Source organism: Candidatus Poriferisodalis sp., assembly GCF_965219595.1.
Lineage (GTDB): Bacteria > Actinomycetota > Acidimicrobiia > Acidimicrobiales > Poriferisodalaceae > Poriferisodalis.
Window position 1 is genome coordinate 692,058 of record NZ_OZ244781.1, and the last position, 57,671, is coordinate 749,728.

The 57,671-nt window shown below is 68.0% G+C and carries 48 protein-coding genes (2 of these 48 cut by a window edge); 26 read left to right on the forward strand and 22 right to left on the reverse strand.

What is annotated here, in order from left to right; genetic code table 11:
- Positions 1-885 carry the 5' portion of an FAD-dependent monooxygenase gene (locus tag ACOQPE_RS02810; protein WP_420610407.1) on the reverse strand. The gene continues 696 nt to the left of window position 1, outside the view, so only the first 885 of its 1,581 coding nucleotides appear in the window; it begins with the start codon at positions 883-885; its stop codon lies beyond the left edge, outside the window.
- Positions 886-1,135: 250 nt separating this feature from the next.
- Here ACOQPE_RS02810 and ACOQPE_RS02815 point away from each other — a divergent pair, with 250 nt between their 5' ends.
- The gene (locus ACOQPE_RS02815) at positions 1,136-2,482 is read left to right on the forward strand and encodes an ATP-binding protein (RefSeq protein ID WP_420610408.1); all 1,347 of its coding nucleotides are present in this window, start codon (positions 1,136-1,138) and stop codon (positions 2,480-2,482) included.
- A 56-nt stretch (positions 2,483-2,538) separates the two neighbouring features.
- Here the strand turns inward: ACOQPE_RS02815 and ACOQPE_RS02820 are convergent, their stop codons facing one another.
- Positions 2,539-3,567, reverse strand: a complete 1,029-nt coding sequence (locus ACOQPE_RS02820) for a L,D-transpeptidase family protein (protein ID WP_420610409.1) — start codon at positions 3,565-3,567, stop codon at positions 2,539-2,541.
- A gap of 253 nt (positions 3,568-3,820) precedes the next feature.
- Here ACOQPE_RS02820 and ACOQPE_RS02825 point away from each other — a divergent pair, with 253 nt between their 5' ends.
- Complete coding sequence (locus tag ACOQPE_RS02825) at positions 3,821-4,432, forward strand: hypothetical protein (protein WP_420610410.1); 612 nt, start codon at positions 3,821-3,823, stop codon at positions 4,430-4,432.
- A gap of 136 nt (positions 4,433-4,568) precedes the next feature.
- On the opposite strand, the gene ACOQPE_RS02830 is transcribed toward ACOQPE_RS02825, so the two are convergent.
- Complete coding sequence (locus ACOQPE_RS02830; protein ID WP_420610411.1) at positions 4,569-5,531, reverse strand: nucleotidyltransferase domain-containing protein; 963 nt, start codon at positions 5,529-5,531, stop codon at positions 4,569-4,571.
- A 165-nt stretch (positions 5,532-5,696) separates the two neighbouring features.
- On the opposite strand from ACOQPE_RS02830, the gene ACOQPE_RS02835 reads away from it, so the two are divergent.
- Positions 5,697-5,987, forward strand: coding sequence for a DUF1971 domain-containing protein (locus ACOQPE_RS02835; RefSeq protein ID WP_420610412.1), 291 nt, complete (start codon positions 5,697-5,699; stop codon positions 5,985-5,987).
- 367 nt (positions 5,988-6,354) lie between these two features.
- On the opposite strand, the gene ACOQPE_RS02840 is transcribed toward ACOQPE_RS02835, so the two are convergent.
- The 3 genes from ACOQPE_RS02840 to ACOQPE_RS02850 form a co-directional block, all read right to left on the reverse strand.
- Entirely contained in the window at positions 6,355-10,623 is a 4,269-nt protein-coding gene (locus tag ACOQPE_RS02840) for a Calx-beta domain-containing protein (protein WP_420610413.1), read from the reverse strand.
- Positions 10,624-10,937: 314 nt separating this feature from the next.
- The gene (locus ACOQPE_RS02845) at positions 10,938-11,375 is read right to left on the reverse strand and encodes a nitroreductase family deazaflavin-dependent oxidoreductase (protein WP_420610414.1); all 438 of its coding nucleotides are present in this window, start codon (positions 11,373-11,375) and stop codon (positions 10,938-10,940) included.
- Between the two features lie 142 nt (positions 11,376-11,517).
- The gene (locus ACOQPE_RS02850; protein ID WP_420610415.1) at positions 11,518-12,807 is read right to left on the reverse strand and encodes an ATP-binding protein; all 1,290 of its coding nucleotides are present in this window, start codon (positions 12,805-12,807) and stop codon (positions 11,518-11,520) included.
- A 656-nt stretch (positions 12,808-13,463) separates the two neighbouring features.
- Here ACOQPE_RS02850 and ACOQPE_RS02855 point away from each other — a divergent pair.
- Positions 13,464-14,579: a transporter substrate-binding domain-containing protein gene (locus tag ACOQPE_RS02855; protein WP_420610416.1), complete on the forward strand. Its 1,116-nt coding sequence runs from the start codon at positions 13,464-13,466 to the stop codon at positions 14,577-14,579.
- 53 nt (positions 14,580-14,632) lie between these two features.
- Here ACOQPE_RS02855 and ACOQPE_RS02860 read toward each other — a convergent pair whose 3' ends face one another.
- The 5 genes from ACOQPE_RS02860 to ACOQPE_RS02880 all read right to left on the reverse strand — a co-directional run bounded on the left by ACOQPE_RS02860 (position 14,633) and on the right by ACOQPE_RS02880 (position 20,290).
- Complete coding sequence (locus ACOQPE_RS02860; RefSeq protein WP_420610417.1) at positions 14,633-15,007, reverse strand: hypothetical protein; 375 nt, start codon at positions 15,005-15,007, stop codon at positions 14,633-14,635.
- 94 nt (positions 15,008-15,101) lie between these two features.
- Positions 15,102-15,716, reverse strand: coding sequence for a hypothetical protein (locus tag ACOQPE_RS02865; protein WP_420610418.1), 615 nt, complete (start codon positions 15,714-15,716; stop codon positions 15,102-15,104).
- On the reverse strand, positions 15,709-18,558 hold the full coding sequence (locus tag ACOQPE_RS02870; protein ID WP_420610419.1) for a 2Fe-2S iron-sulfur cluster-binding protein: 2,850 nt from the start codon (positions 18,556-18,558) through the stop codon (positions 15,709-15,711). Before ACOQPE_RS02870 ends, ACOQPE_RS02865 begins: the two co-directional genes overlap by 8 nt.
- 78 nt (positions 18,559-18,636) lie before the next feature.
- Positions 18,637-18,909, reverse strand: a complete 273-nt coding sequence (locus ACOQPE_RS02875; protein ID WP_419840441.1) for a sarcosine oxidase subunit delta — start codon at positions 18,907-18,909, stop codon at positions 18,637-18,639.
- 70 nt (positions 18,910-18,979) lie between these two features.
- The gene (locus ACOQPE_RS02880; protein ID WP_419916593.1) at positions 18,980-20,290 is read right to left on the reverse strand and encodes an FAD-dependent oxidoreductase; all 1,311 of its coding nucleotides are present in this window, start codon (positions 20,288-20,290) and stop codon (positions 18,980-18,982) included.
- Positions 20,291-20,386: 96 nt separating this feature from the next.
- On the opposite strand from ACOQPE_RS02880, the gene ACOQPE_RS02885 reads away from it, so the two are divergent.
- Together ACOQPE_RS02885 and ACOQPE_RS02890 are read left to right on the forward strand one after the other, a co-directional pair.
- Positions 20,387-21,283, forward strand: coding sequence for a LysR family transcriptional regulator (locus ACOQPE_RS02885; RefSeq protein ID WP_420610420.1), 897 nt, complete (start codon positions 20,387-20,389; stop codon positions 21,281-21,283).
- Between the two features lie 62 nt (positions 21,284-21,345).
- Positions 21,346-22,686, forward strand: coding sequence for a branched-chain amino acid ABC transporter substrate-binding protein (locus tag ACOQPE_RS02890; RefSeq protein WP_420610421.1), 1,341 nt, complete (start codon positions 21,346-21,348; stop codon positions 22,684-22,686).
- Positions 22,687-22,689: 3 nt separating this feature from the next.
- On the opposite strand, the gene ACOQPE_RS02895 is transcribed toward ACOQPE_RS02890, so the two are convergent.
- Positions 22,690-23,877, reverse strand: coding sequence for a phytanoyl-CoA dioxygenase family protein (locus ACOQPE_RS02895; RefSeq protein ID WP_420610422.1), 1,188 nt, complete (start codon positions 23,875-23,877; stop codon positions 22,690-22,692).
- Positions 23,878-23,969: 92 nt separating this feature from the next.
- On the opposite strand from ACOQPE_RS02895, the gene ACOQPE_RS02900 reads away from it, so the two are divergent.
- Positions 23,970-24,758 carry an enoyl-CoA hydratase/isomerase family protein gene (locus tag ACOQPE_RS02900; protein ID WP_420610423.1) on the forward strand — a complete coding sequence of 263 codons (789 nt, stop codon included), beginning with the start codon at positions 23,970-23,972 and terminating at the stop codon, positions 24,756-24,758.
- 12 nt (positions 24,759-24,770) lie between these two features.
- Here the strand turns inward: ACOQPE_RS02900 and ACOQPE_RS02905 are convergent, their stop codons facing one another.
- Positions 24,771-25,700 (reverse strand): Dyp-type peroxidase, encoded by a 930-nt coding sequence (locus ACOQPE_RS02905; RefSeq protein WP_420610424.1) that lies wholly within the window; start codon positions 25,698-25,700, stop codon positions 24,771-24,773.
- A gap of 213 nt (positions 25,701-25,913) precedes the next feature.
- Between ACOQPE_RS02905 and ACOQPE_RS02910 the strand changes: the two genes are divergently transcribed.
- Positions 25,914-26,627, forward strand: a complete 714-nt coding sequence (locus ACOQPE_RS02910) for an alkylhydroperoxidase-related (seleno)protein (RefSeq protein WP_419916598.1) — start codon at positions 25,914-25,916, stop codon at positions 26,625-26,627.
- A gap of 15 nt (positions 26,628-26,642) precedes the next feature.
- Complete coding sequence (locus ACOQPE_RS02915; protein ID WP_420610425.1) at positions 26,643-27,029, forward strand: hypothetical protein; 387 nt, start codon at positions 26,643-26,645, stop codon at positions 27,027-27,029.
- Positions 27,030-27,050: 21 nt separating this feature from the next.
- Here the strand turns inward: ACOQPE_RS02915 and ACOQPE_RS02920 are convergent, their stop codons facing one another.
- Entirely contained in the window at positions 27,051-28,850 is a 1,800-nt protein-coding gene (locus ACOQPE_RS02920) for a hypothetical protein (protein ID WP_420610426.1), read from the reverse strand.
- 94 nt (positions 28,851-28,944) lie between these two features.
- The gene (locus ACOQPE_RS02925; protein ID WP_420610427.1) at positions 28,945-29,481 is read right to left on the reverse strand and encodes a YbhB/YbcL family Raf kinase inhibitor-like protein; all 537 of its coding nucleotides are present in this window, start codon (positions 29,479-29,481) and stop codon (positions 28,945-28,947) included.
- A 309-nt stretch (positions 29,482-29,790) separates the two neighbouring features.
- Here ACOQPE_RS02925 and ACOQPE_RS02930 point away from each other — a divergent pair, with 309 nt between their 5' ends.
- The 8 genes from ACOQPE_RS02930 (at position 29,791) to ACOQPE_RS02965 (ending at position 40,105) form a co-directional block, all read left to right on the forward strand.
- Positions 29,791-31,491, forward strand: a complete 1,701-nt coding sequence (locus ACOQPE_RS02930) for an alpha-amylase family glycosyl hydrolase (protein WP_420610428.1) — start codon at positions 29,791-29,793, stop codon at positions 31,489-31,491.
- Positions 31,479-32,555, forward strand: a complete 1,077-nt coding sequence (locus tag ACOQPE_RS02935; protein WP_420610429.1) for a LacI family DNA-binding transcriptional regulator — start codon at positions 31,479-31,481, stop codon at positions 32,553-32,555. The genes ACOQPE_RS02930 and ACOQPE_RS02935 overlap by 13 nt, the downstream gene beginning before the upstream one ends.
- Before the next feature lie 161 nt (positions 32,556-32,716).
- Entirely contained in the window at positions 32,717-34,198 is a 1,482-nt protein-coding gene (locus ACOQPE_RS02940) for an ABC transporter substrate-binding protein (RefSeq protein ID WP_420610430.1), read from the forward strand.
- A 149-nt stretch (positions 34,199-34,347) separates the two neighbouring features.
- Positions 34,348-35,907 (forward strand): carbohydrate ABC transporter permease, encoded by a 1,560-nt coding sequence (locus ACOQPE_RS02945; protein ID WP_420610431.1) that lies wholly within the window; start codon positions 34,348-34,350, stop codon positions 35,905-35,907.
- Complete coding sequence (locus ACOQPE_RS02950; protein WP_420610432.1) at positions 35,904-36,896, forward strand: carbohydrate ABC transporter permease; 993 nt, start codon at positions 35,904-35,906, stop codon at positions 36,894-36,896. Before ACOQPE_RS02945 ends, ACOQPE_RS02950 begins: the two co-directional genes overlap by 4 nt.
- Positions 36,893-37,834: an aldo/keto reductase gene (locus ACOQPE_RS02955; RefSeq protein ID WP_420610433.1), complete on the forward strand. Its 942-nt coding sequence runs from the start codon at positions 36,893-36,895 to the stop codon at positions 37,832-37,834. The genes ACOQPE_RS02950 and ACOQPE_RS02955 overlap by 4 nt, the downstream gene beginning before the upstream one ends.
- On the forward strand, positions 37,831-39,003 hold the full coding sequence (locus ACOQPE_RS02960) for a Gfo/Idh/MocA family protein (protein WP_420610434.1): 1,173 nt from the start codon (positions 37,831-37,833) through the stop codon (positions 39,001-39,003). The genes ACOQPE_RS02955 and ACOQPE_RS02960 overlap by 4 nt, the downstream gene beginning before the upstream one ends.
- Before the next feature lie 31 nt (positions 39,004-39,034).
- Positions 39,035-40,105, forward strand: coding sequence for an LLM class flavin-dependent oxidoreductase (locus ACOQPE_RS02965; RefSeq protein WP_420610435.1), 1,071 nt, complete (start codon positions 39,035-39,037; stop codon positions 40,103-40,105).
- Between the two features lie 121 nt (positions 40,106-40,226).
- Here the strand turns inward: ACOQPE_RS02965 and ACOQPE_RS02970 are convergent, their stop codons facing one another.
- Positions 40,227-41,387, reverse strand: coding sequence for an ABC transporter ATP-binding protein (locus tag ACOQPE_RS02970; RefSeq protein WP_420610436.1), 1,161 nt, complete (start codon positions 41,385-41,387; stop codon positions 40,227-40,229).
- A 101-nt stretch (positions 41,388-41,488) separates the two neighbouring features.
- Between ACOQPE_RS02970 and ACOQPE_RS02975 the strand changes: the two genes are divergently transcribed.
- The 6 genes from ACOQPE_RS02975 (at position 41,489) to ACOQPE_RS03000 (ending at position 49,064) form a co-directional block, all read left to right on the forward strand.
- Positions 41,489-42,250, forward strand: coding sequence for a class II aldolase/adducin family protein (locus tag ACOQPE_RS02975; RefSeq protein WP_420610437.1), 762 nt, complete (start codon positions 41,489-41,491; stop codon positions 42,248-42,250).
- A 95-nt stretch (positions 42,251-42,345) separates the two neighbouring features.
- Positions 42,346-44,118, forward strand: a complete 1,773-nt coding sequence (locus ACOQPE_RS02980; protein ID WP_420611343.1) for a glycerol-3-phosphate dehydrogenase/oxidase — start codon at positions 42,346-42,348, stop codon at positions 44,116-44,118.
- A 60-nt stretch (positions 44,119-44,178) separates the two neighbouring features.
- The gene (locus ACOQPE_RS02985) at positions 44,179-44,937 is read left to right on the forward strand and encodes a crotonase/enoyl-CoA hydratase family protein (RefSeq protein ID WP_420610438.1); all 759 of its coding nucleotides are present in this window, start codon (positions 44,179-44,181) and stop codon (positions 44,935-44,937) included.
- A gap of 128 nt (positions 44,938-45,065) precedes the next feature.
- Positions 45,066-46,052, forward strand: coding sequence for an SDR family NAD(P)-dependent oxidoreductase (locus tag ACOQPE_RS02990; RefSeq protein WP_420610439.1), 987 nt, complete (start codon positions 45,066-45,068; stop codon positions 46,050-46,052).
- Positions 46,053-46,189: 137 nt separating this feature from the next.
- Positions 46,190-47,305 carry an extracellular solute-binding protein gene (locus ACOQPE_RS02995; protein ID WP_420610440.1) on the forward strand — a complete coding sequence of 372 codons (1,116 nt, stop codon included), beginning with the start codon at positions 46,190-46,192 and terminating at the stop codon, positions 47,303-47,305.
- A 148-nt stretch (positions 47,306-47,453) separates the two neighbouring features.
- On the forward strand, positions 47,454-49,064 hold the full coding sequence (locus ACOQPE_RS03000; protein ID WP_420610441.1) for an ABC transporter permease: 1,611 nt from the start codon (positions 47,454-47,456) through the stop codon (positions 49,062-49,064).
- Between the two features lie 14 nt (positions 49,065-49,078).
- Here the strand turns inward: ACOQPE_RS03000 and ACOQPE_RS03005 are convergent, their stop codons facing one another.
- The 5 genes from ACOQPE_RS03005 to ACOQPE_RS03025 all read right to left on the reverse strand — a co-directional run bounded on the left by ACOQPE_RS03005 (position 49,079) and on the right by ACOQPE_RS03025 (position 53,810).
- Positions 49,079-50,611, reverse strand: coding sequence for a class I adenylate-forming enzyme family protein (locus tag ACOQPE_RS03005; RefSeq protein ID WP_420610442.1), 1,533 nt, complete (start codon positions 50,609-50,611; stop codon positions 49,079-49,081).
- Entirely contained in the window at positions 50,608-51,411 is an 804-nt protein-coding gene (locus ACOQPE_RS03010) for an enoyl-CoA hydratase/isomerase family protein (protein ID WP_420610443.1), read from the reverse strand. The genes ACOQPE_RS03005 and ACOQPE_RS03010 overlap by 4 nt, the downstream gene beginning before the upstream one ends.
- A complete protein-coding gene (locus ACOQPE_RS03015) occupies positions 51,408-51,872 on the reverse strand; it encodes a MaoC/PaaZ C-terminal domain-containing protein (protein WP_420610444.1) in 465 nt (154 codons plus the stop codon). Before ACOQPE_RS03015 ends, ACOQPE_RS03010 begins: the two co-directional genes overlap by 4 nt.
- Before the next feature lie 88 nt (positions 51,873-51,960).
- Complete coding sequence (locus ACOQPE_RS03020) at positions 51,961-53,040, reverse strand: diiron oxygenase (RefSeq protein WP_420610445.1); 1,080 nt, start codon at positions 53,038-53,040, stop codon at positions 51,961-51,963.
- Positions 53,037-53,810 (reverse strand): EthD domain-containing protein, encoded by a 774-nt coding sequence (locus tag ACOQPE_RS03025; protein WP_420610446.1) that lies wholly within the window; start codon positions 53,808-53,810, stop codon positions 53,037-53,039. The genes ACOQPE_RS03020 and ACOQPE_RS03025 overlap by 4 nt, the downstream gene beginning before the upstream one ends.
- 136 nt (positions 53,811-53,946) lie before the next feature.
- Here ACOQPE_RS03025 and ACOQPE_RS03030 point away from each other — a divergent pair, with 136 nt between their 5' ends.
- Positions 53,947-55,122 carry an amidohydrolase family protein gene (locus ACOQPE_RS03030; protein WP_420610447.1) on the forward strand — a complete coding sequence of 392 codons (1,176 nt, stop codon included), beginning with the start codon at positions 53,947-53,949 and terminating at the stop codon, positions 55,120-55,122.
- A 49-nt stretch (positions 55,123-55,171) separates the two neighbouring features.
- On the opposite strand, the gene ACOQPE_RS03035 is transcribed toward ACOQPE_RS03030, so the two are convergent.
- Positions 55,172-56,407: an acyl-CoA dehydrogenase family protein gene (locus ACOQPE_RS03035; RefSeq protein ID WP_420610448.1), complete on the reverse strand. Its 1,236-nt coding sequence runs from the start codon at positions 56,405-56,407 to the stop codon at positions 55,172-55,174.
- Positions 56,408-56,521: 114 nt separating this feature from the next.
- On the opposite strand from ACOQPE_RS03035, the gene ACOQPE_RS03040 reads away from it, so the two are divergent.
- Together ACOQPE_RS03040 and ACOQPE_RS03045 are read left to right on the forward strand one after the other, a co-directional pair.
- Entirely contained in the window at positions 56,522-57,310 is a 789-nt protein-coding gene (locus ACOQPE_RS03040; protein ID WP_420610449.1) for a short-chain dehydrogenase/reductase, read from the forward strand.
- Positions 57,311-57,388: 78 nt separating this feature from the next.
- Positions 57,389-57,671, forward strand: partial view of an amidase gene (locus tag ACOQPE_RS03045; protein ID WP_420610450.1) — the beginning only. 1,136 nt of this gene lie beyond the right edge of the window; 283 of the gene's 1,419 nt are visible here — the first part of the coding sequence; the start codon lies at positions 57,389-57,391; the stop codon falls past the right edge of the window.

Consider the following 57,671-nt stretch of genomic DNA (forward strand, 5'->3'; position numbering starts at 1 on the left):
GCCGGCGAGGAAGATGCGCCCCGCCGAGAACCGGGTGACGCATCCGGGGGTCGGCTGCCACATGCGCATGCTGAGGATCGACAGCTCGACGTCGTCATCGGTGCCGAGAGCCACGCGGATGCGCCGGCTGACGGCGTCCTCGGAGATCAGGTTCTCGTCGCCGACGATGACTTGGCAACGCCACCGCCGACGCCCGTCGAGCGGCTGGAAGATGACCACGCCCTCGGGTGTGGTGTTGTACAGCAGCGATCCCTTGCGGTCGCCGACGTAGGCGTCGAGGTCGGCGTGGAAGATCACGTCTTGGGAGAACACCGGCCGCGGCTCGGCTTCGAGACGGGTTCCGATCACCTCGCGCGTGCCGCTGCCCGGCCCGTCGGCACCGATGGTGTACTGCGCCGTCACCGGCTCGCGCTCATCGGTGTTGGTATTGCGCAGGGTCAGATGGGTGGCGTCGTCGGATTGGGAGACGTCGATGGCCTCGGTGTCGAAGCGGACCTCGATCATGGGGTCCGCGGCGACTCGAGACATCAGCGCCATCTCCACCTCGTCTTGTGCGGTCATCACGGGAACGCATGGGCTGTTCGGCCCCGGAACGCTGAGGAAGGTGGGGCTCGCGATGTTGGCGTACGGCTCGGTGGCCAGGCTGTCCGACCACCGGTTGCAGGCGGTCCAGTCGGGTCCGAGCCCCGTGGCCTCCACCGCCTTGTCGATTCCGAACTCGCGGAACAGCTCCATGGTGTTGGTGTCGACGAAACGCGACCGGGGGTGAGTGTTGAGCTCGCTACGCCGCTCGACCAGCAGCGACGGCACGCCGTGGCGCGACAGCAGCAGCGCCCCGGTGAGCCCGATCGGCCCGCAGCCGATGATGCAGACAGGAACCTCCATCAACGCCCTCCCTCACCCCGAAGTCGCATTGCACTGCCGAACCTACCGACACAACCGCCCGACTCGCAGCAAGCGACAGGGTCGCGGCCGTCGCGTGCACGAAATCGCGTACAGAACAGCGCAGTGCTGTCCTGACGTTCGCAGCTAGTGCTGTCGCAAGACTACATTTAGTGTCAAATATCTATTTGTAGTGTGTCAGACACGGATTTAGTGGCTACGTTCGAGGCCATATGCGTACTAGAGTGTCGTTGTGCCGAACCTGCTCAGCGACGCCTACGATGACGACCTGGCAGCTCCCAGCCCGTTCACACCGTCCTTCGGAGTCCCGCCGAACCTGCTCGTCGGACGCGACGCCTCCAAGCGCGAGATGCTCAGCGGTCTGCACAACGGGCCGATGGACAAGCGATTCGTGAGCGTGCTGCTCGGAGCGCGCGGCTCGGGCAAGACAGTCATGCTCGACGAATGCGAAGACGCAGCCGCAGCATCCGGATGGCTCGTGATCTCAGTGAACGCGACCACCGAGGGCCTCTTGGATCGCATCAAGAGCGAAGCGTCCCTCGCCCACAACGCGCACCCCATACTGCCCGACGCGCCGACGAGACAGACACGCAGCAACCGGCGAGGCCTCCGCCTCGGGCCGGCATGGTTCGAGAACGAAACCCAGCACATCCTGAGCGCTGACTGGTCATTGCGGCGCTGGCTCACAACTCTCGGGCAGCACGCCTTGGCGAACCGGACAGCCGTCTTGGTGACGGTGGACGAACTGCACGCCGCGGACCGCGAGGAAATGCGCAGCCTCTGCGCCGACATCCAGCACATCACACAACGCAAGCAGCTGCCGGTCGCAGTCCTGGCTGCCGGCCTGGGTGAGCTGCAAGAGATCCTCGCACGCGACAAGAAGCTCAGCTTCTTTCTGCGCTCCCACCAGGTGCATTTGCCGCCTATCTCAGCAGCCCAGGCACGCGGCTTCTACCAGACGATGTATGCCGATGCAGACGCCGGCATCGACACAGAAGCGCTCGACTACATGGCAGTGAACACCGGGCCGCTGCCGATCCGCATGCAGAGCATCGGCGACGCTGCATGGGAAAGCGCCAGCAGCGGAAGACGCCCGGTCACGCTGGACATAGCCAGGTTTGCCGTCGCCCAGACCGACACGTTCATGGACTCCCACGTCTTCACACAGGTCTGGCACGACCACAGCCGCGAAGAACACCTCTGCCTCGCCGTGCTCGCCGACCGCAACGGGACAGCAACCTTCGACGAGATCGCGGCCGGCAGCGGCCTGCCAAAGCACCGAGCACGCATCGCCACCGACCTGCTCGCCATGAACGAATGCATCACACAGGACCCACGCGGCGTCATCACCTTCGGGCCGGCCATGAGCATCCGCGTCGCCCAATGGGGCCGTCAGCGAATCCCGACTGCCGAACAGATCACCGGAGCGGCTCTGGCCAGCGAGGCCCCGGTGTCTTCGGGAACATCGCGAAGCGCCGGCGGGGACAAGCCGCGCTGCGGACACATGATGGTCCGCGCCGGGGTGCGCTGCGTGCTCGCCGCCGGGCACAACGGACCGCATCGCTCACGGCTGCGCTGACGACTAGGCCAACCGAGAGCGCCTGTACTGAACGCTGCCGCGGTTCGGCGCTGCGGTCAGGCGAGCACGACCACTGGGGTGCCGATCGAGGCCCATTCGTACAGGCGCTCTGCTTTGTCGTCTCGCTGGCGCACGCATCCGAGCGAGCCGAACTCGCCGAGGTCGGCCTCGGACTGCACCGGTCTGTCCTTCCAGCCGCGTGGTATGGAGTGGAAGCCGATCCAGTCGCCGTCTTCGTCGGTTGTGAACCGCACCATGTGCTCCATGGTGACCAGCCAGTTGTAGGAGATCGCATCTTCCGACTTGGACGTGACTGTGTAGCGGCCGGGCGCCGGCGATTCGGAGTGCCCGCTGACCGGGTAGCTGTCGATCACGCTGCCGTCGGCGCCGACCAGCCACACCCACTGGCCGCCCCGGTCGTAGATGACATGACGCGACCGCGTGATGCCCACATCGGGAGCCGCGTTTCCGCTGCGCCACAGTGCTTGACCCTGCGGCGTGACCACCGACATGACGCCGTCGTCGCCCAGCAGCAGCGATGCACCCGACTCGCTGCGGGTGTCGGTGGTCCACAGCTGTGCCGCCTCGCCGCTTGATCCTGCTTCACCGAATCCGAGGTGTGCGGTGTCGTACAGCGCGAGCTCGCCGTCGGCGCGCATCACCAGCAGCGGCATCGCCGGATGGTCGGGATCGCGAGGCTCGTAGGGCCCGGTCGACCACAGCGCGCCGTACAGACCCAGACCGTCGTCCGTGGCACGCAGCACCAGCCGGCCGTCGGGTTCGAGCGCCAGCCGGTACCAACCGTTCGGCGACGTGGCCGATTGGCCGACCGAGAAGTACTCGCCGGGTCCGAGCACCACCGTCGTCGGCACCTGTGGCGGAGGCTGATTGGTCGGACCAGCGATGCCGATGTCGTCGCTGAGCGGCCAAGACAGATCGAAGTCATGGTGCCACTGCTGAGAGGGCTCGGCACCCAGCGCCGTGATCCGGCCCGCGGCCCCCGCCGAGCTGGTGCCAAGCAACGCCAGCACCGCAACCAAGCCCAGTGCAAGAGCAATACGCGAACGCCCTGTCGAAACGAGCACGTACGGCGAGAGTACGGCAGCAACCGCAACACAACAAGACGGCATCAGCGACCGCTCCGGCGGAGCCGCATTGCGTGCCACACTTGGCGCATGCCGCCGCGCAGGCCTCGGCTTCTTCCACCCAGGGAATATCCGCCTCGCGAAATGACCGACGAGGAGCGAGGTGCCGAATTGGCCAGCCTGCTTGTGCTGGCGATGCATCTTCCGCGAAATCAGCCTCCCGAGCTGACCTATCCGCCGTTCAGGAGCCTCCGTGAGCGACCAGTCGGATCGCCTCCTCGCGCCTGACATTCTGGGGCTGATCTCCAGCCTGCACCGATCGCTTGAAGCGTCTGGGTTGCCTTACGCCTTCGGCGGCGCGCTCGCGTTGGCTTGGTGCATCCCCGAGCCGCGCTCGACCCGAGACATCGATCTCAATATCTTCGTCGAGGCGGAGTCGGCCCAGGTCGCACTGGCGGCGCTGCCTGAAGAAGTCATCGCATCCGATAAGGACGAGGCCGAACTGCGAGTTCGTGGTCAAGCGCGGCTGACGTGCAACAGCATCGCTGTCGACGTGTTCTTGACCAACGACCCGTTCCACGGCGATGTGGCAGCACGCGTTGTCAGACGACCGTTCTTGGGTGAGAGCATGCCGTTTCTGTGCTGCAAAGACTTGGCGCTGTTCAAGGCGTTCTTTGATCGACGCAAGGACTGGTTTGACCTCGGCGAGATGTTCGAGGCACGCTCGATTGAGTTCGAGGAGATGGCGAACCTGATTGCCGAATTGCTCGGATCAGATGATGCCCGCATAGCGAGGCTGCGGATCGCGCACGACGATGGCGAGCGAACACGCCGCCGCTCCGCCAGCGAAGAGACAGCCTCCTGACGTACCGACGGCTTTGCCGTTGTGATCGACTTCGCGATCAGGCTTGAGAATCCCCGTTGCTTGAGCAATGCTCGATGTCAGGTCACCACAGTTCGCTCAGCGGCGGCGATTGCATCGCGTCGGTCGTCTCGCTGGCCTACGAGTCCTGCCTGCCGATGCTGCGGTCGGTGCTGCCGAAGTGGCGGATCTGCCCGTTGAGGGCAGCGTTGCAGCGCCGGACCCGTTGGGCCCAGCGGCTCAGCTCCGACTCGGAGATGCCGTGGAGACGGCACAGGTCCGCAGTAATGGCGGCGATGCCGAGAGCAGCGGCGCAGTGCGCTCGCAGGCCGTCCTCGGAGGGCAAGTCGGGACGGTCCTCGACGTAGGTGAAGCCTTGCCGCCAGAGATGCAGGTTCTCAAGATCGACTTCGCTGCTGGCGAGCGCCCAGAAAGTGTCGGCGACCGATGCAGGCTGTGGCTCAAGCAGGCTGCGAATGTTGCGAGACCGCATCGGAGCGGTACCGCGTGACGCTACGTGGGTTACCTTGGCCGCTGACTCGATGATCGCCAGTACATCGGCCATCGCTGTTGCGAATCGGACGTCTTCGCGGTGACGGTGCTCGTCGGAGTCGTCTTCGTCGGCCGATGCGATCTCCGCGATGGTCGGCCGCAGGCTGGTTTCAAGGCGGACGACGGCATTGGACATGTCCATAAAGCGGCTCTGCAGCTCGGCGGTGGGGTCTGCTGGCGATCCGATCTCCTTGTCCCAATCGATGTCTGCATATGCGCCGACATTCGCCAGCTCGACTGCGTGGCTGACGACACGCGCTTCGAGCGAGCACGGCACCCGAGTGGTGCGAACTGCCCATTCGGGAGCATCGGTAACCACAATGTCCACGACGCAGCCGGCTGCCGCCGCGGCCGTAGCCTCAAGCACACAGCGGCGCTGTCCACGGTCGCTGTAGTCGCCTAGGTCGTCATAGATCGCCACGAGATCGATATCGCTTCGCTCGGTGGCCTTGCCGCGCGCCACAGACCCGAACAGCAGCACTCGCCCGGCGCCGGCACTGACGAGTGCATCTGCGGCCCGCCGGGCCGCATCCATGTCGGGAGCGGCCATAGGTGCAGATTACCGGCGCGTTGCCGCGGTGTTCGAGCGGTTGCGCTCGCAGGCAGCTTCGACGACTGAGGCGCCGACGACCACCGGGAGCCGCCCGTGCCGCGAACGTTCGCGGGTGAGGCGGCAACCTGTCGACATGTCCGTGCACCTGCCCCGAAACTCGACATGACCCGCTCAGACATCGACTTGCCTCGTGACGCAGCGCCGGTACGACGTACTCCGAGCTTCACCGCCGCTTCGATGCCGCCTGCGCTGGGGCGCGCCCACCTCACTTCGGTATGGGCTGAGCTGGTGGTGGAAAAGGGCTCCGTGCTGTTCGCGGACGAGAACTCGCGCCGCGTCACGGTTTCGGCCGGCAGCCGTCTCGTGATCGTGCCCCGGGTCTCCCATCACATCGAGCCCGCAGACGACGCCGTGTTCCACGTCCAGTTCTACAAAAGCGAGACCGGCTCATAGACCTGAACCGACCCGAGATCGAGATTTTGGCAAGCCTCACCGAGCCATGGATCTCGACGCGGCGGCGACAGCCGGTGCGGAGCGGGCTTGGTGTTGGCGATGGTTGGCGTAGGGTCGCGGCTGCGGACTATGCAACAAGCGAGAACACAGCAGACGGGGGTGTCATGGGGTTGCGTCCTGGGGATGTGAACTTGGGCGAGCCAGGCTGATATGGCTCGCATCGGCGGTGCGCCGTATGAGTATCTGGAGGTGCTTCGGCGCTGCGAATACTGAGCGCCGCAGCGCGGCCGAGGTCGAGTCCTGCGATCCTCGGCCGCGCTGCGGCGCTGTGAGAACTGGACCGGCGAGCGAGCCGGCAGCAGTCGTGTCAGTCGTTGTCGGTGATGGTGCCGATGCCTTCGCCGTCGGCGATTGCTGCTTGGACTGCGGAGTACAGCACGACGGTGAATGTCTCGTCGTCTTCGGGGCTGTTGTCGTCGACTGCTGCCACGGTGATGGTCTTGGAGGTCTCGCCGGGCTTGAAGGTGAGCATCCCGTAGGCCTGGGCGAAGTCCGCGTAGGTCGCGGACAACCCAGCCCCGTACGCAGGCCGCGCGTAGTAGTTCACCCACACATAACGGTCGCTGGCCGGGCTGAGCGTCACAGTGAACGTCAGGGTCCCGCCCTCGCCCGCCGACGCATCGCTGATCGACAACGACGGCGTCGCGTTCACCACCGGAGGCGGCGGCGGGTCGTCGTCATCGGACACCGCCACCGTCGCTGACCCAGCGGACTGCGACACGGTGTAGCCGCTGCCGACGGCGACAGCGACAGTGACCTGCCCGTCGGCCTCGTCGGCGCTGTCGTTTGTCGTCGCCACCGTGAGCGTCGCGGTGCCCGACGTGCCCACGGTCACCGTGCGCGATCCCGTCGCGACACCGAAATCGCCGGACTGCGAAACCGACACGTCCACCGACAGCGCAGCCGACGGCGCCGGAACAGCAGACACAGTGAAGGTCGCGTCGCCGCCCTCAGTCACACCGCCGCCCCCAGCAACGCTGATCTGCGGAATCACAGGCGGCGGGTCGTCGTCGTCTGCCACCGCCACCGTCGCTGTGCCCGCAGTCGGCGACACGGTGTAGCCGCTGCCGACGGCGACAGCGACAGTGACCTGCCCGTCGGCCTCGTCTGTGCTGTCGTCCGTGGTGTCGACCGTGAGCGTGGCGCTGCCAGAGGCCGGGATCGTGACAGTCCGGGTCCCCGGCGACACACCGAAGTCGCCGGACTGCGAAACCGACACGTTCACCGCCAGCGGCGCCGACGGCGCAGGAACAGCAGTCACAGCGAAAATCGCGTCACCGCCCTCAGTCACCCCGCCGCCCCCGGCGACGCTGATTTCCGGGTCGGGGTCGGGCGTCACCGGTTCAGGGTCGGGCGTGACCGGGTCGGGCGGCGCAGGATCCGAAGTTGTGCCGGCTTCGATCTCTGCGAGCGCGGTGACCACGCTGTCCCAACGAGTCCAGCCGCGGTCGGCGTAAGTCTGCGCTTCGGCCGCTGTCATCTTCGTGAGCGACGTGTCGGCCACGGTCTCACCCAGAGTGAGCAGCACGCGATCCCAGCGGTCGGTGTGATCCTGGTTCGAGACATAACGCGTGTCGTTGCGCCACTCGGTCACGTCGGCGATGAGGCCGGCGTAGGGACTCTCTGTTGCGGTGGGCTGGTAGCCGGTGGTGGTCACCTCGTTGAGGTCATGCGAGTACACGATTACCGCGTACACGGTGCCGGGCTTCAAACCGCTGATCGTGTAGCTGTGGGTGTCGGCGTCCACCTCGACCTCTTGCACGTTGGCGCCGTCGCCTGACTCTCCCCAGTAGACCAGATAGTGGTCGACATCTCGCTCGGGCCACGACAGCGTCATGGCCGTAGCTGTCACCTCTGAGAACGTCAGCACCCCGGGATCGGGGAACCCGGCATCGGTCTGGGAGTCGCTCTGGGAGTCGCTCCGGAAGCCGGCGAAGGCGCAGTTGCCGTCGCCGAACTTGTCAGCAGGGAAATAGTTGTGGTGGTGGCTGTGGCTGCCGCCCCTGCCGTCGGTGTAGCTGCCGTGCGTGTGGTCTGTGTGCCCGTAGTCCACCTTGCATGTGGTCCAAACCGTGCGGTAGGTGCGTTGGCCGAGGTCGTCGATCTCGTCGGCCGTGAGACAGTCGGTGATGCCCATGGCCGCATGCCGGGTGACATCCAGATAGTGGTGATAGTGCCTCGGCAGGACGCTGCGATCTAAGTCGAGCGCGTCGACTGTGCCGTCGCTGTTGAAGTCGGCCTCGTTCTCGTTCCTGGCGCCGAATACGCCGTGTCGGGCGAGCTGCTTGAGTGTCTCCACGTCGATTGGGCCGATCCTCACCGCATAGGGCGACGAAGCCGGGTAGTGGGTGTGGCCGTACCAGCACGGCTGCGAAGACGGATTGAACCTGGTGGTGTCAACCCAGGCGTGAGTGGTGCCTCCGCGGTTGTATGCGATGTCTTCTTGGACTTGCACGTTGACGGTGCGGCCGGGGCCCGTGCGGCTAATCCGTGTGGGCATCGCGAAAGTCGCGGTCCCGCTTGAACCCACATCAACGTGACGAAACGCCTCGTTCTGATCCTGCCCGCCACCGCGAAGGTACCGGTACCAGGTGCGGAGGTACACACGCTTAGTCTCACCGGTGCCGGGTGCCGGGTTGACCGATACCCGGAAGCGGGCGTCCTCCCCCGAAATGACTCTGCCGTTGTCCAAGGCGACGACGGTGGCGGCAGGTACACCCGGCCATGCCGACGGGCACGTGCCGCTGCCGACCGCCATGCAGGCCCACTCCGCATCCGGATGCGGCGCGGTCTTGCCGCTGGCAATCGACCGCATGGCGATCCAGCCGTTGTCGACGTCGCCGCCGGCTTCCTGACGGTTCTTGACGTAGATGTCGGTGTCGAAACCGGTGTTGTTTCGGTAGATGGTGCGCTCAAGCCCTGTCCGGACGTAGCCGCCTGGCCTGCCCGTGTCAGGGTGATACCAGAACTGATCCCATTTCGTCGGGCGGTGATCGGAGCGCGGGCTGATGACGTCGCCCGACCACGCCAGCTGTGTGCGGATTCCGGAGAGTTCGCGCGCCTGCGCCTCGCCGGTATCGAACTTGAACACCACTCTGGCGCCCGTGTGGGCAGGCCCGGTGCTGCCGTTGCCCAGGGCCACGCCGGCCGACAACTCGTTGAACTCCTCATCGCTCTCGATCACCGTCGAGGCCGTATTGAGGGTGTCGTGGGGGTCGTAGCTGGTGCCGTCGTTCACGGTGACCGTCACCCCGCCGTCGCGCTCGGAGCGATCGTTGTCCGTGGTGCGGACCGTGAAGGTGACAGTGCCGGTGTTGACCGGGACTGTCACGGTGCGGTCACCGCGTTGGGAGGCGGGGACGAAGTTGCGGCCGCCGTCGGTGGTCTCGTCCACCGTGACGCTGACCGACTTCTGCGTCGTCGGAGGCGGCATAGACCTTATGGTGAACCGGATCGTGTCGCCCTCGGTGACCTTCTCCTGGGTGGCCGCGATGCTGATGGTGGGATTGGCCGCGTCGCCGCTGTCCACCTCGAAGATGCCCGACAGGCCGGCATAGACGTTGTTGTTGCCCTTGGGGATGTTGCCCTGGCTGATCGGGTTCTGGCCCGGGTCGCCGCCGCCCCACCGAGCATGGGTGCCGCTGGTTCCCAGCGCGTTGTTGCCCCGCTTGGTGCCCGCGGTGGCATGGGTGGTGCCGGTCTGGGTGCCGGTGTTGGGGCCCCGGTTGTTGGTGGAGGCGTTGCCGTTGGCCCGCCGCTGGGCGCCGTGGCTGTTGTCGTCCCAGGTGCCGTCCCAGAAATCGTTGTAGTCATCGGCGATCTTGGGGCCGTTCAGCCAGTAGATAGGCGTCGAGAACGGCGTGTGGCTCGGCTCGCCGCTCACCATGATGCCCGTGGCGGTATGCCACGCCGCGCCGACCGTCGGCGTGGAGCCCACCACCCGGAACGTCGACGAGTACTGGCGGATGTCCGCGTGGCCGGTGCTCGCGCCGCTGACCCGGTTGCGCACGAACGTGTCGTAGGTGGCGATTGCGCTGGCGGTGCCGTCGCGTTCGTTGTGGGTCTTGAACAGCAGCCGGAACTGCTCGCCGGGGCCGACGCCGCTGGGCTTCAGCGCCCAGTTGTCAGGCACCACGCTGACGTTCACGATCTGCACAGTGGCTGTGCTGTTGGCGCCCAGCGTGAAACCCGACGGCGGCGGTGCCAGTGCGATAGTGAACTGCTCGTAGTCCTCGATCTGACTGTCGGCGAGGACGGGGATATTGCAGACATGGGAAGTCCGCCCCGAGGGCACGGTGCAGGAATGAGGGCCGACGGTGAAATCGTCCCCGGCGGTGGCCGTGCCCGCAGTGGTGTTGATAGTGAACGTCGCCTGCGACGTGGTCGCTGGGCTGAAGGTCAGCTTGGCGTGTGCCGAATCGCCCTCGGCGGCGTTGTAGCCGTCTCGGTCAAACTGGACGGTGGTAGTGGACTGGGCGCCTGCCTCCGGCGTCGGCGGGCCGACGAGCACCAACACCGAGGCCGCCACCGCCATCGCCGTCGAACAGAGCAGTGCGCGCCACCATGGGCTGCTCACCCCCCCCCGGTACGACCGCCGTTCAGTGATCGAGGAGGAATGATTTCTTCCGAGCCGCTTCATGTTCATGTCCATCACGAGAGCCTTTGCACATCGGGCCGACACGCGGGTGAAACCTCAGATGGGTCACGCGCATCATTAGCGGGATTTCGCCTTCACATCGGCTCATGATTGTTACATGGTCAGACAGCGCGCGACAAGACAAACAGCAGGACAGTCGTGTCGACGCCTCGGACGCGCGGTTTCGATGAGGTGCGAACCTGCGACAGTGACGCTGCAACTGCGCTGCGGGCCGAGCGGGGCCGCGGCGACGCTCAGATGCTGCGGCGCAGGCGGATGACTGGAATCTCCCGATCGACCGATGCTTGGTACTCGCCGAATCGGGGCATGGCCTCGCACATCGCGTCGAACGCCTTGGTGCGCTCGCTGCCCGACAGTTCAGCCGCAGTTGCCGCGAACGACTCGGTGCCGACCTCGACAGTGACCGCCGGGTTGGCGGTGACGTTGTGGTACCACGCCGGATGGCTGGGGTGGCCGCCGGCCGACGCGAACACGATCCAGTCGCCGTCGAGCTCGTGATAGGTGAGCGGGCTGGTGAGCTGACGCCCGCTGCGAGCGCCGGTCATGGTCAGCAGCAGCATCGGGTTGCCCTCGAACATGCCGCCGCAGCGCCCCTCGTTCTCACGGAACTCGGCGATGATCCGCTCATTGAACGACAGCACCTGGCCGTCCTCCATCCCCTTCATCGACATGACACACGCCTCCGCTCGATTCGACCGACAGCCGAACCCTATGGCATCGCAACGACTCGTCCATGGCGGCAGCCGGGCCCAGCGCGACCTCATGACCAGCACGCTCCTTGCCGCATCCTGACGTGCTGGCTGCGGTCGTCGCTCAGGCGGTCAGCAGAGCGGCGGGGATCACGCCGATGCCGTCTCGGCGGCGGTAGGCCTCCCTTCCGGTGGTGATGACGGCAGCGTCCAGCAGATCGCTGCCGAGGCGATCGCCCAGCCATCTCAAGTGCTGAACGTCCCTGTCACGGACAGTGGCGGACAGCTTCACTTCAAGGGCTACGACCCGTCCGTCGCGGCGCTCGACGATGAGGTCGACCTCGTGCTCGCCGCTGTGAGTGCGCAGATGGGCGACGCGAGCTCTGTTGGCTTGCGCGTACACCCGAACCGACAAGGCAACCAAGGATTCGAACATCGCGCCGAGCAAGGTCCCGTCGCGGGGAATCGCATGATCGGTTGTGCGACCTTCGAGCAGGCCCGTCTCGTCAAGGCCGAGACATCGCAGCGCCAGGGCAGGATCGGCCAGATGGTGCTTCGGCGCTGACGCTAGGCGGCGAAGCCGATTGCGGGTCGGCAACCACGCTGGCAGCTCTTCGATCAACCACAGCTGCTCGATCGCCCGCTGGTAGGCCGTTGCAGTGGGGGGTGACGGCAGTTCGCCCGAACCAGGCGCGGCGGCCCTCCGTACGGCGGCGAACGATGTCGAAGTGGCGGTGGCTGCGGCGTAGGCGGCAAGCCACCGTCGCAGCGTGGCGCGATCGCGAATGCCAAACCCAGTCTCGCCGAGGTCGTAGTCGACTACCCGGTCGAGATAGCCGTCGAGCAGATCGGTGCGCAGCGTCCGGCCGAAGGGCCGAATCGCGGGGAAGCCCGAACGTGCGATCTCTGCCGCATAGTCGGTCAGCGTTACCCCTGATGCGCCCGCCAACGGCCGCCGCTTGCCCGACAGCAGTTCGGCGAGGTTGACAGTGGGCGCTGTGAGCGCACGCTCGGCGAGTGACAGCGGGTGCATCCTCAGTGTCACGATGCGACCAGCACCAGAGTGCGTCGGCCGCTCGCTCGGCGCCGCCGAGCCGGTCAGCAGAAAGCTCGATCTTCTGGTCCTGTCGTCGACATGGCGTCGAACAAGGTCCCACGACGCCGGGTACCGCTGCCACTCGTCGATGAGCACGGGCGGTTCGCCTTCCACCAGTCGCGACGGGTTGCCGAACGTGATCTCCAGCTGCTGCTCGTCATCGAGTCGATGCACTGTGCGTGCTCGACGGAGCGCTGTTTCGGTCTTGCCGACCGCGCGTGGTCCCTCGAGTGAGATGGCAGGCAGGCCCGACAGCAGTTCATCGAGTTCCAAGTCGACGATTCGCGGGATGTATGGCTGTTCGCCGACATCGTTCATGGTCCGCAAGTTTATGATCTCGACGGCGAGTATTTGTCAATTTCGACGCTCTGAAGTTTCTTTTTTCGACAGCTTGAACTTGTATGAATCGACGGACACAATGAGACGGGCGCAGAAGTGCCGTCGAGCTGTCGTTCTCACGAGATCCACCGACTTCCTTACCGAGGCCGACGGCGAGGGCGGGGATCGGCCGTCATGTGCGATTGGGGCAGCCTCAGTTGTGCAGTGTTGCGGCTGTCTGCGAAAGTGGCCGTGACCGTCCTGCGGGTTTGCTCATGAGATAGCTGCGAGTTTGCACAGTAGCGAACTGCGGAAATGATCAGTAGCGCTAGCCGGGCATGGAACTCTCCGAACCGTGTTCTTGTTGCACGAACTGCCGGCCTGGTCACGAAACCTCTCGTCCCGCACGACCTCGCGCCCCATCGGCTGCCTGTGGTCAGACTGACCCCCTCCCTGCCAGCCCTTGCCCTCAATTTACGTCGCATCGCTATCCGCGCTTTTGTCGGTGCCCTACCGGTGAAATTGTCCTCCTAACGTGCCGCCGCGCGGACACCCCGCTGGCTGGCAGGCTGTCTGGTGTGAGTGTGCGGACGGCTTCCGCTGGGCGCGGCCAGCGGCTCGCAAGGAGCAACCGAGGTCTGGCCGGTGGGGCCGGGGTGACGGCGCGGCGACTGCTGCTGCGGGCTGCGGCTGTGCTGATGGGTGTTGCGGTGGCGGCTGTCGGCTGCGCTGGTACTGAGAGCGATGAGGATTCGGGTTCGGCTGCGGCGGCATCGAATGCGCGCACGGTCAGCTTGGCGTTCTATGCGCATTACGCGCCTGTCAGCAGCTCGCTGGACCCACGACCCGGCACTGCGGGCTTCGACCTGCATGCGGGGTACGAAGCCGATCTGCTCGACGCCGTCGAAGCGATGTCGGGCATCGGGGTGACGTTCCTGCGTCACGGCGTCGACGATTGGGGCGGGATCTGGCTGCTGCCCGCAGCCGAGGGCATCGACATGGCGTGCGGCGGCATCACCATCGACGACGGGCGCACCCGCGGCCCCGACGGGGAGGTCGCCGTGCGGTTCACCGACGGCCACATCGAGTTCCGCCAGTCGCTGCTGGTGCGTGCCGCCGACTCGGCTCGGCTGGACGCCTACGACGCGCTCGACAGCGACGACAGCGTGGGTGTGCAGACCGCCACAACCGGCGAGTCGCGGCTGCTGCAGCTCATCGGGGTTGCCGACGATGATGGGCGGCTCACCGAGGGAACGGTGATCGTCATCGAAGCTGAAGGCGGCGGTGCTGACTCGTCGGTCGTAGAGGCAACTGCCGGCAGCGACCTGCGGATCAGCCCCGGCGGCGCGTCGGCTGAACTTGTCGGCAGAACTCGGCTGATCCCCGCCGATCCTTCCAAGCCCGAGGTGGTGTACCTCGACCGGCTGCAATCAACCGGCCTCGACACCGCAGACACCTCCGAGTCTCAGCTCGATGCTCTGCGCAACGGCACCGTCGATGCGATCGCGCAGGGCATCGTGGAGACCACGGCCGCCGCCGCTGCCTACGGCGACGAATTCGCCGTCAGCGTGATCGACGAGCAAGTCGAGACCGGCGGCTGCACCGTCGACGCCGACGACGCCGACCTCGCAGACCGGATGAACACAGCATTGGAGTGGCTCACCGACCACGGCGAGATCGGCTTCGAAGAATGGGCCGACAACGCCGACGTGTTCATCGAACGCGCCGCCGCATGGGCCGAATCTGCCCCAGCATCCCCAACCGACGAGTGATCGGCAGCGTTCATGCGTCCGAGCCGGTCAGCAAATTGCGAAACCGGTCGGGTTCAAGCGGTGAGCTGGTCCAGCTTGCTGGCGATTCCCTCCAAGAGTTCGCGATGGCCGCTCAGCGCTTCGCTCGTGCCACGCTGCGACTCTTCCAGCCGAAGCTGCGATTCCTCCAGCCGACCGAGCCGCTCATTCGTCTCGACCTGCGACTCTTCCAGCCGACCGAGCCGCTCATTCGTCTCGACCTGCGATTCCTCCAGCCGACCGAGCCGCTCATTCGTCTCGACCTGCGACTCTTCCAGCCGACCGAGCCGCTCATTCGTCTCGGTCTGCGATTCCTCGATCCGCTGCAGCGACTTTCGATGCACCGCAAATGTCTCGTCGAGCATCTCGCCGACGGATGGCATTCCCTCCGGCAACGACTCTTCATCCATGAGCCGAGCGTAGCTGCGACCTACGCAACCGATGCAACGGATTAACGGCACGCCAAGTTCGGCTCTTCGCGACAGGGGCGAATCAGTCCACGGCCTAGCTGGCTGATGCAGCGGCGACCGATAGGCCGAATTCGTTGCCTGCGTCGATCAGCGCGGCGAAGAGGTACTGGCCGAAAGATCGGTCGCAGAAGATCAGGTAGGAGCGGACCCCGTCACGGTCATGGCGTGCGATGTCGCACGTGACCAGGGCCGCTGAGGCCGAGACCACGGCACCGTCGGGCGTCATATGGTCGCTCCAGTCGAGGCCGCACACCTTCTCGAGCATGCGCGCAGCGCTGCTGCCGGTCACCCGGAACATCGCGCGACCATGGGTCCAGTCCAGCGCGGAGCAGAACTCCTGCTCATCGAGCCCGTCGAGGCCGGCGACTGCCGCGGCCACTTCAGAAGCAGTGCCCAAGACGATCCACTCACCAGGACGGGAACCCAGCACGAGTGCCCCGTCGGGTGCTACCCGCGAGGCTCCGAACGGCGCGCCGAGCAGATCGGCCGTGGGCCCGTCGGTGCCGGCGCGTACGAGCCACTTGGTGACGGCGCTCTCATCGGACAGCGTCAGATCACCGGCTCGCGAAGCCGGATAGCTCTGTACGACCGGACTCTCGAACGCCGGGCTCTGGGGCGCCGAATCTTGGGGCAATGCCGTCTCAGCCACGGAGACGCTCCCCCGCCGGGTCGAAGTGGGCGTGGTGGTCGATCACCGTCGCGCCGATGCGCTCCCCCGATTCCAGCAGCACCGTCAGCTTCGTGCCGCCGGCGGCCAGGTCGGGCTCGACCTGGCCGAGGCAGATCGACCGGTTCAGCGTCGGCGAGAAGCGCGCCGAGGTGATGCGGCCCAGGATCTCGTTGGAGTCGCTCCGCACAATCTGGGCGGCCTCTTCGGGCACCACGTCGGGATCGTCGGGCTGGATGGCCACGACCATCGGGAGCGACCGGTCGGCCGCCCAGGCCAACTCTGGCTTGCCGGCGAAATCGTCCTTGTCGAGCTTGATCAGCGACCCCAAGCCGGTGCTGGGTCCCAGCGTCAGCCCGTCGGTGTCCTGACCCACGATGAAGTGCCCCTTCTCGAGGCGCATGATGCGCTGGCCTTCCAGGCCGAACGGTCCCACGCCGAGATCGCTGCCGGAATCCATGAGGGCTTCCCAGACATGCAGGCCGTGACCTGCAGGCACGTGCAGCTCGAACGACAGCTCGCCGGTGAAGCCGATCCGCCACATGAAGCAGCCCGCCACGCCCGCCACCGTGGCTTCTCGGACGGTCATGTACGGGAATGCCTCAGCGTCGAGGTCGACGCCCTCGCAGACCCTGCTCATGAGCTCGCGAGACTTGGGCCCCGCCACGTTGATGCTGGCGTACGCCGTGGTGACCGGGGTGACGTGCACCTGCCAGTCCGGGCGCTCGGTCTGGAGCCAGTTCTCCACCCATTCCCAGACGCCGCCGGCACCCGAGCTGGTGGTGGACATCATGTAGTGGTCCTCGCCGAGGCGACCGGTGACGCCGTCGTCGAGCACCACGCCGTCCTCGGCGCACATCATCCCGTAGCGCACCCGGCCCACGCCCAGCTTCATCCACTTGTTGACATAGAGCAGGCTCAGGAGCTTGGGCACGTCGGGGCCGCGCAGGTCGAGCTTGCCCAGCGGGGTGACGTCGATGAGCCCGACGTTCTCGCGGACATTGCGCACCTCGGCTGCAGGGTCGCCGTAGTGATCGGGGCGCAGCCACTGGCCGGCCTGGATGATGGAGACGTTGTTGGCCTCGTGCCAGGGGTGGATAGACGACACCCGCACCGGCTCGAACATCCGCCCGGCGAGCGCACCGAGCGTGAGCGGTGCGTAGGGGGGCCGCCACACGGTGGTGCCGACCTGGCTGATCGTCTCGCCGCGCGCCTCGGCAATGGCTGCGACGGTGTTGACCGTTTCCAGCTTGCCCTGCGAGGGTCCCATCGTGGCCGTGGTGTAGCGCTTGGCCAGCTCCACCGAGTCGTAGCCCTCGTGCGCCGCGGCCACCAAGTCCTTGGAGCTGATGTCCTCGGACATGTCCACCATGCCGTGGGTGTCGGCGCGGTAGAGCTCGGGATGGGGGTCGCGGCCGAGCGGTGCCCGCTCGTCGGGTGCCCAGGCGGGCTCGTCGCCGTCGACCGGCAGTGCCCGAGCGGTGCGCGACTGCAGGCGATGGCGGACCGCCGCGGCACGGGCTGCGGCGAGGCGTCCTGTGGCGGCGCCATGCTGACGCAGCCCGTCAAGATCGGCGTCGCCGGCCAGCCCGCCCGTCGCCAGCACATTGCTGGGGGGGTCGGACGGGAAGAACCTGGCTGCGGCGGGGTCATAGACGGGACGGTCGCCTGCCATGTTGAGCAGCGATGTCGGCGCCGTCCAGCCGGCTGCTACCACGAGCAGATCGGCGCCGATGGAGGCTCCGTCGGCTACGACTGCGTCGACCGCCCGCGACGAGCCGCGGGTCGAGCTGATGCTGCCCCCGGTGCGACCGTCGATGACGGCAGCGATCTCGGTGCCCACCCGTTCCAAGTCGGCGACCGCGGCATCTCCCTCGGCATTCGCACTGAACACCACCGCCCGCTCGCCCGGCTTGACGCCCCAGAGGTTCACCAGGCGACGTGCTGCGCCCGAGGTGATGACGCCGGGCCGGTCGTTGCCCTCGAACACGTAGGGACGCTCGATCAGGCCGGGCGCTGCCACCAGCGTCTTGGCGCGGGCCTTGATGAGACGCTCCACCGCGATCGGGTGGTTGCGCTGGACGATGCCGATCCAGTTGTCCTCATACCGACCGGTCACGGTCGAGTCAGTCAGCACCTCGACATCGGAAGCGTCCAGCGCAGTGCGCAGCTCGGCGAGCGCGGCTTGATCGGCGGCATCGCTCGAGTAGCGCAGATGGCCGCCCACGCTGTGCTCATGGGAGACCAGCAGCACGCTGGCGCCCGCGCTGCTGGCGGCCAGCGCCGCCTCGATGCCGGCCGGGCCTGCTCCGGCCACCACCACGTCGGGGTGGGTGTAGCGCTTGTCGTGGTAGGCGTGCGGGGTGTCGAGGTCGATCTTGCCGCCCGGGGCGAACGTGGCCAGCACCCGCTCGTAGGTGGGCCACAGCCATTGCGGCTTCATGAAGGTCTTGTAGTAGAAGCCGGCCGTCAGGAAGCGCCCGAGCAGACCGTTCACCGCCTTGATGTCGCGGTTCAACGACGGCCACGCGTTCTGCGAGCGGACGTCCATGCCGCTCTCCAGCAAGCGGTGGCCGGCCCGCACATTGGGGTCGTCGCCCACCTGGACCATCAGGTTGGGATCCCAGTAGTCGGCGGTGAGGATCCCCCGCGGCCGGTGGTACTTCATGGAGCGGGAGAAGATCTGCTCTCCTGCAGCGGCCAGGGCAGAAGCGATCGTGTCGCCCTCGAACCCGCTGAACCGCTTGCCGTTCCAGCGGAAGCGAAGCTTGGCGGCCCGGTCGATCACCTCGGTGGGCTGGACGCCCTGCCGGCTCATCGTCATGCCGCGCTGCCTCTCATGCTGCACCGCCTGGCTCGCCGTCGGGCTGGGTGCCCCAGAGAGCACCGGGCACACACGCACTCATGCCGCACCGCCTCGCTTGTCGCCGGGCAGGGGCGGATCGCGGAATTCGTTGGTGGCGGTGTTGCGCTCGATCGAGAACCAGCGGCGGCAGCCCGACGCGCAGTACCAGTTCTCGCGCAGCCAGCCGGCGGGGTTGTCGCGCAGGTACAGGTAGGCCCGCCATTCGGCCGGCGAGGCTGTGTTGGGATCGGGACGGGCGTGCGACTCGCCGCCGTACCGGAGGTCGGTCGAGTTGCGTGGACCGCAATTGGGGCACGGGACAAGCAGCATCAGTGGCCCACCACTGTCGTATCGGCGCCGGTGGGCCTCATGGCACTCGGGGGAAGCACGAAGCGAGACATCAGTGGCCCACCGACGCTGCACCCTTTTCGCCCACGAGTTCGCCGTTGTCGAAACGGCTGAGGGCGAAGGCCTCGATCAGCTTGGGCGTGCGGCCTGTAGCGGCGGCCTCGGCCATCTGCTCGCCGGAAACCGGTGCAGCCTTGAATCCGTAGGTGCCCCAGCCCACATCCACCAGGAAGCCGTCGACGGGTGTGAAGCCCATTACCGGCGAGTAGTCGGGGGTCATGTCGCACAGGCCTGACCACTGGCGCAGAATCCGCATGCGCGAAACGCCGGGCATCAGCTCGAGCACGTGCCCAGCCAGTCCCTCGGTGAACTCCAGCGAACCGCGCACCGAGTAGTTGGCATAGGGGTCGACCGAGGCGCCGAACACCAGCTCGCCCCGGTCGGTCTGGCTCACGTACACGTGCAGCGAACCCGAGACCACCACCGTGGGCAGGAACATCTTCACCGGCTCGGTGACGGCGGCCTGCAGGGGGTGGGTGGTGATGGGCAGCCGCACGCCGGCCATGGTCGAGATGAGCGATGCCCACCCGGCGGTGCAGTTGATGACGATCGGCGTGGAGATGTCGCCGCGATTCGTGCGAACGCCGGTGACCCGGCCCCCGGCGCCCTTGCCGTCGGGACCGTCGCCGCCTTCGCAGAGAATGTCGGTGACCTCGGTCTTCTGGTGCATCTCGACGCCCATGTGGTCCGCCGCCCGGGCGTACCCCCACACCACCGCGTCGTGGCGAACGACGCCGCCTGGCGGGTGATACAGCGCGCCCTGGATCGGGTAGCGGGGGTGGTCGGAGGTGTCGAGGCTCGGGCACTCCTTCTTGATCTCGTCGGGGCCGATCACGCTGGAGTTGACGCCGCCGAGCTTGTTGACCTCGGCGCGCCAGTGCATCGTGCGCAGGGAGGCGTCGGAGTGCGCCAGCGTCAGGTGGCCGCGTTGGCTGAACATCACGTTGATGTTCAGCTCCACCGCCATCTGCTCATACAGGTGCACCGACCGGTCGTAGAAGGCCACCCCTTCAGGGGTGAGATAGTTGGAGCGCACGATGGCCGTGTTGCGCCCCGAGCCGCCGCTGCCCAGGTAGGCCTTGTCGAGCACGGCCACGTTGGTCATGCCGTGGTTGCGGGCCAGGTAGTAGGCGGTGGCCAAGCCGTGCACGCCGCCGCCGATCACCACGGCGTCGTAGGACCGTTGCAGATCGCAGTCGCGCCACACCCGCGGCCACGACTGGCCCCGGAGGCCCTTCCAGGCCAGCGCCGCAGCCGAGTACTTGGGCGGACGCTTCCGCAGCCGGCCCGCAAGTCCTGCCATTGCTCTGCAGGCTAAGCACCCCGCTCGGTGACGAGAAGTATCAGTTTGCAAATAATTCAGATGCACTGCCTCTCAATCGCTTCTACGCTGTGCGGCGTGAACCTGCAGCGCCTGCGCTACTTCGTCACGGTGGCCGATGAGCTGCACTTCGGCCGGGCCGCGCAGCGACTGCACATGTCCCAGCCGCCGCTGAGCCAGCAGATCCGGCAGCTCGAGCGCGAGCTCGACACCGCACTGTTCGACCGCAGCACCCGGCGGGTCACGCTCACCGAAGCCGGACGGTTCCTCTATCCCGAAGCGCTTCGACTGCTGGCGGCCGCGGACGGCGTGGAGCGCCTCATGTCGCAGCGCCGCGAAGGTCACACGGGCACGCTGCGGGTCGGCTTCGTCGACTCGGCTGCCTACGAGGTGATGCCGCGCGTGCTGGCCGAGTACCGCCGGCGACGGCCCCGGGTCGACTTCGAGCTGCACACGCTGAGCTCCGACGAACAGGTCAAGGCGCTGCGTGCCGGACGCATCGATCTGGGCATCGGCAGGGCCGCCGGCGACGCCGACCAGGTGGAGGCGACCCTGGTGATGAACGAGCGGCTGCTGCTGGCCGCGGGCGGCGCTCACCGGCTGGCCCGGCAGCGGGCTGCAGCGCTGCGCGATCTGTCCGGCGAGCCGATCATCGGCTTCGACCGGGGAGTGTCGCCCAGCCTCCACGCCGTGCTGGCCGGGATGTTCAGCGCCCAAGGCGTCGCCTACGACCCCATGATCGAGGCCACCGAGTACACCACCATCCTCGGATTCGTGGCTGCAGGCGAGGGCGTCGCCATCGTGCCCGCCAGCGTGCAGACGTTCCGGCCGCCGGGCCTGCACTACGTGCCGATCAGCGACGACGCCGCCTCGGTCCCCCTGCTGCTGCTCACCCGCTCCGGCGAACCCCTGCCGCTGGTCACCCAAGCCCTCGACCTCGTCACCGAGCTCTACGCCCCCCAAGCCGCAGCTTGAGGATGTCAGCAGTACTCTGACGAATCGATGCCGAACGGCTCTGCCGACCAAGGACCGCCTGCGTGAGCGCGAGCGCGATCCGTCGCTGGGCCGCCGTGGCGGTCGCTGCATTGGCGGCTGCGGCTTGCGCAGGCGACGGCGCCGAGACAGCCGTTGTCGCGGACCCCGGAACAAGCGCGGCGGCCGAGCAGCAAGCCGGTGAGCCGGCGCGGCCCGCACCGGGCCCCCTCGGGACAGTCGAGATCCCCGCCGACGAGGCCATACAGATCCGCTCGCTCGAGGCCATCACCGGCGATGTTGCGTTCTTGGGGCTGCCCAACATGCGCTCGACGGAGCTGGCCATAGAGGACTACGGACCCATCCGGGGCTTCGACGTCGAGCTCGGCACACCGCTCGACGACCTGTGCTCGAGCGACGGCGGGCAGGCAGCAGCCCAGATCATCGTGGCCGACAGCGACGTGCTGGGCGTGATCGGCACCTCCTGCTCGGGTGCGGCAGTCGCGGCAGCGCCGCTCATCACCGAGGCCGGCATCACGATGATCTCTGCGAGCAATACCTCGCCGGCGCTGACCTCGGACCTGCGGGGCAATGCAGGACAGAACCACAGCGTCGGCTACTACCGCACCTCGCACAACGACCTCTTCCAAGCCGCAGCGGTAGCGCAGTTCGTGCTGAATGAGCTTGGGCTGGCTACTGCCGCGGTGATTCATGACGGCGACCCCTACACGCAGGGTCTGGCTCACGCGTTCGCCGACGCCTTCGCAGCCGAAGGCGGCACCATCACCGGCATGTCGGCCGTCAACAAGGACGACACCGACATGGTGCCGGTGCTGACCGAGATTGCTGCAGGCACGCCGCAGGCGTTGTTCTTTCCCATCTTCCAGCCTGCGGGCGACTTCATCGCCGACCAAGCACCCGGCGTGCCCGGCTTGGAGAACGCGGCCCTGCTGGCGTCGGGAGGGTTGCTGAACCTGAACTTCCTGGCGCTGCCGCAAACGGCAGGCATGTACCTGGCAGGTCCCGACACCCGTTTCGGCAACAACGCGAACCGCAGCACTGGGCGCACCACAGAGGAATTCCTGGACATCTACCAAGAGCGTTTCGGCGGGCCGCCGGCCGCGCCGTACTGGGCACATGCGTATGACGCCACAGTGCTGCTGCTGGACGCGATCACCGCCGCTTCCTATGTCGAGGGCGACACGCTGGTAGTGGACCGGCAGGGCGTGCGCGACTACCTGAGCTCCGTCGCGGGCCACGAAGGACTGACGGGAACGCTCACCTGTGACGGGTTCGGCGACTGCGGTGCCGGTCGGATCACCGTGGTGGAGAACCTGGGCGGCGAGGAGAATGCCGAGGCCAGCATGAGCAACGTCGTCTTCTCGTACGCGCCGCCGGCCGAGTGATGGCTAGATGGCGAGGTCGTTGAGGTTGTAGTCGCGGATGACGCGGTCGAACGTCTCGTCGTTGTAGCGGAAATCGTCTTCGAGGCCGACGAAAGGTGCGTAGGTGTAGCGGCGCTCGCCGGGGCGATGCTGCGCCCGGGCGTCGATGGCCACCGCGATCACCGATGACCGCTTGAACACCCGCTCCTCGTCGTAGACGACCACGCCGTCGCGCTCGTGCACCCGCAGTTGACCTGCCACGCCCACCACCGATGAGCGCCGGTGGAAGCCGAACGTGACCGAGATGCGCGGGTCTGCAGAGGTGTTGGCATAGGAGCCGTGGACCATGTGACGGTTCACCACGGTCGCATCACCCGGTTCGCACAGCAGCGGGATGGCGTCGGGCAGCATGGTGCTGCCGCCGTTGTCGGCAACCTTCGCACGCAGGTCGATGCGCCCCAGCTTGTGCGTGCCGGGCACGATCCACAGCGCATTCGCGGCCGTGGTCTCATACAGCTGCACCTGGAAGTTGAAGCCGTGGATGCCCATGTCCCAGTCGGGGTTGTCCCAGTGGGTCACCCCGTCCTGGTGCCACGACACCGAGCCGCCCAGCCCGGGTTCCTTCACGAAGATGGCGTCGTTGTAGGGAACGAAGTCGGGGCCGTTGATGCTCTCGGCGATCGACATCAGGTCGGGATGGCCGTACAGCCGCAGCGCGGAGGGCATCGACTGGCACATGCCGAAGATCAGGTAGACGACATCAGGCGGGGCGTCGGCATCGGGCGTCGGCTGGTCCATCTGGACCTGGTGGCGGCCGCCGAGGGCGCTGGTGCCGCCGAACGGGTCAGACAGCGGCGCGATGTGGATGTACGGCTCGACTGCATAGTCGCGGCCCAGTGCGGGCCGGCCGTGGCGGTCCACCTCTGCGCCTTGGCGCACCGGCGCCCGCTCGATGACCTCGCCCACCTCGGATCGGAGTTCGGCAATCTCGTCAGGGCCGACGACTCCGGTGAAGACATAGAAGCCGTGCTTCCAGTAGTTCTCCAGGATCTCGGGGTGCAGCTTGCCGTCGGACCCGTACCGGACGGGACCCCTGTTGCCGGTGTCGTGGGCTCGCTGCACGCCGCCAGCGAGGTAGTCGGCCATGTCTGCGAGGTGCTGCTCTCTCGTCGGCGCATCGGCCGCTTCCGTTCGATCCGCAACGTCAGTCATCGCGCTCCCCCAGGCAGTCCCTGTCGCAACGATGGTAATCGGGCAACCCGCCGGCTCTCTCGTCGTTATCCGCGTTCTGCGAGCATGAAGCCATGGAGTTCGCCGAATACGCAGACCGATACCGCACCGCCGAGGTGACCCGCGACGACGCCGGGGTGGTGACCGTTCGCATGAACACGCGCGGCGGTCCGCTTCAGTGGGGCGGCCGTCCGCACCGTGAGCTGCCCGAGCTGTTCATGGCGCTGGCATCGGACCGCGACATCAAGGTGGTGATCCTCACCGGCACCGGCGACTCGTTCATCGAGTTGCCCGACGAGGTCAACGCGCTCGCCGAGGGGCGCGCCAATGCCACCGTGTGGGACCGCATCATCTGGGAGGGCAACCGACTCGTCGACCAGATGCTCGACATCGAGGTGCCCATGATCGCCGCAGTGAACGGCCCGGTCACGGTGCACTCCGAGCTGGCGGTGCTGTGCGACATCGTGCTCGCCGCCGAGGGCGCCTACTTCCAGGACGCGCCGCACTTCCCCGGCGGGCTGGTGCCCGGCGACAGCATGCAGATCGTCTGGCCGCTGCTGCTCGGCCCGAACCGGGGCCGCTACTTCCTGCTCACCGGCCAGCAGATCGATGCCGCCGAAGCCCACGAACTCGGCATCGTGGGCGAGGTGCTGCCCGCCGACGACCTCATGGCCCGCGCGCAGGAGATCGCCGCCGACCTCGCCAAGCTGAACCCGATCCTGCTGCGCAACACCCGCCACGCGTTGGTGCGCCCCCTGCGGCGCGCCATGGCCGACGATCTGCACACGGGGCTGGCCCTAGAAGCAATCGCCTCAATGTCAGCCCGCGAATGGTTCCGCGACCAAGCCGCCGAAGATGCCTAGGCGACCGGGTTCTCAGCCGGTGATGGCGTCGAGAGTTTCCTCGCTGGGAGCGAAGTAGAAGGAACCAGAGGCCGGGTTCGAGAAGTCGGTGATGGCGTCGCGCACGCCATTGGCATCGTCAAGCCCGTACATCCGGCGCAGGCGGCGCCGCAGCGGTGCCTGGTCCTTGCAGAACGCCATGAAGTACAGCCCCACGGTGCCGTCGTGGAATGCGTACGGCGTGGAGCGGCGGGCGATCTCGTTGATCTTGTCGCTGCCCTCGTTGCCGTGGTTGCCATCCGCGCGCAGCTCCACATGGCTCAGGTGGCTGTAGGGCTCCTGGCTGTCGGTTTTGTCGGTCTCGGGGAACTTCTTGCGCCCGAAGTTCTTTTCCTGCTGCTCATCGGAGAGCGCGTTCCAGCCGTCGAGGTCGTGCACCCAGCGCTGGGCGATGATGTGGCTGCCGCCTGCGCCCGCGTCGCCGTCGGGCACGATGGCCACGGCAGGCTGATCCTCGTCGGCGGGGTTGCCGGTGCCGTCCTTGAAGCCGGTCATGTCCAGCGAGTCGCCGTAGATGAACGTGGGCGTCTCACGAGCGACGGCCATGTGGCCCGCCAGGGCGGTGCGGGCGTCGTACTGCGCCTTCCACACCTTGTCCTTGTCGTCGTGGTTCAGCCACAGCAACAGCTCTTCCTGTGTGCCCTTGGCTTCGCGCCCGGAGCCGTCCTCGGACTGGACCGTCACGTAGGCCTGGAAGTCGTCGGGCACGTCATCGGTCAGCTCCGGCAGCAGGCCCGGTCCGAAGCCGAGCGTCAGGTTGATGCCCTGTGCGTCGCACGCAGCCCGCAGGTCGGCAAGGACGGACGTGACCACACCGAGATCCGCGCCTTCGACGCGGCTCAGGTGGACGTACCACTGGTTGGTGCCCATCTCGTTGAAGATGGCCTTCTGCGGCGTTGGCATCTGTGCTCCTTGAGGGGTTCGATGGTGCAAGCGAGAGCGACCCCGCCGCGCAGCCCAAGCGGCGACACGGCGAGATTGCGGGGCTGATCGTAGGCCAACCGGAACGGCGCGCGCACCGCCGGTTCCCGCTCTTCGAACGGGCCGCTGTGTGGCTGTTCCGCGTGTGCCAGCATGTGGCCACCGACACTGTCCCCGGCCAGCGGAGATCCGGCTATGAGCATCGCAGCGCCACAGCGCACGTATGACACTGAGCTGCCTATTCGGGATGATCTGGGAGCTGCACATGGCGAGATCGCGGCCCGCTGGTCGAGGCCCGGCACCTGGTGGACCGGCGAGCAGCGTGCCGAGATCGTGCGGCAGGTGCGCGCCGCCCGGGACCATCGCGCCGACGATGGCAGCGTGCTGCCGCCGTGGGTGCAGCCCAGCAGCATCGAGGGCCTCGTCGATGCTGACGGCCCGCTGCGGGCCGCTGCAGTCGATGCGGTCTGGCGCATCACCAACCACCCGGGAACGCTGACTGAAGACTGGTACCAGTCGATCATCGATCGCGGCGTTGACCCGCTGGCCTACGTGGAGCTGGTGGGGCTGGTGGCGCAGTCCAATTGCGTCGATCGCTTCGCCGACGCGCTGGAGCTGCCGCGCATCGAACTAGACGAGCCCGCCGACGGTCCGCCGAGGCGGGAAGGCGCACCTGCAGCCGTGAAGTACCACTGGGTGCCCACTGCCGACATCAAGATGCCCAACGTCATCAAGGCGCTCAGCGCCGTCCCGGCGGAGAACGAGGCACTGTTCATCCTCTCCGACGCCCAGTACGTGCCCATGGAGCGTGTGCGCGGCGATGTGGTGTCCGACCGCAACTCGCTCACCCGGCCCCAGATCGAGGTGCTTGCGGCGCGGACATCGAAGCTCAACGAGTGCTTCTACTGAACGTCCGCACATGCGTTGCTGCTCGGTCTGAGCGGCCAGAACAAGGACATGGATGTCAGCTACGAAGCCGTCAACGGCTCCGGCGATGGCGACGGCGGTGTGCCCCACGGCGCGCTGCTGGCGCGCTTGGCCGAGGCGATGTGGGAAGGAGACCGCGAAGCCACGGCTGCGGCGCGAGCCGCGGTGGTCGACGCCGCGGGCGCCGACGTGATGGTCGATGCCGTGGCGGTCAGCGCCAACTTCCACATGATGACCCGGGTCGCCGACGGCACCGGCACGCCGCTGGATCCGGGCACCTACGACATGTCGGCGCCGGTACGCGAGGCCTGCGACCTCAACGGCTTCGTGTCGCGCCGCGATCCCCAGGGCGACCGCCAGACCGCCCAGGGAGCGTCGAGCTGACTGTCCGGCGCCGTCTCGATCTCAGGATCTGAAGCGCTTGGTGGGCAGGTGCGGGCCGATGTAGCCCACATGCACCTTGCCGGTGTTGCGGCCGGTGTCGTCGTGAAAATAGAGCCGCGGTGCAAGCCCGCCGTTGGAGAGCTTGAGGTGCGCCTCCATGACGATGTGGCCCGCGTCGCTGACTCGCGCCGACACCGGCATTTCCCGCAGGCGTCGCAGCTCGGATCGCCTCATCACCTCTTCGGACTCGCGCATCGCCAGCTTCTTCGAATTCGCGAACCACTTGCGCGGGTGCTTGCTCGACTTGCACCAGTCCCGGAAGTCGCCGAACTCGGCGCCTGAATGCGCGTAGGCCTCCAGCGCGAGCAGCCCGTCGAACACGCTGCGGGCCCATGACCGCGCCTCGATGGAGTTGTCGAGTTCAGCGACGTGCTGGTCGACCTCGCGCGGGATCTCGACCCGGACGAGGTTGGCCCGCGCCAGCTGCAGCGCGTGGCTCACCGACGTCACCGGCGGGTACTTCCTGCCCGCAGCATCGGTCACCATCGGGGTGCCGGCCTCGCCCACCCGGACCAGCATCTCCACCATCTGGTCTTCCTTGTCGATGAGCTTCTCCTGGAGCTCCTCGGTCCGGAGTTGCGCCAGCTCCAGCTCGTCCTGCATGTCGAGCACCTGCTGCGACATCTCGTCGCGCTGATCGCGGGCTGCCTGCCGCTGCTCGCGCGTCTCGAACAACGCTTCCCACAGGTCGTCGCGCTCGGACTCAAGCGCCTCGATGCGCTCGTGCAAGCCTGAGCCCGAGGCAAGTTCGGGCGCCCGGCGCTGGCTGCCGAGTTCGGCCTGAGACTGGCTGAAGAGCGTCGGCGGCTCGCGTTCGACCATGGCTAGGCTCAAGAGCTGGCTCGCCCAGCGGCCGGCTTGATGCGGGTCCGAACGCACCACTTCCTTGGCGAGCGTGCGGTGACGGTGCGGCTCGTGCTCACCGGGCAGGTAGAGCCGGGCCTCGCCGGGCTCGAGGTCCATCTCGCCGCCGATCAGGCGCTGGAACGGTGTCAGCGTTTCCAGCGGCATGACAAAGACGCGAGCCAAGCCGGCGACCTGCGACGCCGCGCTCTGCGCTCGCCGGGTCATGTCGCCCAGTGCCGTGCTCGGGTTGATGGGATCCCACGCCAGCACGAGGTACGGCACCGGTCGATCGGGCGACAGGACGGCATTGCGGATGGCCTTGGCATGCTCAACATCGCGGACAGGAACCGGCGAGGTAGTGAGCGGCTCACGGCCGAGGTGAGGCCGCCCGCCCCGGCCGTGGGCAGTGTCGAGCAGGTCAGACACGAGCGACTCCGCTCCCGTCGAGCGGAGCTGGGCCCAGCGCGACTGCCCGGAGTCGGTACCGGGCGCAGCGGGGACCCCCGGGTCGGCCGCGCCGAGGCTCCCCGGCGTAGCAGCGATATGAGGCGCCTCGACATCCACCCAGACCCAGGCTTCGCCATTACCGCTGAGCACCCGGATCCTGACTACCGACCTCCCCAGCGCCGCGTGCTGTGTGAGCTCCAGTGTCGTCGTCGTGACACCGCCGTTCGTCCTGGTGGCCCGCGTCAGGTCGACACGGCTGCCGTTCTCTCGCGCGATGTGGCCGTCGTCGCCGCCGTCACCCTCGACGTCGGCCACGTCGAGATGCGGATGCTGCGTCTGAGCCCACGCTCGAAAGCTGCGGGCCACGTGCTTGTGCAGCCCGGCGCCCTCGTCCTCCCACATGACGCGGTAGATGACCTCGAGGGCAGCGAGATCATCGTCGGTCAGGTCGTGATCGTCCTCAAGCACGGTTCCCCCACGTCGTCATTCCAAGCGAGGCGGCGCATCGCAACGCCATTCGCTGGAGCCGGAACGCCGCTGTGGGCGCTTCCGGCCGCCATCGCTAGCTCTGTTCGTAGATGGGCGTGAGGAGGGCGCGGCCCAGCGTGGTGCCGAACATGTTGAAGCCGCAGATTGCCGGCGAGACGTTCTCGTCGATGGGCAGCGAGGCAACGCTCAGCGCGTGCACCGCGAACATGTAGCGGTGCGGGCCATGGCCAGCCGGCGGCGCAGAGCCCAGGTAGCCGGACAGTCCGGCATCATTGCGAAGCTGCTTGGCACCGTCGGGCAGCCCGCTGCCTTCGCTATCGCCGGCACCTGAGGCGAGCTCGGTGCATGACGCGGGAATGTCGAATACGACCCAGTGCCAGAAGCCGCTGCCGGTCGGCGCGTCGGGGTCGAAGCAGGTGACGGCGTAGCTCTGTGTGCCCTCAGGCGCGCCCGACCATGACAGATGCGGGGATCGATCTTCACCTCCGGCGCCGAAAATGCCTGAGACCTGCGCCATCGGGAGCATCTGTCCCTCGGCGACGTCGTCGCTTCGCACGTCGAACGATGCGACAGAGGGAAGGAAGTCATAGGGGCTGGGAGGTTGTGGCATGACGGGCGCCTTTCTGTTGGCTGACCGGACAGTTGACACTATTCGTTGCACTGCGCTAGACAAGCCCTGTGTTCACCGCTCGGGGTGTGAACTCCGAGCCGCACATCACACAACCCAAACTGACAGACCAAGGACCGGCCCGCTTCGGCGGGTCGGTCTTTGGGTTACCGGGCCGGTCGTTGGGTTGCACAGTCCGGCCCGCTTCGGCGGGTCGGTCTTTGGGTTGCAGGAGGGGCTCGCTGCGGGTGATGCCGCAAACGGTTACAGACACGCGGCAGACTGACGGTCGATCAACGACCGGAGGTGGCCGTGACGCACTGCAGCCCCGCATCAGCCACAGACAGCCTCCGGCGCTGGTGGGCCGATGCCGTCGGCTACCAGGTGTACGTGCGCTCATTCGCCGATTCCGACAACGACGGCGTGGGCGACCTCGGCGGTGTGATCACCAAGCTCGACTACCTGGCACGCCTCGGCGTGGACTTCGTCTGGATCACGCCCTTCTATCCCACGCCCGGCCATGACTGGGGATACGACGTGGCCGACTACTGCAACGTCGACCCGCTCTTCGGCGACCTGGCCACGCTCGACCGGCTGGTGGCCGAAGCCCACGGCCGCGACATGCGCATCGTCACCGACCTCGTCCCGAATCACACGAGCAGCGACCACCGCTGGTTCCAGGCGGCGTTGGGTAACTCCGGCGCAGCCGACCGCGAGCGCTACCGCGACTACTACATCTGGCGCGATCCGGCGTCCGGCGGCGGCCCGCCGAACAACTGGGTCGGCTATTTCGGCGGCCCGGCATGGACACTCGATCCCGACTCGGGCCAGTACTACCTGCACCTGTTCCTGCCGTCGCAGCCCGATCTGAACTGGCGTAATCCGGCTGTCGCCGCCGAGTGGGACGACGTCCTGCGCTTCTGGTTGGACCGCGGCGTCGACGGTTTCCGCGTCGACGTGGCGGGCGGCCTGGTGAAGGACGAGCAACTGCGCTCCAACCCGCAGTTGCAGCCCGTCCCCCCGGGTGCATCGCGCTGGGAGCAATGGGACTGCTTCGAGCACCTCCACGACGTGTTCCAGCCCGAGAGCCAAGACGTCTTCCGGCGCTGGCGCACCATCTGCGACGGCTACGGGGCCTTCCTGCACGGCGAGACGTACCACCTCGACCCGCGAGGCATGGATGCGCTGCTGCCCGCCGACGGCATGCACGGCGGCTACTGGTTTGCGCCCATGCACATCGAGTGGGAGACCGCGGAGATTCGCACGACGCTGCGCGCACCCACCGGCGACCTGGCCGAACGGCTGCTGTGGGCAATGAGCAGCCACGACATGCCACGAGCCCCCACTCGCTTCGCTCCACGTGGCGTCGTCAGCAGCGACGACCGTGCCGCTCAGAACGGCTGGGGTGCCGCTCGCACGCTGGCCTTCAACGTGCTCGCGGCATTTCTGCCCGGCACGCTCGTGCTCTACCAGGGCGAGGAACTCGGGCTGACCGACGGCGAGGTGGCAGTGGCCGACAAGCTCGACCCCGTTGGCCCCGACAGCGACGTGGGTGCGGGGCGAGACGGCTGCCGGACACCGATGCCGTGGGGCAACGGCCCGCACAACGGCTTCTCCGACGCCGAGCCGTGGCTGCGGTCGGCTGATCGCCCGCACATCCACACGGTTGCGGCGCAGGACGGGGCCGCGCGCTCGTGGCTGGAGGCGTACCGCGAGCTGTTCGCGGTGCAGCGGGCCGCTCGCCACGACCTCGAAGCCGCCGGTGCGAACGTGACCTGGACCGACGGCGGCGACGGACCGATCATCTCGTATCGGCGGGGCGGCCTCATGGTGGCGGCCAACGTCGGCGACACGGCGTCCGACGTGCCGCTGGCGGTCGGTGCCACGTTGCTCTACGACTCGACGACGGCATGCCGTCACCCGGGCGCAACTCGCGCGGCCGCAGCGGCGCAGGATGGGTCCGGCGGAGTTCACTCGTTGCCTCCCGCGAGCGCAGCCGTATGGCGGATCTAGGCGAGGCATCGCTCGCCGAGAGGCCTGTGGCGCGAGCAGCCGGCGCCGGTTCCCCGGTCCGTATCGGCGATGTCGCACGGGCGGCGGAGGTGTCGACGGCAACCGTCAGCCGTGCCCTTCGCGGCCTGCCGCACGTGGCGACCGCGACACGGCAGCGAGTGCTCGCTGTAGCCGCTGAACTCGACTACCGGCCCAATCTGCCCGCCGCACGGCTGGCCGCCGGAACCACGAACACGATTGCGGTGGCGGTGCCAGACCCGGCTGCCTGGTTCAACGCCACGATGGTGGGCGCGCTGGGCCGTGAGATGACCGCCGCCGGGTACGACCTGCTGCTGTCAGGCGTTGCAAACCTCGACGAGCGGCAGCGCTTCATCGAGTTGAACGGCGTGAGGTCGGGGCGGAGCGATGCAGTGGTGCTCGTCGACGTCGCTCTCGACGAGGCGGCTGCGGAAGCCTTCGTCGCCCAGGGCGGGCGCGCTGTGAGCGTCGGCTTTCGTACGGATGTGCTGAGCTCGGTGACCATCGACAATGTGGCCGTCGGCAGCGACGCCACCCAGCTCCTGCTCCGGCACGGGCATCGACGCATCGGCCTGCTCAGCCTCGACAGCGGCGACTCGCTGAACTTCAGCATCCCCGCTCATCGAGCCCAGGGCTACGAACAGGCGCACGCCGAGGCTGGGCTCACGCCCGACCCGGCGCTGCGGGTGTCCACCAGCAACAGCTGGGCCGAGGCGCGCCGGGCGACCCACGCGCTGCTGCAATCAGCCGAGCCTCCGAGTGCGATCTTCGCCATGTGCGACGAGCAGGCGTTCGGTGTCATGCTCGCTGCTCGCGATCTTGAGCTGTGCATCGGGGAGGACTTGTCGGTGGTGGGGGTCGACGATCACGACCAGAGTCGCCTCGTGGGGCTGACCACCGTCAGGCAGCACGTTGCCAGGCAGGGAGCTGTCGCCGCCGAACTGCTGCTGCAGATGCTCCAGCCGAGCGTCGAGCCCCCGCAGCACGTGCAGCTCGACACCGAGCTCATCATCCGGGATTCGGTGGGGCCGCCGGGCGCCGATTGAGCACAGTTTGGACGTTGATCTGGGCCGGAATCCGGCCCTCGCAGGGCACAGATGACGGAATCGCATGTTCAACCGTCGCGCTAGGCTTCCGGCACGGTGACTGCAAGCGCTTGCAACGTCGATACACGAATGGGCTTGCGCCCCAAAAGGGAGGAACTCACATGAAAAAGCACCGCACCAGATCAACCCGCCTACGCACATCTCGACTGCTGGCAGTCGTGCTTGCCTTCGGGCTCATCGTTGCTGCCTGCGCCAGTGACGACGACGGCGATGACGCCGAGGAGGCACCCGCCGCAACCGAGGCGATGGCCGACGAGTCGATGGATGAGTCCATGGATGAGTCCATGGACGACGACATGGATGAGTCCATGGACGACGAGTCGATGGACGACTCGATGGATGACTCCATGGACGACGGCATGATGGACCTGTCTGGCACCAAGGTGACGGTGTTCGGCCCTGAGTCGAGCGAGGAAGAGGCCGGCGCCATGCAAGACGCCTTGGACGTCTTCGCTGCGGCAACCGGCATCGAGATCGTCTACACCGGCGCCCGCGACTTCTCCGACCAGATCAACGCCCAGGCCGTCGGCGGCAACCCGCCGGACATTGCGGTGTTCCCGCAGCCTGGCAAGGTCGGCGACTTCGCAGCCGAGAACTGGATCCTGGCCGTACCCGACGAGGTGCAAGCTGCGATCGGCGCCCAGTGGCCCGCCGGCACGCTCGACACTGTCACGTTCGGCGGCACGCTGTACGGCGTTCCCAACAAGACCGACCTCAAGTCGATCGTCTGGTACAACACCTCGATCTTCGAGAGCGGCGGCTACGCCATTCCGCAGTCGCTGGAAGAGCTGCAAGGCCTGATGGTCCAGATGCTCGGCGACGGCGTCACGCCTTGGTGCGTCGGCATCGAATCGGGCCCCGCCACCGGCTGGACGTTCACCGACTGGATGGAAGACCTGGTCTTGCGCATCCATGACGAGAACATCTACGACCAGTGGGTCGCGGGCGATGTGAAGTTCGCCGATCCGCGCATCGTCCTCGTGGCGCAGCAAGTGCTCGACATCTGGAACACCCCGGGGATGGTGTACGCCTCAGGCGGCTCCATCGCTGCCACGCCGTTCGGCGACAACGGCGAGCCGCTCGTCGCGGGCGACTGCGCCATGCACCGCCAGGCGTCGTTCTACGCAGCGTTCCTGCCTGAAGGCACGAGCGTCGGTCCGGGCCAAGAGGTCGATGTGTTCTACTTCCCCGCACTCGGCGTCAAGGGCAACCGGCCGGTGCTGACCGCTGGCACCTACGTCTCGGCATTCCGCAACGCACCCGAGGTGTGGGCCGTGATGGCGTACATGGGCAGTTCCGAGTACGCGGAAGTCCGCCAGGCTGCACAGGCGGCCCGCAAGGGCGGCGGCCAGTCCGGCTTCCTGTCGGCGAACCTCGACCAGGACCTCAGCGTCTACAACGACCTCGAGCGGTCGTTCGTCGAGATCCTGCAGACGGCCAGCCCGGCCCGCTTTGACGGGTCCGACCTGATGCCTGCCGCTGTCGGCGCCGGCACCTTCTGGACGGAGGGCACCAGCGCCGTCAACGGCGACAAGTCCATTGCCGAGGCGTTCGCAGCGATCGACGCTTCCTGGCCGCAGTAACCGGCCTGAGTAGAAGACACTCGTGAACGGAGGCCGGTCCAGCGTGCTGGGCCGGCCTCCTTCGCGTCTGGGCATCCCATGAATCCCGCCGGCGTGGTGACGCGCCTCGCAGTCATCGAGTGTGATTGCGCGCCTGCAAGACTGCGACAATGGGCGCGCTAGGCGGTGCGCTGATCGGCGTGGTCATCGCCATCGGCGCCAGCACTGCTCTGTTCTTCGGAGCGAACTGGCTCTTCGACCTGGCGGTTGATCGCTGGCGCACGTTTCTTTCAACCTCTGGCGCACTCGTCGGTGCGCTGATCGGCGCAGTCATCGCCGGCAATGACGTTGCTGGTGGGCCACTGTGGCTCTGGGCGGCGGTGTGCGCGGTCGTCGGTGCTGCCGCCGGCATTGCGGCCAGCCTGCTGGGCACGCCGTCGAAGTCCAGCCGGACCCGCCTGTCCGAACGCGGGCGTCTCGTCACCTTCCTCGGGCCGTCGCTGCTGTTCGCAGCGCTGGGGCTGGTGATCCCGCTGCTCAGATCGATCTATCTCTCGCTGCTCGACTCGCGGGCCGCCGAATGGGTGGGGCTCGCCAACTACGGCGAGATACTCACCAACCCCAACAGCCTCGACCTGAGCGGCTGGACCGAGATCTTCACCAGCCGTCTCTTCTACGCCGCCCTTGTGCTCATCGCCGTCGGTCTGGGGATCGGCATGGCAGTGGGCCGCCGCCGCGGCCGCACCATGGAGGCCCTGCCCGGCTCGATCGGCCCGATCGCCATCGGGCTGTTCGTGCTCTCGTTCGCCGTGTTCACCACACTGCGGGGCACTGTCATCAACAACCTGTGGTGGGTGGTGGTGGTGACGGGGCTGTCCACGGCACTCGGGCTGGCTGCGGCGGTGCTCGCTGACGGGGTGCGCGGAGAATCGGTGGCCAAGAGCCTCATCTTCCTGCCCATGGCGATCTCGTTCGTGGGCGCCGGGATCATCTGGCGCTTTATGTACATCGCCCGGCCGCCCCAGAAACCGCAGACAGGGTTCCTCAACGCCATCTGGGTCTGGCTGGGCAGCCTGCGGCCGCGCACCAGCGGCGCGTGGGTGGCTGTCCTGGTCCTGGCCCTCGTCACTGTGCTGCTGGCGGGCCTGTGCGCGTTCGGGGTGAGGCGGCGGCAGACCGCGTTCGCCATCGGCGCCGCAGTCACCGCCATACCGGTGCTGTGGCTGATCTACCGGTTCCTGGGGCCCGGGCTGGGCGGTTCGGTGCCCGGCCCGAATGGCGAGCACATCGCAGGCACCATCCTGTTCCTGCAGGAGGCGCCGTTCAACAACGTGTGGCTCATGGTGGTGCTCATCTGGATCCAGACGGGCTTCGCCATGGTGATCCTGTCGGCAGCCATCAAGGCAGTGCCCTCTGAACTGATCGAAGCAGCGCGGGTGGACGGGGCCACCGAACGGCAGACGTTCTGGAACGTCATCATCCCCACGATCATCCCCACCATCACGGTGGTGGCCACCACGCTGATCGTGCTGGTGATGAAGGTGTACGACATCGTGAAGGTGATGACCGCCGGCAACTTCGGCACGCAGGTCATCGCGAACGAGATGTGGCAGAAGGCGTTCACCGAGCTCAACTTCGGCTTGGGCTCCGCGCTGGCCGTCGTGCTGTTCCTGGCCGTCGTGCCGGCCATGGCGTTCAACATCCGGCGCACGCAGCGAGCAGACGCATGAGCACGGTCACCGCTTCGAGCCCCGGCCCGGCTGCTGGAGGCGGCCGCGGCGCAGGCGGCGCCATCGAACGGGTCGACCGCACCGGCAAGCTGATCTACGGCTTCCTGCGCCGCATCCCGACATGGGTGCTGTGGCTGATGGTGATCGTATGGAGCATCCCGGCGAGCAGCCTGTTCCTGAACTCGTTCCGCACCCGTGACGCGCAGCGCAACAGCGGCTGGTGGGAGTCGTTCAACGAGGGCGGGTGGACGCTCGCCAACTATTCCGAGGTGCTGGGCACCGAGCAGACCGGCGGGTTGGCGCGGGCACTGGTGAACTCGTTCGCCATCGCCATTCCGGCCACGGTGATCCCGGTCGCGATCGCCGCCATGGCGGCCTATGCCTTCGCTTGGATCAAGTTCCGGGGCCGGGAGTGGCTGTTCATCGTGTTCGTGTCGCTGCTGGCACTGCCGAACCAGGTGGCACTGCTGCCGCTGCTGCAGCTCTACGCCGGCGGGGCGCACTGGACCATTCCCGGCACCGAATTCACGCTGACGCTGTTCCCAGATTTCGACCTCGCCGGCAGCGCCACCGCGGTGTGGCTGACGCACACCGCGTTCGCCCTGCCGTTCGCCGTGTTCCTGCTGCACAACTACATCGCGTCGCTGCCCGGCGAGCTGTTCGAGGCCGCCCGCATCGACGGTGCCGATCACGTCACGATCTTCTGGCGGCTCGTGGTGCCGCTGTCGGTGCCTGCGCTGGCAGCGTTCACGATCTTCCAGTTCCTGTGGACGTGGAACGACTACCTCGTGGCCATCACCATGATCGGCTCGAACGGCGAGGCATGGCCCGCCACCATCCGCATCGCCTCGCTGGCGGGCGAGTTCGGCTTGCGCGAGCACGTGCTGTCTGCGGGCGCGTTCGTGCAGGCAGGCGTGCCGCTGATCGTGTTCTTCGCCCTGCAGCGGTTCTTCGTGCGCGGGCTGCTGGCCGGCTCGGTGAAGTCTTGAGCGCAGGGAGCGCTGGGAACTTGGTGCGCGCGGGCGCGCGACGGCTCGGGCCGGGCGGCGTCGAGATCGGCCCGCTGGCGCTGGGCCTCTGGCGCTTCACCGGCACCGATGTCGGCCAGAACGCCGCGCTCGTCGAGGCCGGGCTCGAGCTCGGCATGAACTTGGTGGACACCGCCGACGTGTACGGCTTGGACTGGGGCGGCACGGGCTTCGGTGCCTGTGAGGAGAACCTGGGTGCGGTGCTGCGGGCCCGGCCCGAGCTGCGCGATCGCATGGTGCTCGCCACCAAGGGCGGCATCGTGCCGCCGGTGCCGTACGACTCGGGCGCGGCCGCCATGCGGTCGGCGTGCGAGGCCTCGCTGGCCCGGCTCGGCACCGACCGCATCGACCTGTACCAGGTGCACCGGCCCGACATGTTCACCCACCCAGCCGAGGTGGCCGACACGCTCGACGGGCTGGTTGCCGACGGGCTCGTGGGCACCGTGGGGGTGTCGAACTACACGCCGGCGCAGACCCGGGCGCTGGCGGCTCACCTGGACGCACCGCTGGTGAGCACCCAGCCCGAGTACTCGGCGGCCTGCCTGGACGCGCTGCGAGACGGCACGCTCGACCTGTGCTCGGAGATGGGCATGGTGCCGCTGGCCTGGAGTCCGCTCGCAGGCGGGCGACTCATGGCACAGAGCCCGCCGGCCGGCGACGACAGCGGGGTGCGGCCGGAACTGCTGGCCACGCTGGACCGGCTGGCCGAACGGGAGGGCGTCGACCGCGCCGCGGCGTGCGTGGCCTTCGTGCTCGCCCACCCCACCGCGCCGGTGGCCATTGTCGGCACGCAACAGCCTGAGCGCCTCGAATCGCTGCGGGCAGCGCTCGGCGTGCAGCTCGACCGCAACGACGTGTACGACATTGTCGAAGCCTCCGAAGGTCAGCCATTGCCGTGAGCGACGGCACCCAAGAGGCTGAGACGGAAGGCGAAGCCGTGGCCGGAGCGGCCGGTGAGCCGATTCGCTTCGGCGTGATCGGCACCGGCATGATGGGCCTCGAGCACGTCGCCAACCTCGTAGCGCTCGACGGCGCTGAGGTCGCGGCGCTGTGCGACAACTGGGAATCATCGCTCAAGGCGGCCCAGCACGAACTGGCCTGCAGCGGGCTCGACCCCGTCCCCAGCTTCGGCAGCCACGACGCACTGCTCGATGCGGGGCTCTGCGACGCAGTGGTGGTGGCAACGCCGAACCACCTGCACACCGACATCGTTCTCGACGTGGCGGACGCCGGTGTGCCCCAACTGGTCGAGAAACCGCTGGCCACCACGCTCGACGACTGCCGCCGCATCATCGACGGCGTCGAGGCGCTCGGGCCCGATGCACCGCTGGTGTGGGTGGGCCTGGAGTACCGCTACATGGCGCCGGTGGCTGCGTTGATCGAGCAGGCTCACGCCGGCGCCGTGGGCCGCATTGCGATGGTGGCGATCCGCGAGCACCGCTTCCCCTTCCAGCCGAAGGTGCGCGACTGGAACCGGTTCAATCGCAACACCGGCGGGACCTTGGTGGAGAAGTGCTGCCACTTCTTCGACCTCATGCGATTCATCGTCCGCGACGAGCCGGTCCGTGTGATGGCGTCGGGCGCGCAGGATCTGAACCATCTCGACGAGACCTACGACGGCGAGACGCCCGACATCCTGGACAACGCCTTCGTGATCGTCGACTTCGCCTCGGGCGCGAGGGCGTTGCTGGACCTATGCATGTTCGCCGACGCCACGCGGAACCAGGAAGAGCTGTCGGTGGTGGGCGAGCGCGGCAAGCTCGAGGCGCTGATCCCCGACGACGTGCTGCGGGTGGGCTTGCGGGGCCGCGACGGGATCGGCAACGTCACCGAGCACCCGGTCGCCAGCGCCGCGCCGGTGACCGGTCTTCACCACGGATCGTCGTACATCGAGCTAGAGCGCTTCCGTGACGCAGTGCTCACGTCGAGCCCGGCGGAGTGCACGCTGGTCGATGGGCTGTGGTCAGTGGCCATCGGCCGGGCCGCCCACGTCTCGATTGACGAGGGCCGACCAGTGCAGATGAGCGAGCTGCTCACCCCTGCCGAACTCGCCGGGCTGGGCCAATGAGCACCGCGGCCCAGCTCGCGGAGCCGCGGCCATGAGTACAGCCGCGCCGGAGATTGCGTGGTTCTCGGCGCTGTGCGACGACGACTACGAGTTCCTCGGCGTGCCAGACCCGAGCCTGGCCAGCTCGTGGGACCACTGCGCAGACATCGTCACCACCGCCGAGCGCAACGGATTCGACAACGTGCTACTGCCCTCGGGATACACGCTGGGAATCGACGCCACAGCGTTCGCCGCGGGCATTTCCACCCGCACCAGTCGCATCAACCTGCTGCTGGCCGTGCGCATGGGCGAACTCTGGCCGCCGCAGTTAGCGCGCCAGCTCGCCACGATCGACCAGATGGCAGGCGGGCGGCTCACCATCAACATCATCTCCAGCGACCTGCCCGGCGCCCCGCTGCCGTCGGCGCCTCGCTACCAGCGCACCCGCGAGTACATGGAGGTGCTGCGTACCCTGCTCAACGGCCAGCCGGTCGACTTCGACGGCGAGTTCGTCTCGGTGCAGCTCGATCCCCCACGCGTCGGCACCGTGAAGGGCCAGTGCCCGCCCTTCTACTTCGGCGGCTTCTCCGACGACGCCAAGCACACCGCCGCGCTCGCGGCCGACGTGTTCCTCACCTGGCCCGATACCGTCGCAGGCGTTGCGGCAACCGTCACCGAAATGCGAGACCGGGCCGCGGCAGTAGGTCGCGAACTCAAGTTCGGCCTGCGAGCGCACATGATCGTGCGCCCCACAACCGCAGAAGCCATGGATGCCACCCACCGCCTGGTCAGCCAGCTCGACGACGACACCGGGGCCACAATCCGAGCCCGAGCACTCGACTCGGCCTCAGTAGGCGTACAACGCCAAGCCCAACTACGCGAAGGCGCCGACAAAGACGGCTTCGCCGAAGAAGGCCTCTGGACCGGAATCGGTCGAGCCCGAAGCGGAGCCGGCGCAGCAATAGTCGGCAACCCCGACGAGGTGGCGGCCAAGCTCCACGCCTACCAAGAAGCAGGCATAGACGCCTTCATCCTCTCCGGCTATCCCCACCTAGCCGAATGCAACCGCTTCGGCCAACTAGTCCTGCAATCCATCCCCCACCAAAAGCTCTGGAACCCCTGATCCCTCAACCGCGGATGGCACAGATGCCATAGCTGCGGAGGCGGCAGGAGACTCGGCGACGTTGCGACCGGCTGGATCGCTGGTCGCCGAGGGTTCTGCCGCCTCCGTAGCGGGCCCACGATCAGCTGCGGATAGCGGCTTCGGTCTGGGGATCGAAGAAGTGAAGCCCGCTCACGTCGACGGTCAGCTCAACCGTGGAACCGGGCCGGGCAGCACTACGAGGATGCACCCGAGCAATCACCATCCGATCCTCAATGCCCTCCAGAGCATCGGGATCACCAGCCTCCACAGAAGGCGCATCAAGCGGGAAGTGCAGCAGCAGATCCGAGCCCAGCGCCTCGGTCAACGACACCGTCGCCGCCAAGCGCGGCGCCCCGTCGTCGGTAGCCACGGAAGCGTCCTCGAAAGCCTCCGGCCGGATGCCCACCACCACGTCGGCCCCGTCGTAGCTCCGCAAGGCGGGATTCGCCGCGAGCACCTGTTCATTGAGCAACAGCGTCTGCGAGCCCAAGTGCAGCTGCCAGGCGTCGGCGCCGCTCTCGAGCCGCGCCAGGCGCAGGTTCATCGCCGGCGCGCCGATGAAGCCGGCCACGAACAGGTTGTCGGGCCGCTCGTACAGGTCGGTGGGGTCGTCGACCTGCTGCAGCAGCCCGTCCTTGAGGACAGCCACACGGTCGCCCATGGTCATGGCTTCCACCTGGTCGTGCGTGACGTAGATGGTGGTGGCGCCCAGCCGGTGCTGCAGGGCCGTGATCTCGGCGCGCATCTGCACCCGCAGCTTGGCGTCGAGGTTCGACAGGGGTTCGTCCATGAGGAACACCGCCGGGTCGCGCACGATGGCCCGGCCCATGGCGACGCGCTGGCGCTGGCCGCCCGAGAGCTGTGCCGGCTTGTTGCCGAGCAGCGGTTCCAGCTCGAGCAGGCGTGCGGCGGTGCGCACCCGCTCCTCGACTTCTGCCTTGGGGACGCCCGCCAGCTTCAGGGGGAAGCCGATGTTGCGGGCCACGTCGAGGTGTGGATACAGCGCATAGCTCTGGAACACCATGGCGATGTTGCGATCCTTGGGCTCCACGTCGTTCATGCGCTCGCTGCCGATCAGCAGCTCGCCGTCGCTGATCTCCTCGAGCCCCGCCACCATCCGCAGCGCCGTCGACTTGCCGCAGCCCGAGGGCCCCACCAGTACGAGGAACTCGCCGTCGGCGATGTCGATGTTCAGGTCGGTGACGGCGACGAACCCGTTCGGGTACTTCTTGGTGAGCCGGTCGAGGGTGACCGTTGCCATGAGACCCCCCATTTCAGGCGCACAGACCTGCGTGGCCGAGACTAGTCCGCAAGCGATTACGGACGTATCCGGTGCACCCCGGGCGTGGCAGAATTCGCGAAGTGACTGCTTGCGACCCTGCCACCGAGACCGCCGAGCCGTTCGAGGCCGACCCGCACGCCGAGCGCTCCCGCCTGCTGGCCGACCTAGCCCAGGCATACCGCCTGTTCGGAACGCTCCGTTGGGGCGAGCTGGGCGACGGCCACATCACCTGCCGCGACCCGCTGCAGCCGGACCACATGTGGCTGCTGCGGTACGGCGTGCCGTTCGAACGAGCGACGGTCGACGACCTCGTGCTGCTGGCGCCCGACGGCACCGCCACCGACCAGCAAGGCAGGCCGGCAACCATCAACAACGCCGCCTACCACATACATCACCCCATCCACGAGGCGCGGCCCGACATCCGTGCCGCCGCACATACCCACACCCAGTGGGGCACGCCGTTCTCGGCTGAACGGCGGATGATCGAACCCATCAACCAGGAGGCGACCTGCTTCTTCGAAGACCACGCACTCTTCGACGACGGGGAAGTGCAGGTCCTCTCCACCGACGGCGGCAAGCGCATCGCCGCTGCCCTCGGCGACTGCCGCACCGTCATCCTGGCCAACCACGGGCTGCTCACGGTGGGGGCGAGCCCGGCCGACGCGGTGGGCTGGTTCGTGCTGGCCGAACGCGTGGCTGAGGTGCAGATGAAGGCCGCCCGCGGCATCCCGATCTCCGCCGAGGACGCACGCATCGCGCAGCGCAACCTCACTGAGGGAGACTTCGGCTGGATCCTGTTCGGCTGGGCGGCCCGCCGTCACCTGCCCCACGAGTTCGCCTAAGCAGGGCGGGCACTTCGCAGAGCGGCTGAACAGTGAACGAACCTGCCGCGACCGGCGACGGCGCGTCCGAAGCCGATGCTGCTGGCGACAGCCGGCTGGGGCCGGCGCAGCGGGCCGCGTGGCTCGACGAGCTCAGCGGCGGCCACGGTGACGGCCGCGTCGACGTGGTGGTCATCGGCGGCGGTGTCACCGGAGCCGGCTGCGCGCTCGACCTGGCGCTGCGGGGTCACAGCGTGGCCCTGCTGGAGCAGCGCGACCTGGCGTCGGGCACCTCGAGCCGTTCGTCGAAGCTGATCCACGGGGGCCTGCGCTACCTGCAGCGCCTCGAGTTCGGCCTGGTGAAGGAGTCGCTCACCGAGCGCCGGCTGCTGCTCGGACGGCTGGCGCCTCACCTCGTGCGCCCTGTCCAGTTCCTCTACCCCATCCGGCGAGGCTGGCGGGAACGGCTGCGCACCGGGCTCGGCATCGCGCTGTACAGCGCGATGGCCGGTCGGGGGCTCCACGCCCATGGCTCGCACCGACACCTCGGCAAGCGCGGCACCCATCGCCTGGCACCTGGCCTCGACGCCGATGTCGTGCGGGGCGCCATCACCTATTGGGACGGCCAGACCGACGACGCCCGGCTGGTGGTGGCCATCGCCCGCACGGCTGCCGCTCATGGTGCACGCATCCTCACCTCCACCCGCGTGCAGGAGCTGGTGGTCGCCGACGGTGCCGTCCGCGGGGTCATCGCGCACTGCGGCGAGACCGGTCGCACCTTCAAGCTGGACGCCGATGCGGTGATCAACGCCACCGGCGTGTGGACGAGCCAGATCGAGCAGCTTGCCGACCGTGGCACCCGGCCCCCCGAGGGGACCCGCACCCGGATCCGTGCATCGAAAGGGATCCACCTGCTGGTGCCGCGGGATCGGATCGACCTGCAGTGCGGGCTCATCGTTCCCACACCGCCCAGCGTGCTGTTCGTAGTGCCGTGGGGCGAGCGCTGGATCGTCGGCACCACCGACAGCGACTGGGATCTCGACTACGCCCACCCCGCTGCCAGCAGCGCCGACATCGAGCTGCTGCTCGAACGCCTCAACAGCGTGCTGGCCCGCCCGATCGGCCGTGACGACATCTGCGGTGTCTATGCCGGGCTGCGACCGCTGGTGGCCGGCGATGCCCCCGATTCGGCTGAGCAGTCGGCCAAGCTGAGCCGCGAGCATGCGATCACCCGGGTCGCGCCGGGACTGGTCTCGGTTGCCGGCGGCAAGTACACGACCTACCGGGTGATGGCGGCCGACACGGTCGAGCTGGCGCTCGGCGAGGTGTGGGCGGCCCGGGGCCACACGGCGCCACGGCTCGCCGGCCGCCGCCGTGACGCTGCCGCCCGCCGATCCGCCACGCTCGTCACGCCGCTCGTGGGTGCCGACGGCTACGAGGAGCGGCGCCGGCGTCACGACGAGCTCGGTGCCCGGGTGGGCCTGAGCCGCTCCACGGCCGCGCACCTGCTCGACCGCCACGGCGATCGGATCGACGAGGTGCTCGAGCTGATCGCCGCCCAGCCCGACCTGGGCCGGCCCCTGGCAGAAGGGCTGCCGTACCTGCGTGCCGAGGTGGTCCACGCAGTACGCCACGAGGGGGCACTGCATCTCGATGACGTGCTGACCCGGCGGACACGGCTGTCGGTGGAGTCGTGGGACCGCGGCGTCGACGCCGCGCAGGACACGGCCGAACTGATGGGCGCCGAACTCGGCTGGTCACCCGACACCGTCGAGCGCGAGGTGTGGCACTACCAGGCACGAGTCGAAGCCGAACGCGACAGCCAAACGAGGCCCGACGACCAGACCGCCGACGCCGCCCGCCTAGGCGCCCCCGACATCCGCCGCTGAACAGTCAGGTACAGATGCCAGAGCGGGCGCACCTAGCTGCGCGACTCCTAGATTGACGCGATGGTCGTTGATTACGAAGTCCAGGGGCGGGTGGCGATCTTCACGCTGAACCGGCCCGAAGCCCGCAATGCCATCAGCCACGAGGTGTCCTCGGAGATGGAAGCCCATCTCGACACCTTCGAGGCCGATCCCGAGGTGTGGGTCGGGATCCTGGCCGGCACCGGCACCGTGTTCAGCGCCGGCGCCGACCTGAAGTCGGTGGCCGCCAAGAAGCCCATCGAGACCGAAAAGGGCGGCTTTGCCGGGCTCGCCCGCTACCCCCGCACCAAGCCGCTCATCGCGGCGGTGGACGGGGCGGCGCTGGCCGGCGGTCTCGAGATCGTGCTGTCCTGCGATCTCGTGGTGGCCTCGCCGCGGGCCCGCTTCGGCATTCCTGAGGTGAAGCGGTCGCTGGTGGCCGCCGCGGGCGGGCTGTTCCGCCTGCCGCAGGTGGTGGGCCGCAACGTGGCGCTGGAGCTGGCCATGACGGGCGACCCGATCTCGGCCGAGCGGGCCCACCAGCTCGGGCTGGTCAACGAGATGGCCGCCGAGGGCGAGGTGGTGCCCGCCGCGATCGAGCTCGCCGGGCGGATCATCGCCAACGCTCCCAAGGCCGTGCGCGAGAGCCGCGCCGTGGTGCTCGAGAGCCATGCGCGCTCCGAGGACGACGGCTGGGAGATCACCAAGGATCACTTCCGCAACATCCTCGGCACCGAGGACTTCCTGGAAGGGCCACGGGCGTTCGTGGAGAAGCGCGATCCCGTCTGGACCGGCCGCTAGCCGAACCAAAACGCGTATTTCGCGCCTGTCCACGTAGGGCAGACTCGCGGTCTGCACCGGCCGTCCGGCCGGGAGCTCAACTGGCAGATTCCGACACATCAGCCCGTCGCTCACTGAGGAGCAACGCCATGACCTACACCGCGCCCACCGACAGGTTCCGCTTCGATGCGCTGCGCGGCGGCGTAGAGGGCAAGCGGGTGCTCATCACCGGTGCCGGCAAGGACGGCGGCATCGGCCAGGCGATGGCGCTCAGCGCCGGGCTCAACGGCGCCGACTCGGTCGGCATCCACTTCCACCGCAGCTACGAGGACGGGTTCGACCTGGTGGACCGCCTGCGCGACGAGGGCGTGCATGCCTTCCCCGTGCAGGCCGATGTCACCAACCTGCGGGACCTGTGGGCCATACGCAGCTACGTCATCGATCAGATGGGCGGCCTGCCGCCGAACCTGGTGATCTGCAACTCCGGGCTGACCGAGTCCGGCTACAGCCTCGGCCGCACACTGCGGCCAGTCGAGGGCGAGTCCTCATCGCTCAGGCGGGCCCGGGTGCGCCAAGCCTTCATTGAGAACCTGGAGCAGTCACGGTTGGTGCTCGACACCAAGGTCGACGGCTTCTTGGCATCGACCCACCTGTGGGCGGGCGAGGCGGTGTACGCCGGCGAGCAGGCGCAGTTCGTGTACGTGTCGTCGCGGCAGGCCGTCGACCCGGGCCCGGCGGTGCCCGGCTACGCGCTGAGCAATTGGGCGGTGCTGCAGCTTCCCAAGGTGCTCAAGGTGAACCTGGGCCGCAGCGCCGACCTCGTCACCTGCTTCACGCTGCTGCTGCCGTTCGTGCGCACGGGCATGACCAACGAGTACGCAGGCAACGAGCGGGTCTTCGGGCGCTGGCAGCCGCGGATGCTGGAGCCATGCGAGATGGCCGAGGCGTTCATGGAGTTGCTGGCCCGCCCCACCGACGAGACCGACGGCGCCATGTACGAGCTGATGGTGAACGCCGCCGACGAGGCCGACCCGGTGGGTCCGCCGGCGGTCGAGCTGATCTGGCACCAGCTCGCGCTGAATCTCGACGAGCAGCCCGTCGACTGGAGCGCCGCCGAGCCGCTTCGCTTCGACTGACCTCGATTCCCGTTCCCAGATGCGGAGAGCGGGCAGGCCCTGTGTCCGGCCGTGGGTGTGGGGCTGATCAGGTCGCTCGATATTTGTAGTTAGGTTTACTTTACAACAGGTGACAACCGCCGCTATAGTGCGGCGCCATGTTCAAGAACGACACGACTGCACTTCCCCGCCGACGAGCCAGCGGCTCCGCCAAGCGCTTGCGCCTCGCGGCCCTCATCGTCGCCCTCGGCGTGGCGGCGGCAGCATGCGGCTCCGCACGCACGCTGGAAGGCACCGCTGCGGAGATCTACGACGGGGAGTGCGTCTCGGAATCGGACCGGCAGCTCACGGTCTATTCGGGCCGCACCGAGAATCTGATCCAGCCGGTCCTCGACGCCTTCGAGTGCGAGACCGGCATCACGGTGGCGGTCCGGTGGGGCGCCTCCACCGATCTGGCCCTGCTGCTGGCCGAGGAAGGCGACCGCACACCCGCCGACGTGTTCCTGTCGCGCTCGCCCGGCCCCGTGGGCTTCCTGGCGAACCAGGGGCTGCTCACCACCGTCGACGGCGACGTGGCGAACCTGGTCACGGCCGACCACCGGTCCGACGCCGGAACGTGGGTCGGCTTCACCGGTCGCCAGCGCGTGCTCGTCTACAACCTCGACAGCGTCGCCGACGACGAGCTGCCCGCATCGATCTTCGACCTCACTGACGAGCGTTACCGCGGGCGGGTGGCCGTCCCGGCAACGAACGGCTCGTTCGTCGACTGGTTCACCGTGTTCCGCGACCAGCACGGCAGCGACACCGCGGCGCAATGGCTCGACGACATGGTGGCCAACGACGCCCGCTACTACCCCAACAATCGGTCCATCGTCGAGGCTGCCGGGCGCGGCGAGATCGATATGGGACTGGTGAATCACTACTACCAGTACCAAGTGGCCGCGGCCTTGGGCGACGATCACCGCGCCGCCAACTGGGACTTCGCCGGCGACGACGTCGGCTCGATACTCATCATCACCGCCGCCACGGTGACCACCGCCAGCGACGACACAGACATCGCCAACCAGTTCATCGCCTACCTGCTGAGCCAGGCCGCCCAGCAGTACTTCAGCAACGAGACGCTCGAGTACCCGCTGGCGGCCGGCGTGGCGCCCGCAGGCGTCCTGCCCCCGCTGGGCGGCCCCGAGATCGGCAGCATCGACTTCGACGCCTTGGGCGACGGATTCGCACGTTCGACGGAGATCATCGAAGCAAGCGGCATCCTGAACGAGTGACCTCAGCACAGCCGCGTTTAGTACGTGCGCGGATTGGCGGAACTCGCCGTCGCGTTGCCCGTTGCTTCCCGCTCTTGTTCGCTGCGCTCACGGGCCGCTCGGGCCACGGCTTCGCCATACGGCTCAGCCTCTCAGCCGGAGCGGCGCGATGATCCAGGCACTCCGGCGGCGACGCAGCCGCGCCCCTGCTGCACTGCGCATCGCCGGGGTGGTGCTGGCGTTCGGGTTCGCCTTCCCCGGTGTGTACCTGGTGTACCGGGCGCTGCGCGACGGCACCGGTCCCGAGGGGCTGCTGTGGAGCGCCCGGACCCTCGGCCCGCTGTGGCGATCGCTGCGCCTGGCGGTGTCGGTGTCGGCGAGCGCGCTGGTGCTCGGCACCGGTTTGGCGTGGCTCACCATGCGGACCGACCTGCCGCTGCGCAAGCTGTGGCGGGTCCTGCTGCCGCTGCCGCTCGTGTATCCGACGTTCGTGGGCGCGGCTGCGTTCATCCGCGCGCTCAATCCGGGCGGGCTGGCCAATGACCTGCTCAGCAGCGTCGGCATCGATTCGGTGCCCGAACTGCGGGGCTTCTGGGGCGCATGGTTCGTGCTGGTGCTGATGACCTATCCCTACGTGTACCTGCCGGTGGCGGCACGGCTGCGGCACCTTCCCGGCAGCCTCGAGGAGAGCGCCCGGCTGCTCGGCGACAGCGCGTTTGCCGTGTTCCGCCGCATCTGCCTGCCGCACGCCGGCACCGCCATCGGCGCAGGGACGCTGCTGGTGTTCCTGTACACGCTGAGCGACTTCGGCGCTGTGCAGCTCATGCGGTACGACACGCTGACACGAGCCATTGCCACGAACTACCTGGCCAACCCGCCTGTCGCCCTGGCCCTCAGCCTGATGCTGCTGGTGCTCGCAGCAATCGTGGTGCTGGCCGAGCGCTGGTTCTCGCGCCGCCTGCCCGACGCGATGTCGGCCAAGAGCGATCGGCCGCTCGACTACCGGCTCGGACGCTGGCGGCCGTGGGCCACCGCAGCGGTGGCAGTGACGGTCTTCGCGAGCGTCATCGCACCCTTCATCGCCCTGGCCGACTGGGCGCAGCGCGGCCTGTTCCGCTCGCTGACCGGCGACCGCGCGCTCACCGTCGACTACTCCTCCATCGCGGAGTCCACGTTCAACACCGTGTGGGTGAGCGTCGTAGCGGCCGTGGTGTCGGTGGCGGCGGTGCTGCCGATCGCCCTGCTGGTGGGGCGCTACCGATCCCGGACCGGGTCGCTCGCGCACGCCGTGGTCATCAGCACGTTCGCGCTTCCTGGGCTGCTCATTGCCCTGTCGATGCGCTTTTGGACGCTGCGCACCGACCTGGTGCTCGATCTGCTGGGCGACACTGCGGCGCTGCTGATCTTCGCCTACATCGTGCGCTTCGGCTCGCTCGCGATGGGCATCAGCGTGGTCGCTGTGCGCAGCGTGCCCGAGCGCCTGCACGACTCGGCCCGTCTCCTCGGCGCCGGTCCCCTGCGACGTTTCCTGACGGTGGACATGCCGGTCATGGGCCCTGCGCTCGGAGCTGGCGCGGGACTGGTGCTGCTGTCGGTGATGAAGGAGCTGCCGATCAGCCTGTTCGTGTCGCCGCTCGGCTTCTCGACGCTGACCACCCGGATCTACGGATCCTTCGAGGATGCCTTCATTGCCGAGGCCGGGCTGCTGAGCGTCATCTTGGTGGTGCTGTCGTTCGTGCTCACCTGGTTCCTGGTGGTCCGGCGCCAGGAACACGCCTGAGCGCCCGGGGCGCGCTAGGTGGGCCAGTAGTCGGCCTTGTGCTCGCGCTTCAGCACCTTGCCGGTCGGGCCCTTCAGCAATTCGCTGCGGAGTTCGACCGTCTTGGGCACCTTGAACGTGGCCAGCGTCTCGCGGCTGAAATCGATGAGCTCTTCGGGGGTGGTTCCCCCGCCGTCACGCAGCACCACAAGCGCGTGCACTGCCTCGCCCCAGCGGTCGTCGGGCACACCGAACACGCACACGTCCGCCACGGCGGGGTGCTCGGCGAGGGCGTTCTCCACCTCGACGGGATACACGTTGTACCCGCCGGTGATGATCATGAACTGCTTGCGGTCCACGAGGTACGCGTAGCCCTCGCTGTCGACGTAGCCCAGGTCGCCCGTGTGCAGCCAGCCGTCTTGCAAGGTCTCGGCGGTCTGTTCGGGCGCATCCAGATAGCCCGCCATGACCGAGGCGCTGCGCACACGGATCTCGCCCTGCTCGCCCGGCGCGAGCGCCTCGCCGCTGGTCCCGGCGGTCTCCAATTCGACGTGATGCATGGGCCGACCGCACGAGCGCAGCAGGTGCTCATCGCCCGCCATCGCCCGCAGGTGATCGGCGTGGGACAGGCGAGTGAACCAGCCGCCCGCCCCCTCAGTCGAGCCGTACCACTGCTCGATCTCGGTGTCGGCGAAGGTGGCCAGGGTGCGCCGGATCATCGCCGGCGTGGTCGGGGCCGACCCGTACACCACCTTGCGCAGGCTCGAGCAGTCGGCGGGCGCCGCCTCCTGGGCGTCGAGCACCGCTCCGAGCATCGTCGGCACCCACACCGTCGCGGTCACGCTGTGCTGGGAGATGGCGTCGAGGCAGTCAGCGGGCGTGAACGCCGGCAGCACGACGTTGGTCCAGCCCAGCACCACGTGCCAGATGCCCAGCAGCCCCGGAACGCCGGCGCCCGGCAGGCAGTGCAGCCAGATGTCGTCGGGTCGCATCTCGGCGTCCATCGCCGTGTGCGCCAGCGCGTGGGTGACGTTGCGATGGGTCCACAGGGCCCCCTTGGGGGCACCGGTCGACCCGGTCGTGTAGCAGATGGTGGACAGGTCGGCCTCGGTCACCTCGACGGTCGGCAATCCGCCGGGCTGGCCGGCGTCGATCAACGCGGTCAGCTCGCCGTAGTCGGCAGCAGCGTCGCCGCAGTTGATGAACCCGGGCGAGCTCTGCGCTACCAGCGGAGCGAAGTCGTCGCTGCACAGCCCGTAGCCCACCCCGCTGTGCGCCAGCAGCGTGTCGATCTCGGCCGGCGAGTACCGGTAGTTCAGCCCGACCCGCACCGCGCCCAGCCGAGCCAACGCGAAGATGGCCTCGTTGTGGAGCGGCCCGTCGGCAAACAGGGTGGCGACCCGGTCGCCCGCCGCCACGCCCGCTTCGGCCAGCCCGCCGGCCAGCCGCTCCGCCCGCTCGGCAACCTCCGCCCAGGTGAACTGCAGCCCCTCGGCGGGATAGATGTAGGCCAGGTCGTCGGGCCGCCGCCGTGCGGTGCGGCGCAGCAGGTCCCACGTGGTGCTCATCGGCCGCTGAAGCGGGGCGGCCGCTTCTCAGCGAACGCAGCCAAGCCCTCGCGGTAGTCGTCGGTGGTCACCAGCTCGGCCTGCAGCCGCGCCTCGGCCTCGTTCACGTCGGCCCAGGTCATGCCGAGGGCCTGGCGCAGCAGGGCTTTCTGGCGGCGGAACGCCAGCGTGGGCCCCGCCGCGATGCGCCGGGCGAGCGCCGAGGCCACCGCCAGCAGCCGGCTGCCGGCCACCGAGCGGTTCACCAGACCCCACTCGGCCGCCTGCGGGCCCCGGATGATGTCGGCGGTGTAGATCATCTCCATCGCCCGCCCCATGCCGACCAGCCGGGGCAGGTGGTAGTGGCCGCCCGAGTCGAGTGCCACGCCCAGGTTCGCGAACGGCGAGCTGAAGCGGGCATTGTCAGCCGCGATCACCACGTCGCAGTTCAGCGCGAGGCCGAGGCCAACCCCCATCGCAGCGCCGTTCACCGCCGCCACGCTCGGCTTGGGGAACTCCCAGAGCTGTTCGAGGACCGGGGTGATCGTCTGCGAGATGATGGCGTAGGCGTCCTCGCCGGGCTCGGCTTCGGACAGATCCCGGCCCGAGCAGAATGCCCGGCCCGCTCCGGTCATCAGCAAACAGCGCACGCCGTCGTCGGCTTCCGCGGCCTCGAACGCCGTCGACAGCTCGGCCAGCATCGCCTGGTTGGCAGCGTTCATGGCCCGAGGCCGGTTCAGGGTGATGGTGCGGACGCCGCTCTCGTCGTTGACGGCCAGCGTCTCGAAGGCGGGCTGGCCGCCCGTGTTCTCGGGGCTCATCGTGGATCATCCTCGGGGCGGGTCAGGGCGAACAGGGCCAAGTTCACGCAGGTGAGCACGAGCGTGCCGTTCTGGTTGAGCACCCGCCACTCGATGTGGGCCAGCCCGCCCACCTCGCGTTCTTCCTTCTCGATGATCTCGAGCTCGACGTGGATGGTGTCGCCGATGAACGTCGGCACCGGGAAGCGCAGGCGGTCCATGCCGTAGTTGGCGATCACGCTGCGGGTGTCGGCCGGCAGCAGCAGGCCGCCGGCGATTGCCTGCACCATCAGCCCGGGAGCGATGCGCTGGCCGAACATCGACTCCGCCGAGGTGACGACATCGGAGTGCAGCAAGAACCAGTCGCCGGTGAACATGCACCAGTTGACGACATCGGTCTCGGTGATGGTCCGCGCCCGGGTGACTTGCGTGTCACCCACCTCGATCTCGTCGAAGTAGCGCATCAGCAGCGGTTCTGCCATGGTCCCCTCCCGGTCAGTTGTCGAGTCGGCCGGCGTGTGGCCCCTCAGCTTCGCCCGCGACGCCGGGTGCGTGCACGGCTGACGCCCGCTACAGCGCCGCGACCACGACATCGTCGGGCGACACAGCGATCTCGTCGCCGTCGATCCCCAGCGCCGGGATGGCCGGGAAGTCGAGGCCGACCTCGTCCACGATCGACTTCACCCGCAGGAACGCGCCCCGCCACAGATCGGTGCGCTGATCAGGGTCGGGCACAGCAAGGCCCGCCCGACGTGCGAGGTCTTCGAGGCGGTGGTGCCAGTCCACCCAGCCGCTCGGCAGGTGGCCCCAGAACTGCTCGTTCGGCTCGTCCATGAAGACCGAGAAGTAGGCGTGCGAGCCCACGAGGTTCCGCAGCACCGCCGCCTGTTCGTCCGGGTCGATGTTGGGCAGGTAGCGGCGCATGAGGTGCGTGGCGAGGCTGAAGTGGCGCGATTCGTCACGGGCCACCAGCCGCATCAGCGAGCGCAGCACCGGGTGCGACGAGTCTTGTGCGAGCTGGCCGAACATGAACGTGCCCGCTGCCTCGCCGGCGGCGAACGCAGAGACGATGGTGCCGAAGCGGTAGCGCTCATGCGCCGACTGGTAGCCCCGCCAGTAGCGATTGATCTGCGACTGGACCCACGCGATGTTGCGCATGGCTGCACGCTCGAGCTCGTTCGCCGGTGTCATCGCCTCGCCGAAGGTCGGGTGCATAGCCCGGCACACCCGCATCGCCATCTCGTCGTGATGGTTCTCGTCGCGTGTCACCGTCACCAGCATCCGCCGGACGGCGTCGTGTTCGCGGGCCTCGAAGGCAGCGATCAGCGCCCGCGCGAAGGTGAGCACACCGGCGGCTTCGAAGCTGCCGTGCATGGCAAACCAGTAGGCGAGGCCCAGGCGCTCGTCGGGCGAGAGATCGTCGGGCGCGAGCGCCGCCCAGTCCACCTCGCCGGCCAGGCTGTAATGGTCGCGCTCGGCCCGTTCGTAGGTGCCCCACAGGCGCTGCGGGCCGCGGTCCCAGCTCAGCGGCATGATGCGCGGGCCGTCGTCGTCGAGCGCTGGCGGCCATGCCTCTGCGTCGGATGCGGCCAGGGCGGCCCAGTCGGCCGCCGCCGCCTCGCTCACGCCGTCGGCCGGCGGTGAGCTCACCGGTGGTCGACCATCACGTGTTCTTTGGCCAGGAACATCACTGAGCGGCCGAAGTCGATGAAGTTGGCCTCGTCTTCGTAGGCCCGGCGCGATGCCGCCCGGTTCTCCGGGATCGCGTTGCCCATGGCGCTGCGGTCCATCCAGACCTCGGCGTGGCCCGTGTAGGGCTCCACCTTCGATCCTCGTGAGCGGTTGACCGCCGAGGTGAACGAGTGCTCGTCGGCGTGCACCTGCTGGTAGCGCAGGATGCCCGACGACTGGGCCTGCCGCCGGATGATCGGCCCGTGGTGGGTGCGCCAGTACCGCTGCGCCTCGTCGATGCTGAGCGACGGCAGGTGGCGGAAGCTGAAGTACAGCTTGACCAGGCTGGACCGCTCGGTGGCCACGATGTTCTCGGGCGTCGGGTTCACCTGCGGATACTCGTAGCAGTAGTACGCCGAGGAGTTCTCGATGTCGGCGAAGTTGAGCTCGTCTTCCACCAGCACCCGGTCGAACTCGCGGCCGGCGTCGGTCTGCATGGCGGCAAGCATCGCCGCACGCGATTCCCACCACACCTCGGCAACCCCGTCGTAGGGCTCTTCCATCTCGCCGCGCCGGCCCGGCAGGCGGCTGTGGTCGTCGCTGGTGGTGTGCACCTGCACGTAGCGCAGGAACTTGGCAGTGGCCGAGTGCGATACCACCAGCGGGCCGTGCACGTTCAGCCAGTAGTCCTGCATCTCGGCCCGGGTCATGCCCTTCTTGCGCCGCAGCAAGAACGTGAGTCGCAGCATGGTCCGCCTCCTTGGGTGCGTGCAGCGAGCTTCGCGCAGATCCGGCTGCTGAGCAGACGGCCAGCCCGGAACTGCTGCGCGGGTGACTGGTAGTTTCGAATCCGGTGCCGACAGGCACCGAGAGGGGGCGCACACCATGCCGATCACCGAGTTCTTTCCCGGGATCAAGATCGTCGACTCCGACACCCACTGGACCGAGCCGCACGACCTGTGGACCAGCCTCGCCCCGGCGAAGTACCGCGACCTGGTGCCCCAGATCCGCGAGCACGACGGCAAGCGCAAGTGGGTGGTGAACGGCGACATCCCAATCGCGGGCGACTCGGCGGTGTCGGCGATCCTGCCCGACGGCGAGAAGATGCTCGGGCTGAAGTTCCTCAAGCACGACATCGAGATGGTGCACGCCGCTTCGTACGACTGCGACGCCCGCCTCGAGCTGATGGACGCCATGGGCGTGAGCCACGGCATCGTGTACCCCAACGTGGGCGGCTTCGGAAATCAGAACTTCCTCAAGGTGGAGGACCGGGCGCTGCGCATCGCCTGCGTGGAGATCTACAACGACTGGATGGCCGACCTGCAGGCCCGCTCGGGCGGCCGCATCCTGCCGATGGCGCTGGTGCCGTGGTGGGACATCGACGCCAGCGTGCTGGAGGTCGACCGGGCGCACCGCAACGGCGCCAAGGGCATCGTGATGTGCTCGAACCCGCACGACTCGGGCATGCCCAACTTCGCCCAGCCCGACTGGCGGCCGTTCTGGGAGATCTGCGAAGCGCTGGAGATGCCGGTCAACTTCCACATCGGCGCGTCGGAGGGCGACATCGACTGGTCGGGCAAGGTGCCCTATGACACCTGGTCGGGCGATGTGAAGATCTCGCTGGGCGGCGCGGCGATCTTCCTGGGCCAGCTTCGCTGGATGGTGAACCTGCTGGTGAGCGACGTGCCCGAGCGCTACCCGAACCTCAACTTCGTGTCGGTGGAGAGCGGCATCGGCTGGATCCCGTTCCTGCTCGACGCGCTCGACTACCAGTGCGGCGAGACGGCGCCCGAGCACTTGGCGCACCTGTCGATGAAGCCGTCTGAGTACTTCCGGCGGCAGTTCTTCGGCTGCTTCTGGTTCGAGTCGCAGACGCTGGCGCCGGCCATCGACCACATCGGCGCCACCCAGATCATGTTCGAGACCGACATTCCGCACCCGACGTGCCTGTACCCGAAGAGCGTCGAGCGGGTGCGTGACGCCATCGGCAACCTCGACGCCGCCACCCAGAAGCGGATCCTGCAGGACAACGCCGCAGAGCTCTACAAGATCGACGTGTAGCTGCGGCGCCGCGCCGTCAGCGAGGCGGGCGTGCGGCCCGTGCCCGGCCTCAGTTGCGGCGGGCGTCTTTGTAGGGGAGGTCCTTGGCGTCGTCGGGCTCCTTGGGCAGGCCCAGGACCCGCTCGCCGATGATGTTGCGCTGGATCTCGTCGGTGCCGCCTGCGATCGACATGGCCGGGGTGGACATCAGGATCTCCGACACGATGCCGTCGGCGTTTGAGCCGGGGCCGACGAGCATGCCCATGGAGCCGGCGATCATGGTGTGGGCGGTGTGGCAGGCCCGTGCGGTCACCGACATGTTCAGCTTGGTGAGCGAGCCCTCGGGGCCGGGCGGCTTGCCGGCGGCACGTGCGTCGCGGGCGCGCTGGGTGGTCCACGACGAGATACGGCGCAGCGTCTCGACCCGGGCGATCTGCTGGCGGATCACCGGGTCGCTGACCCGGCCGGTGCGCTGCGCTTCAGGCACGACAAGATTGGCCCGACCGGCGCGCTGCGGGTACCACTTGTAGGTGGCGAAGTACTCGTCGCTCTCCTGCTTGGCTCGCTCGACTGTCGGGCCGCCGTCAGCCGGGTAGCGGGGACGGCGTGTGGCCACCGCCGCCCGTTCGTGGGTCAGCGTGGTGAGGCCGATGCGCCAGCCGTCGCCGGGGTTGCCGACCAGTTCGTCGCCGGGCACCCGGGCATCTTCGAAGAACACCTCGTTGAACGTGGCGTGGCCGTTCATCTGGCGCAGCGGGCGCACCTCCACGCCGGGCTGTTCCATGGGGATCAGGAAGTACGAGATGCCCTGGTGCTTGGGCACATCCCAGTTGGTGCGCGCCATCAAAATGCCGAACCGGGCCTTGTGCGCGCCCGAGTTCCAGACCTTCTGGCCGTTGACAATCCACTCGTCGCCGTCACGGTCGGCCCGGGTCACCAGCCCCGCCAGGTCCGAGCCGTTGGTGGGCTCGGAGAAGAGCTGGCACCACTTGTGCTCGCCGGTCAGGATCGGGCGCAGGTGACGCCGCTTCTGGTCGTCGTCGGCGTGGGCGAGCAGTGTCGGCGCCACGAGATACATGCTCACGCCCGCCGCCACGCCCACCGCTCCGACCGCGTCGAACTCACGGGCCACCACAGCGTCCATCGACGGCGGCAGACCTCGCCCGTGCCATTCCGTCGGCCATGACGGCGTGCCCCAGCCGGTCTCGGCCAGCAGGTTGCGCCATTCGATCAGCGGCCGCTCACGGTGCCAATGCTCTTCCAGCCACGTCCGGGCTTCGTCGCGGACCTCGTCAACGCTGGCCATGCGCGCAGCGTAGAACCACCGCGCCAACCCCGCCCGAACGCCGCCACCGCCCGACCCGGCAGCCGCCGCTCGCCAACACAGCATCCGTCGAAGGCCCGGGGTTACGTTGAGCCGATGGATTTGGGGCTGACGGGCAGGCGTGCCGTGATCACGGGCGCATCGAAGGGCATCGGGCTGGGGTGCGCACTGGCGCTGGCCCGCGAAGGCTGCGAGGTGGCGTTGGCCGCACGGTCGGCGGACGTGCTGGCCCGGGCCGCCGACGAGGTGCGGGAGGCGGCCCCCGGGGCGGCCGTGACGACCCATGCCGTCGATCTGTCGACGGTTGATGGCCGACGAACGTTGCTCGCCGAGACCGGCTGCGACGGCGACGGGGCCGGCTTGGTCGACATCTGGGTGAACAACGCCGGAGCGATTCCCGCTGGCGACATCGTGACGGTCGACGACGAGACATGGCGCGATGCCTGGGACCTGAAGGTCTTCGGCTACATCGACCTGTGCCGGGCCGTCCTCCCGCTGATGACGGCCCGCGGCAGCGGGGTGATCGTCAATGTGATCGGCGTGGCGTCGCTGCGACCGCAACCGAACTACATCGCCGGCGGCGTGGGCAACAGCGGCCTGATCGCCATGACCGCTGCGCTCGGCAGCCGCAGCCTGCGTGACGGCGTGCGCGTGGTTGCCGTCAACCCGGGGCTGATCATCACTGATCGGATGGGCGACATGCTCCGCCGCCAAGCAATCGACGAACTGGGCGACGAGTCGCGCTGGGAGGAGCTGATCCCCGCCGACCCGGCGCCGGGCACCGTAGAACAGGTGGCCGACGTGGTGGCTTTCCTCGCATCGGACCGGGCGAGCCACGTCAGCGGAACCTCGGTCACGATCGACGGCGGCGCATCCGCCCGCTGAGAGGCTGAGCCAGCGGGGTCTCGGTGGCTCGCTAGTGTCCCGCGGCGAGGGGAACTGACGAGCGCAGCGGAGGCAGCCATGGACGTGCCCGACTTTCGGACGGTGACGGTGGAGGCGCTGGCGGCGATGGTGCGCGACCGGGCGCTGAGCGCTGCTGCGGTGACCGAGCATGCACTCGAGCGGATCGAGGTGCTGAACCCGCAGCTCAATGCATTTGTGGCGCTCGATGCCGAGAGCGCTCGCTCGCAGGCTGCTGCCATCGACGAGCGGCTCGATGCGGGCGAGGAGGTCGGCCCGCTGGCGGGAATTCCGATCGGGGTCAAGGACCTGGCGGATGCTGCGGGATTCGTCACCACCCGGG

Bases quoted from the DNA above. Each gene is read 5' to 3' on its own strand.
- ACOQPE_RS02925 (WP_420610427.1), bottom strand. From the start codon at position 29,481: ATGCCACAACCTCCCAGCCCCTATGACTTCCTTCCCTCTGTCGCATCG.
- ACOQPE_RS02905 (WP_420610424.1), bottom strand. From the start codon at position 25,700: ATGCCAACGCCGCAGAAGGCCATCTTCAACGAGATGGGCACCAACCAG.
- ACOQPE_RS03005 (WP_420610442.1), bottom strand. From the start codon at position 50,611: ATGAGCACCACGTGGGACCTGCTGCGCCGCACCGCACGGCGGCGGCCC.
- ACOQPE_RS03040 (WP_420610449.1), top strand. From the start codon at position 56,522: ATGGATTTGGGGCTGACGGGCAGGCGTGCCGTGATCACGGGCGCATCG.
- ACOQPE_RS03000 (WP_420610441.1), top strand. From the start codon at position 47,454: ATGATCCAGGCACTCCGGCGGCGACGCAGCCGCGCCCCTGCTGCACTG.
- ACOQPE_RS02990 (WP_420610439.1), top strand. From the start codon at position 45,066: ATGACCTACACCGCGCCCACCGACAGGTTCCGCTTCGATGCGCTGCGC.
- ACOQPE_RS02995 (WP_420610440.1), top strand. From the start codon at position 46,190: ATGTTCAAGAACGACACGACTGCACTTCCCCGCCGACGAGCCAGCGGC.
- ACOQPE_RS02880 (WP_419916593.1), bottom strand. From the start codon at position 20,290: ATGGCAGGACTTGCGGGCCGGCTGCGGAAGCGTCCGCCCAAGTACTCG.
- ACOQPE_RS02875 (WP_419840441.1), bottom strand. From the start codon at position 18,909: ATGCTGCTTGTCCCGTGCCCCAATTGCGGTCCACGCAACTCGACCGAC.
- ACOQPE_RS02910 (WP_419916598.1), top strand. From the start codon at position 25,914: ATGAGCATCGCAGCGCCACAGCGCACGTATGACACTGAGCTGCCTATT.
- ACOQPE_RS03030 (WP_420610447.1), top strand. From the start codon at position 53,947: ATGCCGATCACCGAGTTCTTTCCCGGGATCAAGATCGTCGACTCCGAC.
- ACOQPE_RS03010 (WP_420610443.1), bottom strand. From the start codon at position 51,411: ATGAGCCCCGAGAACACGGGCGGCCAGCCCGCCTTCGAGACGCTGGCC.
- ACOQPE_RS02950 (WP_420610432.1), top strand. From the start codon at position 35,904: ATGAGCACGGTCACCGCTTCGAGCCCCGGCCCGGCTGCTGGAGGCGGC.
- ACOQPE_RS03025 (WP_420610446.1), bottom strand. From the start codon at position 53,810: ATGCTGCGACTCACGTTCTTGCTGCGGCGCAAGAAGGGCATGACCCGG.
- ACOQPE_RS02860 (WP_420610417.1), bottom strand. From the start codon at position 15,007: ATGGATGAAGAGTCGTTGCCGGAGGGAATGCCATCCGTCGGCGAGATG.
- ACOQPE_RS02970 (WP_420610436.1), bottom strand. From the start codon at position 41,387: ATGGCAACGGTCACCCTCGACCGGCTCACCAAGAAGTACCCGAACGGG.
- ACOQPE_RS02900 (WP_420610423.1), top strand. From the start codon at position 23,970: ATGGAGTTCGCCGAATACGCAGACCGATACCGCACCGCCGAGGTGACC.
- ACOQPE_RS02845 (WP_420610414.1), bottom strand. From the start codon at position 11,375: ATGTCGATGAAGGGGATGGAGGACGGCCAGGTGCTGTCGTTCAATGAG.
- ACOQPE_RS03015 (WP_420610444.1), bottom strand. From the start codon at position 51,872: ATGGCAGAACCGCTGCTGATGCGCTACTTCGACGAGATCGAGGTGGGT.
- ACOQPE_RS02965 (WP_420610435.1), top strand. From the start codon at position 39,035: ATGAGTACAGCCGCGCCGGAGATTGCGTGGTTCTCGGCGCTGTGCGAC.
- ACOQPE_RS02985 (WP_420610438.1), top strand. From the start codon at position 44,179: ATGGTCGTTGATTACGAAGTCCAGGGGCGGGTGGCGATCTTCACGCTG.
- ACOQPE_RS02850 (WP_420610415.1), bottom strand. From the start codon at position 12,807: ATGAACGATGTCGGCGAACAGCCATACATCCCGCGAATCGTCGACTTG.
- ACOQPE_RS02945 (WP_420610431.1), top strand. From the start codon at position 34,348: ATGGGCGCGCTAGGCGGTGCGCTGATCGGCGTGGTCATCGCCATCGGC.
- ACOQPE_RS02870 (WP_420610419.1), bottom strand. From the start codon at position 18,558: ATGACGATGAGCCGGCAGGGCGTCCAGCCCACCGAGGTGATCGACCGG.
- ACOQPE_RS03035 (WP_420610448.1), bottom strand. From the start codon at position 56,407: ATGGCCAGCGTTGACGAGGTCCGCGACGAAGCCCGGACGTGGCTGGAA.
- ACOQPE_RS02895 (WP_420610422.1), bottom strand. From the start codon at position 23,877: ATGACTGACGTTGCGGATCGAACGGAAGCGGCCGATGCGCCGACGAGA.
- ACOQPE_RS02935 (WP_420610429.1), top strand. From the start codon at position 31,479: ATGGCGGATCTAGGCGAGGCATCGCTCGCCGAGAGGCCTGTGGCGCGA.
- ACOQPE_RS02940 (WP_420610430.1), top strand. From the start codon at position 32,717: ATGAAAAAGCACCGCACCAGATCAACCCGCCTACGCACATCTCGACTG.
- ACOQPE_RS02830 (WP_420610411.1), bottom strand. From the start codon at position 5,531: ATGGCCGCTCCCGACATGGATGCGGCCCGGCGGGCCGCAGATGCACTC.
- ACOQPE_RS02835 (WP_420610412.1), top strand. From the start codon at position 5,697: ATGACCCGCTCAGACATCGACTTGCCTCGTGACGCAGCGCCGGTACGA.